We start from the raw sequence: 57,671 nt of genomic DNA, 5'->3' as shown, positions 1-57,671 counted from the left end.
CGGCTCATAGCGCAGCTCGACCGTGATGGCCGCGCCCGGTGCGTGCTTGTACGCATTGGTCAGTGCCTCCTGGACGATGCGGTACGCCGCATGGTCCGAGGCAGCCGCGAGCGCCCGGCTCTCCCCCGTACAACGGAGCTCGACAGCGCTGCCGGCGGCCCGCGCCGCCTCCGCCAGCTCCTCGATGCCCGCGATCCCCCGCGCCGCCCGCTGCCCGTCCTCGTCGCCGCGCCCGGGCCCCGCGACGTCGTCCCGCAGAATCCCGACGACTTCCCGCAGCTCGTGCATGGCACGGACCGACGCACCGCGCAGCACACCGACCGCCTCGCGCTGCCGCACCGTCAGCTCCGGGTCGACCTCCAGTGCCCCCGTATGAACAGAGATCAGCGCCAGTTGGTGACCGAGGCTGTCGTGCATGTCCTGAGCGATCCGCTGGCGCTCCATGAGCCGCGCCTGCCCCACGATCATGGCCCGCTCCCGGACCAGCTGTGCATTGCGCTCCTGGAGGGCGTGCAGCAGGGTCCGGCGCTGCGTCCAGTACCGGCTGGCGAGACCGGGCACGAGCGTCGTCGCCAAAAAGTAGAGAGTGGTGAACAACACCTGGGTCAGCGGCCGCAGCCCCGACCACGTCATCGCAACGGTCACACCCACGTAGAGGACGTACGAGGCGGTGAACGCCCCCAATGCCCGTCCCGCTCCGGCGATCCGGCGCCCGGAACTCCACGCCACCACCATCAGCAGCAGGGCAAATCCGCCGGAGAGCCCGGCCAGGGCAGACGTCACCACCAACACGCTCACCGGCAGCCTGCGCCTGAGCAGCGACAGCGCCACGACCATGGGCGGCACCGCCCACAGCCGCAGTTCCCCGCCGCGCAGCAGCTCTTCCGTCCCCGCGGCCAGCAGCCCGAGCACCACGGCCAGCACGGCCTCCCCGGCCATCCGGCGCCGGGACCACAGCTCCGGAGCCGCACACCACTGCCACCCGGCCCGGAGTTTCGATATCGCGTACACGCCCCGCACCCTAGGCAGCCCCTCGCACACGCGACGCCTTTCTTTCGTTGCGCCCGCGCACGACGAAAGTCGCCCCGCCGCCGACCACCTCGTCCGGGAACGAAGAAGCCCCACAGGCCGTTGGCCTGTGGGGCTTCTCTCTTGTGCGCGAGGGGGGATTTGAACCCCCACGTCCCGAAGGACACTGGCACCTGAAGCCAGCGCGTCTGCCGTTCCGCCACTCGCGCATGAGTGGTGTTTTCAGACTCTCTCACCTGTTGGTGCGAGCGCCTGGCGACATCCGGAAGATTAGCACGCTGGACAGGGTGGATTCACATCCGTTGTTTTGCCGGGCGGATGACGGGAAGCGGGAACCCGGAGCGGTCACCCCCACTCCTCCTCAGCACACCGCAGGTGCGGGACACTGTGAGGAGCGGTCACCTCTACGATCCGTGTGAGGGGTGACACTCATCCACTGGGCAGACAAGGGGAACCAGCCGATTTCCCGACGCGTGGATACGATCAGTAAGCAGTACAGGGACGAGAACACCGGAGGAGGTGCCCCATGGGAGTCATGAAGCGTTTCGAGCAGCGTCTCGAAGGTCTGGTCAACGGCACCTTCGCCAAAGTGTTCAAGTCCGAGGTCCAGCCGGTCGAGATCGCGGGTGCCCTCCAGCGCGAGTGCGACAACAACGCAACAATCTGGAACCGCGAGCGGACCGTCGTCCCCAACGACTTCATCGTCGAGCTCAGCGCCCCGGACTACGAGCGCCTGAGCCCGTACTCCGGCCAGCTCGGCGACGAGCTCTCCGGTCTGGTCCGGGACTACGCCAAGCAGCAGCGCTACACCTTCATGGGACCGATCAAGGTTCATCTGGAGAAGGCGGAGGACCTCGACACCGGGCTCTACCGCGTGCGCAGCCGCACCCTCGCTTCGAGCTCCTCGCAGCAGGGCCAGCAGGCTCCACAGGGCCACCCCGGACAACCCGGCCACGGGCGCCCCGCCGCCCCGCAGCCCACCGGCGGCTACGGCTATCCCCCCAGCTCCGTCCCGCCCATGCCCGCGGCCCCGCCGCCGGGCAGCGGCCGTCCCGGAGCACCCACTGCCGACCGGCGCCCGCCGGCCGCGCCCGGCCCCATGCCGAGCGCGCAGGTACGACGCTGGATCGAGATCAACGGCACCCGCCATCAGATCTCCCGCCCGACGCTGGTGCTGGGACGCAGCACCGACGCCGACGTGCGGATCGACGACCCCGGCGTATCGCGCCGGCACTGTGAGATCCGGACCGGAACGCCCTCGACGATCCAGGATCTCGGGTCTACCAACGGCATCGTGGTAGACGGGCAGCACACCACCCGCGCTACGCTCCGCGACGGCTCGCGGATCGTCGTGGGCAGCACCACCATCGTTTACCGGCAAGCCGAAGGGTGAAGCGGGGGCAATGTCAGAGCTGACCCTGACGGTCATGCGGCTAGGTTTCCTGGCTGTTCTGTGGCTGTTCGTCATCGTGGCCGTTCAGGTCATCCGCAGCGACCTGTTCGGAACGCGCGTCACGCAGCGCGGCTCACGCCGCAACGCGGGCGACACGCGACCGCAACAGGCACGCCAAACCGCCGCGGCACCGCCGCAGCAACGCCAGCAGCCCGGCCGCCAGCGCCGTGGGGCACCCACAAAGCTGGTCGTCTCCGAGGGCACCCTCACCGGCACCACGGTGGCGCTCCAGGGACAGACCATCACCCTGGGCCGGGCGCACGATTCAACGATCGTGCTGGACGACGACTACGCGTCCAGCAGGCATGCCAGGATCTACCCCGACCGTGACGGCCAGTGGATCGTCGAGGATCTCGGGTCCACCAATGGCACGTATCTCGACCGGACCCGCCTCACCACCCCGACGCCTGTTCCGCTGGGCGCGCCGATCCGGATCGGCAAGACCGTCATCGAGCTGCGGAAGTAGTACGACAATGAGCGAGCGGAGCGAGCGGGCCGCAGCGGTCCGGGCAACTGACCCGGCCCTGCTCCCGACCGGAGGGTGGGCAGTGTGGCGCGAGACCGGCTGTACCCCGAGCCGACAGGCGAGGTGCGCATGAGTCTGTCCCTGCGCTTCGCCGCCGGATCGCACAAGGGCATGATCCGGGAGGGCAACGAGGACTCCGGCTACGCCGGTCCGCGCCTTCTCGCCATCGCCGACGGCATGGGCGGCCAGGCGGCCGGTGAGGTAGCCAGCTCCGAGGTGATCTCCACGCTCGTCCAGCTCGACGACGACGTGCCCGGCTCGGACATCCTCACCTCGCTCGGTACGGCGGTCCAGCGGGCCAACGACCAGCTGCGCATGATGGTCGAGGAGGACCCCCAGCTGGAGGGCATGGGCACCACGCTCACCGCTCTGCTCTGGACCGGTCAGCGCCTCGGCCTGGTCCACGTCGGCGACTCCCGCGCGTACCTGCTGCGCGACGGCGTGCTGACCCAGATCACGCAGGACCACACCTGGGTCCAGCGGCTGGTCGACGAGGGCCGCATCACCGAGGAAGAAGCCACCACCCACCCGCAGCGCTCCCTGCTGATGCGCGCGCTGGGCAGCGGCGACCACGTCGAACCCGACCTCTCCATCCGTGAGGTACGGGTCGGCGACCGCTATCTGATCTGCTCCGACGGGCTCTCCGGCGTCGTCTCGCACCAGACGATGGAAGAGACCCTCGCCAGCTACCAGGGCCCGCAGGAGACGATCCAGGAGCTCATCCAGCTCGCTCTGCGCGGCGGCGGCCCGGACAACATCACCTGCATCGTCGCCGACGTCCTCGACGTCGACAGCAACGACACCCTGGCCGGGCAGCTCAACGACACCCCGGTCGTCGTCGGCGCGGTCGCCGAGAACCAGTCCGCCCAGCTGAACGACGGCGGTGCCATGCAGACGCCCGCCGGACGAGCGGCCGGCCTCGGCCGTCCCGTCCCGCCGCCCGCGGGCGGCTTCGGCCCGCCCGGAAGCGGTGACGGCCTCGGCTACGGCGAAATGCCGGACGGCTCCTTCGACGCGTACACCGACGACGACTTCGTCAAGCCCGGCGGCGGCCGCAAGTGGCTGAAGCGTTCGTTCTACATCGTGCTCGCGCTGGCCGTCATCGGTGGTGGTGTGTACGGCGGTTACCGCTGGACCCAGAACCAGTTCTTCGTAGGCGCGAAGAACGACCACGTCGCGCTGTACCGCGGCATCAGCCAGGACCTCGCATGGGTCTCGCTCTCGAAGGTCGAGAAGGACCACCCCGAGATCGAACTCAAGTACCTCCCGCCCTACCAGCGCAAGCAGGTCGAGGCGACCATCGCCGAGGGCAATCTGGCCGACGCCCGCGAGAAGATCAGCGAGCTCTCGACCCAGGCGTCCGCCTGCAAGAAGGACGCGCAGCGCAGCGCGGCCGAGGCCGCGAGCAAGGCCCGCACCAGCGAGGGTGAAGCCGGCGGCACGGGCGCGGACCTCTCGAAGACGTCCACCGAGTCCGGCACCACGTCCAACGCCACCAAGACCAAGCCGACCACAGCGACTCCCACTCCCGGCCCCAGCCTCTCGGAGGAAGAGACGAAGCTGGTCCCGCAGTGCGGTAAGCAGTAAAGCCGTAGGGGGCCTTCAGCACCATGAGCGTTGTCACCAATACGACCACGATCGGCGCGATCGACGCACCGAGCCGTCGCAACACCGAGCTGGGCCTGATGGCTTTCGCCATCGGCATCTCGGTGTTCGCGTACGCCAATGTGGGCCTTGCCATGGACGGCACACTGCCTTCCGGCATGCTCGGATACGGGCTCGGCCTGATCCTGCTCGGCGGCGTCGCCCACCTCGTGGTGCGCAAGTTCGCTCCGTACGCGGATCCGCTGCTGCTGCCACTGGCGACCCTGCTCAACGGGCTGGGGCTGGTGCTGATCTGGCGGCTGGACCAGTCGCCCCGGCTGATCCAGCGGGCCAAGTCGCTGTTCGGCGCCTTCAGTCCCGACGCGCCCAAGCAGCTGATGTACTCCGCGATCGGCGTCGCCCTGTTCGTCGCCGTACTGATGGTGCTCAAGGACCACCGCATCCTGCAGCGCTACACGTACATCTCCATGGCCGTGGCACTGGTCCTGCTGATCCTGCCGATGTTCTTCCCCGCGGTGAACGGCGCCAAGATCTGGATCAGCCTCGGCCCGTTCTCCATCCAGCCGGGCGAGTTCGCAAAGATCATCATCGCGGTTTTCTTCTCCGGCTATCTGATGGTGAAACGCGACGCCCTGGCCTTGGCCAGCCGCCGCTTCATGGGCCTCTACCTGCCCCGTGGCCGTGACCTCGGACCGATCCTCGTGATCTGGGGGCTGTCGATCCTGATCCTGGTCTTCGAGACCGACCTCGGTACGTCGCTGCTCTTCTTCGGCCTGTTCGTGATCATGCTGTACGTCGCGACGGAGCGGACCAGCTGGATCGTCTTCGGTCTGCTGATGTCGGCGGCCGGCGCAGTCGGCGTCGCCACGTTCGAGCCGCATGTCCAGCAGCGGGTCGACGCCTGGCTCGACCCCTTCGGGGCAAAGACCATGGAACATTCCGACCAGATCGCCCAGGCCCTGATGTCCTTCGGTTCCGGCGGCACCCTCGGCACCGGCTGGGGCCAGGGCAACTCCGACCTGATCGGCTTCGCCGCCAACGCCGACTTCATCCTCTCCACCGTCGGTGAAGAGCTCGGTCTCGCCGGAATGATGGCCGTCCTGCTGATCTACGGTCTGATCGTCGAGCGCGGTGTCCGCACCGCCCTCGCCGCCCGCGACCCGTTCGGCAAGCTGCTCGCGATCGGCCTCTCCGGCGCCTTCGCCATCCAGGTGTTCGTCGTCGCCGGCGGTGTCATGGGTCTCATCCCGCTGACCGGTATGACGATGCCGTTCCTCGCGGCCGGTGGTTCGTCCGTGATCGCCAACTGGGCCTTGATCGGCATCCTGATCCGGATCAGCGACACCGCACGCCGCCCCGCGCCGGCCCCGGCCCCGTCCTCCGACGCCGAGATGACCCAGGTGGTCCGACCGTGAACAAGCCCCTGCGCCGGATCGCGATCTTCTGCGGTGTCCTCATCCTCGCCCTGCTCGTGCGGACCAATTACCTCCAGTACGTCCGCGCCGACGAGTTGAACACCCGCGACGAAAACCGCCGCGTCCGCATCGAGCGGTACGCGCACGAGCGTGGCAACATCATCGTCGACGGCAACCCCGTGACCAGCTCGGTCGAGACCAAAGACAGCGACTTCAAGTACAAGCAGTCCTGGAAGAACGGCCCCATGTGGGCACCCGTCACCGGCTACTCCTCGCAGGCCTTCGACGCCTCGCAGCTCGAAAAGCTTGAGGACGGCATCCTTACCGGCAACGACGACCAGCTCTTCTTCGACCGGACCCTGTCAATGTTCACCGGCGAGAAGAAGCAGGGCGGCAACGTCGTCACCACCCTCAACGCCGCCGCCCAGAAGGCCGCATTCCAGGGGCTGGGCGACAAGAAGGGCGCCGTCGCCGCGCTCGACCCGCAGACCGGTGCCATCCTGGCCCTCGCCAGCACCCCCTCGTACGACCCCTCGACCTTCGCGGGCAACTCCGACAAGGACTCCAAGGCCTGGCAGAAGCTCCAGAAAGACGAGAACAAGCCGATGCTCAACCGGGCATTGCGCGAGACCTACCCGCCCGGCTCGACGTTCAAGGTCGTCACCGCCGCCGCGGCCCTGGAGAACGGCCTCTACACCGACATCGACGGCAAGACGAACTCCCCGCTGCCGTACCGGCTTCCGCAGTCGACCACCGTCCTGCAGAACGAGGGCAGCATCCCGTGCGAGAACGCCTCGCTCCGGGAAGCGCTGCGCATGTCCTGCAACACCGTCTTCGGCAAGATCAGCGACGACCTGGGCAACCAGAAGATGATGGACGAGGCCGCCAAGTTCGGCTTCAACAAGGACATCTTCACGCCGGTCCGCGCCGACGCCAGCATCTACCCGAAGGACAACCGGCCGCAGAACGCCATGGCCGGCATCGGCCAGGCGTCCAACCGCGCCACCCCCCTCCAGATGGCCATGGTCGCCGCCGCAGTCGCCAACGACGGCAAGCTCATGCAGCCGTACATGGTCGCCGAGCGGCAGGCACCCAGCATCGACCCGATCTACACCCACGAGAAGGAAGAGCTCAGCCGGCCTCTCTCGGGCGAGAACGCGCAGAAGCTCCAGCAGATGATGGAGACCGTCGTCAAGAGCGGCACGGGAACCAAGGCCCTCATCGACGGCGTCACTGTCGGCGGCAAGACCGGTACCGCTCAGCACGGTCTGAACAACAGCGAGAAGCCGTACGCCTGGTTCATCTCGTACGCGAAGACCAGCAGCGGCTCGCCCGTCGCCGTGGCCGTGGTGGTCGAGGACAGCAGTGCCAACCGGGACGACGTCTCCGGCGGCGGTCTCGCCGCTCCGATCGCCAAGGCCGTGATGGAGGCGGTCATCAACAAGAGGTGACGTCCATCACATCGGGGGCCATACCTGCACATTGGGATACCGGTCAGATATCAGCTCACGGCTGTGGGCCGATCAGGTAGCGCGTGCCCGGTACCGTATGCGCGAGCAGCACACCGCCGGACCACACACCGGTGCGGTCGGGACTGACGGAGAGGGCTGGAACAGTTATGGAAGAGCCGCGTCGCCTCGGCGGCCGGTACGAGCTGGGCTCGGTGCTCGGCCGTGGTGGCATGGCCGAGGTCTACCTCGCGCACGACACCCGGCTCGGCCGCACCGTCGCTGTGAAGACGCTGCGGACCGATCTCGCCCGCGACCCGTCCTTCCAGGCCCGGTTCCGCCGTGAGGCCCAGTCCGCCGCCTCGCTCAATCACCCGGCGATCGTCGCTGTCTACGACACCGGCGAGGACTACGTCGACGGTGTCTCCATCCCGTACATCGTGATGGAGTACGTCGACGGGTCGACGCTCAGAGAACTTCTGCACTCCGGCCGCAAACTGCTGCCCGAGCGCACCCTCGAAATGACGGTCGGGATCCTCCAGGCGCTGGAGTACTCGCACCGCGCCGGCATCGTCCACCGCGACATCAAGCCGGCGAACGTCATGCTGACGCGCACCGGCCAGGTCAAGGTCATGGACTTCGGTATCGCCCGCGCCATGGGCGACTCCGGTATGACGATGACCCAGACCTCGGCTGTCATCGGCACCGCCCAGTACCTCTCCCCGGAGCAGGCCAAGGGCGAGCAGGTCGATGCGCGCTCCGACCTGTACTCGACCGGCTGTCTGCTCTACGAGCTGCTGACCGTCCGGCCGCCGTTCATCGGTGACTCGCCCGTCGCGGTCGCCTACCAGCACGTACGGGAAGAGCCGCAGACCCCTAGCAGCTTCGACCCCGAGATCACGCCCGAAATGGACGCGATCGTGTTGAAGGCCCTGGTCAAGGACCCGAACTACCGTTACCAGTCGGCCGACGAGATGCGTGCCGACATCGAGGCCTGCCTCGACGGCCAGCCGGTCGCCGCCACCGCGGCGATGGGCGCGGCCGGCTACGGCGGCTACGACGGGTACGGCAACGACCAGCCCACCACCGCACTGCGCGCCGCCGACCCGAGCGGCGCCCAGACCTCCATGCTGCCCCCGGTCAATCCGGACGACGGCGGCTACGGAAACGACGAGCGCCCGGACCGCCGCCGCCAGAAGAAGAGCAACACCTCGACGATCCTGCTGATCGTCGCGGGCATCCTGGTGCTGATCGGCGCGATCCTGATCGGCAAGGCCGTCTTCGGCGGCGACAACAGCGACAACGGCAAGGTCGACGTGCCGAACATGGTCGGTTCGACCGTGGCGGAGGCGAAGGATCTCGCGAAGAACGCCGGTGTCCTCGTCAAGGTCGGCGCGCGCGAACCGTGCGAGACCCAAGAGACGGGCAAGATCTGCAGCCAGACGCCCAAGGACGGCAAGATGGCGGAGAACGACACCGTCACGGTCGTCGTCTCCACCGGTGCGCCGAAGGTCGAGGTCCCGGACGTCACGGAGAAGTCCGAGGAGAACGCCCGCAAGATCCTGGAGGAAAAGGGCTTCTCGGTGAAGGTCGTCACGACCGAGTCCTCCACCGCGGAGCCCGGCACCGTACTCGACCAGACGCCCAAGGGCGGCGCGAAGGCCGCGGGGGAATCCGAAGTCAAGATCACGGTCGCCAAGCAGGCCACCCAGGACGTTCCCGACGTCAGGACCAGGCAGTACGACGCCGCGGTGGCCCAGCTCAACGATGTCGGCTTCCAGAAGGTCTCGCGAACCGACGTCGATTCGGACAAGCCGGCGGGTGAGGTCATCGATCAGACCCCGGCACCGGACGCCGGTAAGCAGCCGCTGGACACCCAGATCGTGCTGACGGTCTCCAAGGGCCCGACGCAGCCGGCGACGGTCCCGGTCCCCGAAGTCAGGGGCAGCACGGTCGCCCAGGCCAAGCAGGCCCTGGCCGCGCAGGGCTTCACTCAAATCCAGTTCGCGCAGGGCAGCTCGGACGACGACAACGCCAGGGTCGCCAACATCGATCCGCAGCCGGGCACCCAAGCCGACCCCGCGAACACCGTCATCACCCTCACCACGGTGGGCGGCAGGGGCAACGGGGACGGCAATATCTTCGGCGGCCCATCGGGCTCACAGAACTAAGCCCCACCGAACGAACGCGAAGGGCCCCGGTCACCGAAACGGTGACCGGGGCCCTTCGCTGTGCCTGCCGCGGTGCCTCCTGTCCGGCATACCGCACATGCGGCCGCAAACCGATCGTGTCTTCATATGTGCTGATTCGTTGAATCGATGGGGCGGGGTATCGAGCCCTTCCCTCTCTTCTGCACACATAGGAGGTCAGGAGCATGATCAACGAAGCAGCTCTGCTGGAGTCGAGGTCACTGCGCGATGGCGTGGTGGACCGGACTCACGTCATCGACAAGGTCAAGACCTTGTCTCTTCTTCCGGACGGCATGCACGTGACGACAGCAATGGTCGCCACGTACTTCGAAGTGACCGAAACGGTCATTCGGGCCATGGTGTTCGACCATCGTGAAGAGCTCGAAAGCAACGGCTATCGCGTCCTCACCGGATCGGAACTGAGTTACTTCAAGCAACTCAGTGGGATCCAGTCACGCACCGCGTCCCTTGCGCTCTTCCCCCGGCGAGCTGTCCTCAACGTCGCCATGCTGCTCCGCGACAGCGAAGTCGCACGTCAGGTGCGTACATACCTGCTCGACGTGGAGTACATGGCACGGACTCAGCCTGTGGATAACTCTGTCCACAGGGGACCGGATTCCCTCGACGACCGCATCGACCGACGCATCACCCACATCCTCGGCAAGACCATCGTCCCCATGTTCAACGCCCTCATCGAGGCCTCCGGCGAGCACCGCAAGGAGCTGATCTCGCTCCGGGACGACGTTGAGAAGGTCGAGCGGAAGCTCTGCAACCACCACCAAAGGCTCAGGCACCTTGAGCACGCCCAGGGCCCGCGCCCGTATACCGGAATCATGGCGTCCATCGATGCCATGAACTGGCGGGAGTTCGAGCACCACGTCGCCGCACTGCTCCGCCGCGACGGCTGCACAGACGTCGTGGTGCATGGCGGCCGCGGCGACCGAGGTGTGGATGTCACAGCAGTGACCGCGGACGGCCGCAGCATCGTCGTGCAGTGCAAGAGCTTCGCGCCCTACCGTCCGGTGTGGAGCGGAGAGCTGCAGAAGTTCCTCGGCGCCTCTTTCGTCCAGCACGGGGCCGATGTGGCTCTCTTCGTCGCCACGACTTCCTTCACACCCGACGCACGCGCCATCGCCGAGACCTACGGCATCACCCTCGTCGACCGCGCTCACCTCGAAAAGTGGAGCGCCGGAGTACCGCTCCCGATCCTGAGGTAGCCGTCGCCAGGCAGAGAAGGGGCCCGAAGTCGCAAAGGCTAGTTGCGACTTCGGGCCTTCGCCATCCTAGAACGACTGAGCTCCTCGAAGGAGCTCAGTCACGGTTGCCGCAGCTCCGCCGGCTTCGTGCGGTCCTTGTCGACCTTCTCCGTACGCACCAGCTCGCCCCACACGATGTAGCGGTACTTCGATGTGTAGACCGGCGTGCAGGTCGTCAGCGTGATGTAGCGGCCGGGCTTCTTCACGCCCGACTCCTCGGGGACCGGCTTGAGCACCTCGACGTTGTACTTCGACGTCTCGGGAAGCTCCTTGAAGACCTTGTAGACGTACCAGGTGTCCTTGGTCTCGAAGACGACGGCGTCGCCCGTCTTCAGCTTGTCGATGTTGTGGAACTTCGCCCCGTGCCCGTCGCGGTGCGCCGCCAGCGTGAAGTTGCCCTGCTTGTCCCAGGGGAGAGCCGACTTCACCGGGTCCGTGTAGTAGCCGGCGATACCGTCGTTGAGGTTCTTGGTGTCGGTGCCCTTCTTGACGAGCACCTCGCCGTTCTTCATCGCGGGTACGTGCAGGAAGCCGATGCCGTCCTTGGTGTCGAGGGCCCCGGGTCCCTCGGCCCAGCGGTCGCGGACGGTGTGGCCCTGCTTCTCGGCCTCGCGGTCGGCGAGCACATTCGTCCACCACAGGGAGTAGACGACGAAGAGGCCCAGCACCAGGCCCGCGGTGATCAGCAGCTCACCGAAGACACTCACCGCGGTCGCGACGGGATGGCGGTCCCTGCTCCGCACCGGAGGCGCGGACTCGTCGGTCTGCTCGTCCTGCTGCTGGGTCCTCGCTGCCACCGCACCCGTCCCTGTCGTGATGAAGTTCAGCCGACGAGCGCGTCGGGCTTTCCCTTGCTGCGCGGCCGTTCGTCGACCATCTTGCCCCAGACGATCAGCCGGTACGTACTTGTGAATTCAGGCGTACAGGTCGTCAGAGTGATATACCGGCCGGGCTTCGTGAAGCCCGAACCGGGCGGCACCGGGGTGATCACCGAGACATTGGACGGGGACGTCTGAGGAAGGACGCTGGTCATCTCGTACGTGTAGTACGCATCCTGCGTCTCGACCACGATCGGGTCACCCTTGCGCAGCCGGTTGATGTAGCGGAACGGTTCGCCGTGGGTGTTCCGGTGACCGGCCAGCGCGAAGTTGCCCTGCGCGGCCGACGGCATCGCCGTCTTGAGCGCGCCCTGGCCGTAGTGACCGACCATGCCGCGGTCCAGGACCTTCTCCTTGCTGATGCCCTCGGCGATCGGGGCGACCACATCCAGCTTCGGGATGTGGATGATGGCGAAGCCCTGCCCCGGCTCGAACGCCCCGGGCTTGCGGCCCTTCGCCCAGTCGTCCTGAATCTTGTGCGTCTCGCTCCCGGCGATCTGGTCGGCACGCACATTCGTCCACCACAGCTGGTACGTGACGAACAGCAGCATCAGCACGCCGAGCGAGATGAACAGCTCACCGACGACCCGGCTGGCGACCACAGCCGGGCTGTCCTTGGCCGCGCGGGCGGCCCGCCGCGCCTCGACGCGGGACAGCGGACGCCCCTCCGGCGCCGCCGCCGACCGGGCCCCCGGCTGCGGCTCAGCGCGACGGCGGCCGCGCCCCTTGGCGGCGCGGCGGCGCTCGGCCCGGCCTCCGGTGGACGGTTCCGTTCGCGGTTCGAGTTCTGTGGTCCCCGGACCGGGATCCGGAGCCGCGGCAGGCTCCGTGTCGTACCCCGGCTCTGCTTGCGGTGTCGGAGCCGTCACCGCCCGATCGGCCGGGCGCCGGGAGCCCGCCGTCCGCAGACCGACCGTCTCGTCGTTACGGGGGAGCAGCGGCGACAGCGGAGGCGCCGCGACAGGCTCCTGCCGCCCGTACCAGTCCCGCTCGTACCCCTCGGGGTCGTACCACTCACGCGGCGTCCCCTGAGGCCCCTGTGCCCCTTGTGACGCCTGCGCCTGGCCTTCCCACTGCCGGCCCTGCGCCACCCCGGCGCCCGCCGTCTCCGCCGTCTCCGCCGGAATGCTCTCCGCCCGGAACCACGGCGCGTGCTGCCCCGGCAGCGGATCGTTCAGCGGGTCCGCCAGCTGGTCGACTGCCGCCTCGAACGCGCCCGTGGCCTCGTACGCTCGTTGCTCGTACGGGCCTTCCTCACCGGTGTCGTGCTCGGGGCGGAGTGCGGTCACGCGACGGCCTTGCCCACCACCGGCGCGAGCCCCTCCGACCTCGCGACGGCTCCCGTATCACCGCACCGCACCAGCCAGTTGGCCAGCATCAGATGGCCGTACTCGGTCAGGACCGACTCGGGATGGAACTGCACACCCTCCACCGGCAGTTCGCGGTGGCGCAGCCCCATGATGATGCCGTCGGCCGTGCGCGCCGTGACCTCCAACTCCTGCGGGATCGTCTCCGGTTCGGCGGCGAGCGAGTGGTAGCGGGTCGCGGTGAACGGGGACGGCAGCCCGGCGAAAACGCCCTTGCCCTCGTGCGTCACCGGCGACGTCTTGCCGTGCAGCAGCTCGGGGGCGCGGTCCACCACACCGCCGTACGCCACGGCCATCGACTGCATGCCGAGGCAGACGCCGAAGACCGGGACGCCGGTCGCCGCGCAGTGGCGCACCATCTCGACACAGACGCCCGCCTGCTCTGGGGTGCCGGGGCCGGGCGAGAGCAGAACGCCGTCGAAGCCGTCCTGGGCGTGTGCCGTGGTCACCTCGTCGTTGCGCAGGACCTCGCACTCGGCGCCGAGCTGGTAGAGGTACTGGACGAGGTTGAAGACAAAGCTGTCGTAGTTGTCGACGACAAGGATGCGGGCGCTCACTGGCCGGCCCCCGTTCCGCTCGTGCCGTCGACCGTCACGTCGCCGAACGGAAGCAGCGGCTCGGCCCACGGGAAGACGTACTGGAAAAGCACATAGACGACGGCGAGTGCCAGTACGAGCGAGATGAGCCCGCGCACCCACGCATTGCCCGGCAGATGCCGCCAGATCCAGCCGTACATGCTGTCCCCTTCATTCGGTACGGGACCAGACTAAAGGGCCGGGGCAGAGGCGTGGGTCAGCTGTGGAAAGCTGCCGGCCTGCCGTCCGTCACAGGCTGCGTCGCGTCGAGATGCGCCCAGACGACGAGCCGGTGGCTGCTGCCCCATTCGGGATCGCAGGTGGTCAGCGTCAGATAGCGGCCGGGCCCGTCGAAGCCGGACTTGCGGGGGACTGCGTCGATGACACCGGTGTCGCTCGGCACGGTGCGGTACGGCTTCTTCTCGATGCGGTACGTGAACCACGTCGTCCCGTCCGTCAGCACCACCGCGTCGCCGCGGCGCAGTGTCGGGAAGTCCTTGAAGGGATCCCCGTAGGTGCGACGGTGTCCGGCCACCGCGAAATTGCCGACGCCGCCGAGGGGGGCGGTTCCGCGGTAGTGGCCGAGCCCCTTCTGCAAGGTTTTGACCTCGGTGTTCTCCAGGACGGGCCACTCCCAGCCCTTGCCGAAGCGGGGGATGTACAGCATCGCGAACGGCTTCCCGTCCCGGTAGGCGGCGGAGGCCGGCGATGGCGTGGGTGCGGACGACGGCGAGGCCGAGGGCGAAGGCGTGCCTGTCGCGTTCGGCCCTGGTACGGACACGGCCCCCCGCGCCCACTGGTTCTGCAGGGTGTCGATCTGCCCCTCGGTGGCACCGGCGGCCTTGACGCCAGTCCAGAACAGCACGTACACCACAAAAAGGATGATCGAAGCGCCCGCGGTGATGCACAGTTCGCTGAAGGTCCTGACGATCAGTCGCACCGACACCGGTCGGCCTCCCCGGAACTGCTCGCTACTTCACCGGCTTCGCGTAGTGGAGATCCACTGTGCCCGAGTAGCCGGGAAGAGTCACCGCCTCGTGCTCGTCGACTTTCCAGCCGAGCCCGTACGCCTTCACGTACAGCAGGTAGTTCCGGATCGAGGAGGAGTTGTCGAGGGCCTTCTTGAGCCGGTCGGGGTCGCCGACCGCGGTGATCTTGTACGGCGGTGAGTAGACCCGGCCCTGGAGAATCAGCGTGTTGCCGACGCAGCGCACCGCGCTGGTGGAGATCAGCCGCTGGTCCATGACCTGGATGCCACGGGCACCGCCCTGCCAGAGAGCGTTGACGACCGCCTGCAGATCCTGCTGGTGGATGACCAGGTCGTTGGGTTGCGGGTCGGGGTAGCCGGGGTTCGCGGTGGCGTTCGGCGGGGCATCGTCGAGCGTGACGGCGACGGCCCGGCCGGAGAGCTTCTTGGTGCCCGCGGCCCGCTCCAGCGCCTTGAGCTTGACGTCCTCCGCCTTGGTGCTGCCGTCGTCGCGCTGGGCGAGGGCATCGATGTCCTCGCGTACGGACGCGTTGGAGCCGTCGAGCCCCGCGTTCTTCTCGCTGCGCTGTTGAATGAGGTCGGAGAGCTTCAGCAGCGACGAGTCGGTGCGGATGTTGGTGCCCTTGGCCGTGTTGGCGCTGGTGACGAAGATCAGCCCGGCAAGGGCGAAAACGGCAGCGGTGAGCACTCGGACCGGGTGCCGGAAGGTGCGCCGGACCGGCCCTTGCGGAGAGTCGGCAGAATTGCTCAACGTACCCTTATCTCCTTCGGCGCCACGGAAGCACTACGCTAACGGACGTCCGGGGGAGGCAGCATTCCCCCTCGCGCCCCGCCCCGGCGCGAGCCAGAGTTCCCTGCGCGGTCACGCAGCGCATCGACAGGAGAGTTCCTCGTGCCGAAGTCACGTATCCGCAAGAAGGCCGACTTCACGCCGCCTCCGGCGAAGCAGGCAACCAACATAAAGCTGACCAACCGCAGTTGGGTGGCGCCGGTGATGCTGGCGTTCTTCCTGATCGGTCTGGCCTGGATCGTCGTGTTCTACGTGACCGACGGCGATCTGCCCATCAAGACGCTGGGTAACTGGAACATCGTCGTGGGCTTCGGCTTCATCGCCGGTGGCTTCGGCGTCTCCACGCAGTGGAAGTAGCCGGACAGCACTCGTAGGACCACAGCCGGCCCCGGTACCGCAACCCTTGCCCTGAGTTACCCACAGCGTTATCCACAGGCGGGGGAAAAGGTCAGACGATCTGTGGATAACTCCCCGGATGTTGACGCCTGTGTGACTGCAGTCTCCCTCATCGAGGGGTGGCACGCCCCTTGTCTCCGCTGGAAAAACCCAGCTCAGCGACAAGGGGCACAGTTGTACCCACAGAATGCACAAGATCGTGCACCCGCTGTGGACAACTGCCCGAGAAGCCCCCTGGCGCCTGCGATCAGGTCAGTGCGGCAGTTCTGGCAACCACGACGAGGACCACCGCCACCAGGACCAGCGCACAGGTGCCGTACTGCACCAGCGTCCGCTGTTCACGCGGTGCGTGCACCATGGCGATGGCGATCAGCGTGCCCGCGATCAGACCGCCGACATGCGCCTGCCAGGCGATTCCGCCCCAGGGATTGAACGTGAAGAGCAGGTTCAGCGCGAGGAGCACGAGGACCGGCCGCATGTCGTAGTTCAGCCGACGCATGAGCACGGCGGTGGCGCCCAGCAGACCGAAGATGGCGCCGGAGGCACCGAGCGAGCCCTGGTTCGGTGCGGCGAGCCAATAAGTGAGCGCGCTGCCCGCCAGGCCGGAGAGCAGGTAGAGCGCGAGGTAGCGGGCGCGGCCGAGCGCCGCCTCCAGGGGACCGCCGAGCCACCACAGTCCCAGCATGTTGAACGCGATGTGCCACACCTCCTGGTGCAGGAACATCGACGTCACCAGCCGGTACCACTGCCCCTCCGCGACCCCTTCCGGCGGACCGCCCTCATAGAAGGTGGCCCGTCCCAGCAGTGTCAGGTCGTCGAGCAGTGACACCTTCACATGTACCGCGATGAACAGGACGACATTGATGGCGAGCAGGACCTTGGTGACCAGCCGCGGGTCGGCGGTGACGGTGCCGCCGGCCAGGGTGCGCGGCTGATTGGCAGCCGGGCCGTGCCCCGTACCCGAACCCTTGCGGACACAGTCCGGGCACTGGAAGCCGACCGAGGCGTTGACCATGCACTCGGTGCAGATCGGACGGTCGCACCGAGTGCAGCGGATCCCCGTCTCACGGCCCGGGTGGCGGTAGCAGCCGAGTGGGCCGCGGGCATCGGCGGACTGGTCCCGGGCGCCGGGCGGCTGCTCGTCCATCGGTCCCATCACTTGCTGGCCCCCTTGGGTCACGTCGTGGGCGACAGCGCGCATGATGCCGCCCTGCTCGTCCGCTATGTAAGCAAGTACGGACAAGCAGGGCGGTTGGTTCCCGGGGCGGCCGATCAGAGAGTGATCACACCGTGACCACAGGCGATCATCGGGTCTCGACGACGACCGACTCGATCACCACGTCCTGCACCGGACGGTCGGTGCGCGCGTTGGTCTGGGTGCTCGCGATGGCGTCCACGACCTTCTTGCTGGCCTCGTCGGCCACCTCACCGAAGATGGTGTGCTTGCCGGTCAGCCACGCGGTGGGCGAGACGGTCACGAAGAACTGCGAGCCGTTGGTGCCCGGGCCGGCGTTGGCCATGGCCAGGAGGTACGGCTTGTTGAAGCTGAGGTCCGGGTGGAACTCGTCACCGAACTCGTAGCCCGGGCCGCCGGTGCCGTTGCCCAGCGGGTCCCCGCCCTGGATCATGAAGCCGCTGATGACCCGGTGGAAGACGGTCCCGTCGTACAGCCTGTCCTTGGACTTCTTGCCGGTCGCGGGGTGGGTCCACTCCCGCTCGCCCGTGGCGAGCTCGACGAAGTTCTTGACCGTCTTGGGCGCGTGGTTCGGCAGAAGCCGGATCTCGATGTCGCCTTGGCTGGTCTTCAAGGTGGCGTAAAGCTGCTCGGCCACGATCTGCCTTCCGTAAGTCTTCGCTGACGTCCACCGATCCTCGCACGGCCGATCCGTCACACGCCCTTCCTGCGGCTCCCCGCAGGAACAAAAGAGGCCAAGTGCGTGACGAACCGGCGCGTGCTGAACCGAACCGTGGCATTGTCATCGGCAAGCTCCCCTTGCACCACATTGCCCACACACATCGCTTATGACTGTTTTGCATGACCGTCTCTCATGCCCCGGATGCCCGCCCCGCATGCCGCACACGCCATCGCGGGGGATGATTTCGAAATGGGTGGAAAGGCGGAGTACCTACCCGCCACCAAGGAGGAGGATCCCGTGACCCGCATCGACAGCGTGCGCGCCGCAACCGACTCGGCGAAGGAAAGCGTGCAGCACGCCGCGGAAGTGGTGGCGCCCTACGCCGACTCGGCCAAGGACCAGGCGGCACACTATGCGCACGAGGCCCGTACGCGGCTCGCGCCGAGGGTGTCGAAGGCAGCCCAGCAGGCCCGCGTCCAGTACGACGCGCATCTCGCACCACGTATCGAACTGGCTCGCGCGCATGTGCCCCCCAAGGTCGACGAGGCCGCCCAGCGCGCCGCGCTCCGCACCCGTCAGGCAGCCAGGAGCGCCGCGGAGTACACCGTGCCCCGCGTCGAGCAGGCAATGGCCGCCGCCCAGCCCGTCGCCGGGGAAGCCGCGGCCCGCAGCGCCGCGGCACTGGCCGCACTGCGCGGGCAGGTCACGGCACAGGAGATCAAGAAGCTGGCCAGAAAGCACGAGCGGCGGGCCAAGGCCGGGCGCGTGCTCAAGGTGGTGGCCGTGGCCTCCGTCCTGGCAGTCGGCGCCTACGCCGCGTGGCGGTGGTGGGACAAGCAGGCCAATCCGGACTGGCTGGTCGAGCCCCCCGCCCCCACGGAGGTCGCTGACCGTACGCCGCTGACCTCGGTCGACGGCAGCGGGCCGACGGCTGTGGACCCCGAGGTCCGCGCCAAGGAGGCCGAGTCGGACAGGACGGACGAGGTGGACGGCACCGACCTCGACGACGGCCGCTGAGCCGCCCGGCCCACGGCAGACACACAAGAGAGCCCCTCCGACCTGCGTTTCCGCAGGTCGGAGGGGCTCTTGATGTGGAGCCTAGGAGATTCGAACTCCTGACATCTGCCTTGCAAAGGCAGCGCTCTACCAACTGAGCTAAGGCCCCGAAAAAGAGGACAGCACCAGACGCATCAGCGTCTTGGTCACCGCCGCAGACCAGACTACCGGGTGACCCCCTGAATCTTCCAAAAAGATGGGGACTCCCGGTCGGCAACCACTCTCCGTAAGATGCTGGACGAGGTTCGCAGCAGCGAAGCCTCAGCGAAGGGGAGACGCCATGGATGCAGTTCAGCAGGAAGCAACGGCAAGAGCCAGGGAACTTCAGCGCAGCTGGTACGGGGAACCGCTGGGCGCGCTATTCCGCCGGCTCATCGACGATCTCGGCCTGAACCAGGCCCGGCTCGCCGCCGCACTCGGGCTGTCCGCACCCATGCTCTCCCAGCTGATGAGCGGTCAGCGGGCGAAGATCGGCAACCCCGCGGTCGTCCAGCGTGTCCAGGCTCTCCAGGAGCTGGCCGGCCAGGTCGCCGACGGCAGCGTCAGCGCGGGCGAGGCCACCGACCGCATGGAAGAGATCAAGAAGTCCCAGGGCGGTTCCGTCCTCACCGGCACCGGTCAGACCACGACCAGCGGCGGGGCACCCACCGTCCGTCGCGTGGTCCGCGAGATCCAGTCGCTGCTGCGGTCGGTCGCTGCCGCCGGTGACATCATCGATGCCGCCGATTCCCTCGCCCCGACCCACCCGGAACTGGCAGAGTTCCTCAGGGTGTACGGCGCCGGCCGCACCGCGGACGCGGTCGCGCACTACGAAGGACACCAGAACTAGGACCTTTCTTTCGGTTCGGGCCGGATTCAGGGGGCGGAACCTGGTACGTGCGGCTGCCGGGCGGAGGAGGGAAACAGCGCCGGGCGTTGCGGACCGACGACGACGCGGCGGATGTGCGTACCAGACCCCACGAGCTCAGCCGAATGAAAGATCCTGGTGTACTACCCCCGAGAGCCGGGCACGAGCCGAAACAGGACTGGGAGCGGGCACAGCGCAATGGGTGAGGTCTTTGCCGGTCGGTACGAGCTGATCGATCCGATCGGACGTGGTGGCGTCGGCGCCGTCTGGCGAGCCTGGGACCACCGGCGCCGCCGGTACGTGGCGGCCAAGGTGCTTCAGCAGAGCGACGCACACACGCTGCTGCGATTCGTCCGCGAGCAGGCCCTGCGGATCGAGCATCCTCATGTGCTCGCCCCGGCCAGTTGGGCCGCGGACGACGACAAAGTCCTGTTCACCATGGATCTGGTGAGCGGCGGCTCGCTTGCGCATGTCATCGGCGACTACGGCCCACTGCCCCCGCGCTTCGTCTGCACGCTGCTCGACCAGCTGCTGTCCGGACTGTCGACGGTGCATGCGGAAGGCGTCGTGCACCGCGACATCAAGCCCGCCAACATCCTGATGGAGGCTACCGGCACCGGCCGGCCGCACCTGCGGCTCTCCGACTTCGGCATCTCCATGCGCAAGGGCGAGCCCCGCCTGACCGAGACCAACTATGTGGTGGGAACGCCGGGTTACTTCGCGCCCGAGCAGATGATGGGCGCAGAGCCCGACTTCCCCGCAGACCTCTTCGCCGTGGGGCTTGTCGCGCTCTATCTGCTGCAGGGGAAGAAGCCGGATGCCCAGGCCCTCGTCGAATACTTCGCCTCGCACGGCACCCCCAGCGCCCCACAAGGCATCCCGGAACCGCTGTGGCAGGTCCTCGCAGGCCTTCTGCAGCCGGATCCGCAGGCCCGGTTCCGCACGGCCACCGGCGCACGCAAGGCACTGACGGCCGCGGTCGAGATGCTGCCGGAGCCAGGTGTCGACGACGAACCGGTGGAGGTCTTCGACCAACTCGGCCCGCTGCCCGCCGGTTTCGGCCCCGAAGGCCCGATCGCCACCCCCAGGCCGCCGTCCCCGGCCGACCACACCGCACACGCGCGCCAGGCCGCACAGCAGGCCGTGCAGCAGCCGCACACCCCACCGCCCTCCCCGATGTCGGAGACGGGCAGCTTCCATCTCGCCCCGCCTCCGCAGCAGCCGCCCACGCCACTGCCCCAGTCGGCCCCTGCCCCCACTCCGCTCCCGGCGCATACGGGTTCCCCCTTCCCTGCCGCCCCACCGGATCTCTCCCAGGCCGCGACATCCGCAGTGCGGCGCGAACCGGTTCCTACTCGTGCATACACCGCCGAGCAGCAGCAGGTTCCGCACCCCGGGGCGGGAATGTCCCCGCACTTCGCTGCGGCATCGCCTCCGGCCCACCCCTTGGCCGCCGCTCCCGCGCAGGCATCGCAGAAGCGTCCGGGACCGCCCCCGAAGGTGGCGATCCCGGTCCTGCTGGTGGCGCTGGTCTGTTTCGCCGTCGGAATCTGGGCACTGACCCAGGCCTGAGGCCTGGTGGCTGCAGCCGCTGTCACCAGGCCTGCGGGGGCCCTCCATAGGGCTGCTGCCCGGCCGCGTCACCGGCAGGACCGCCCACGACGGCCGCCGTGCGGCGACGCGCAAGCAGCGTCCACGCCCCGAGGCCGAGCACCAGCACCGCACCTGCGCCGATCCCGGCCGCGCCCACCGTCTTCATCGTGCTGCTCCTGTCGGCCTGAGGGGCGCTCTGACCGCTCCTGGCCATGTCCTTGTCGTCCTGCGTCACACCGAAGATTCCGGCGGAACCCCCGTACGGCGACGTTTCCGCCGCGTTCTCGACCTGCACCTTGAGAGTCATCGGGATCGCCTTCTCCCCGTAGGCATGAGCGACCTTCGGGCTGAGCGACACCGACAGGTAGTACCAGCCCGCGAACCGCATGGCGCTCTCGCCGGCACTGGACGTGAACCGGTTCTCGTACGCCACCGGGGGCAGCGGATCGAGCGACACCGAGGCGGGCTTGCCGGAGTACGACAACGGCGAGGCGTCGTCGACATGGCCGTGCGCCGGATTGTCCAGGGACAGTGCGAGCGCGTTGCCGACGTACTCGTCCGAGGCGCCGACACTGTTGCCGAGGTCGACGGTTGCGAAGATCTGTTGTCCCCAGTCCACCGGCACCCGGTAGAAGAGGGTCTGCCCCGGCTTGATGCCGTCCCTCCACGTGCCGGTCTCCAGGCTGGTGGCGTCGTAATAGCTCGTGCCGCCGGGCCTTTCCTCCTTCTTGGCCTGCGCGGGCGGTGACGGCGACGCCGAGGGCCAGTCCTCGGGCGCCTCGGTCGGTGCCGTACCGCCCTTCTTCAGCTTCGGCTCCGACTCGTAACGGAGCTCCAGGTCCCAGGCGTCGGGCGTCGAGGTGGCCTTGCTCTCCCGCTCGATCAGGACGTTGTACGTACCGGCGTCCTGGCAGGTGCTGCTGTCCTTGTCCGTGACCCGGTAGGCATACGCGGCGATCGGATGCGGGAACTCCGCCGCCTTGAAGCGGGCGTCCTCGGAACTGCACTGCAGGTCCCTGCTGTCCCTGATGCTGACCGTGATGCCGTCCCCGTACGCGACCTTGCCACCGGCCTTGGGTACGACCACCGCCGAGACGTACGCGTTCGTGGCGGCGTCGAGGTCGAGGCGGTAGTAGAGCTTCTCGCCCGGCTTGATCGAGCTCCTGTAGACGGATCCGGGCTTCAGGGCCGACGCGTAGGTGCTGACCTCCGCGCCCGGGACCGCCTTCGCCCCGGGGTCGAAGGCGTACGCAGCAGGCTCACCGGCCGCGTACGCCTGCCCCGGCAGCGCCGCCACCGCGCACATCACCGCGGCCGCGACCAGCGTCGCCCGGCCCCTGTTGCGCTGCCTCATCACGCGCTTCCCCTCGTCGTCTGTGTGGCCGACCTGCGGCGGCTGCGTACGAACACGAGCGCGGCGATCACCACCACGGCGCCCGCCCCGACAGCGGCCGCAACGCCGGTCCATCCTGCCCCGCCCGTACCTCCGCTGTCTCCGGCCACAGCCGAAGTGCCCTTCTTGTCGGTCCTCTTGCCCTCTCCCCTGTCCGGCTTCCCGGCGAGGACGGCGGCATGGTGCTCGGGCCCGGCCCGCTCGTCCCCGAGCACCGACACCCGCAGCACCACACCGATCTGCGCGTTCTCGGCAATCTCGGCAGCCTGCGCGCCCAGCGTCACCGAGATGGAGAACTCGCCCCCGACATGCACCGGCTGGACCGCCCCGCGGTACTCGTAGCGGTTGGTCCAGGCGACCGGCACCGAACCCATCCTGATCGCGGCCGGACGGCCGCTGTACAGGGCCGACGAGGTGAACTCGCCACCGCCGCCGACCGGGAAGCGGGCCGGTGTGAACAGCTGCGTCGCACCGTACGAGTACGTCGAGGCGACCCCCGCGACCGTGGGTTCGTTGGCGAACTCCACGTCGTAGCACACCTGCTGGCCCCAGCCCGCCGGAACCTTGTACCAGAGCGTCTGCGCCGGCAGGATCCGGTCGCGCCACACGCCCCGGCCGAGCTCCTCGGCGTCGTTGAATCCGGTGCCTCCCCGCACATCACGGGGGTTGCCGGAGGGCAGCACCGCGCTCTTGCCGCCCGCCCCGTACTCCGGCTCGGACGCGGCGGGCGTGACACCCCTCTTCAGTGGTGCCTCCACCCCGTACACGAGTTCCAGCGGCCAACGTGCGGCATCGGAACCCTTCTTGCTCGCCCGTTCCACCACCAGCCAGTAGTGGCCCGCCCGATCGCAGCTGCGGGTCCCCTCGGCGGAAGGGATACGGGCGACGGCCGAGGTCAGCGGAGTCGCGCCCTCCTTCTGGTAGAAACGCGCGGTGTCCGTCGCGCAGGAACTGTCAGTGCCGTACGCAATGCTGGTACGCAGCGCGTCGAAGGTGTCGACGGCGGCCCCGGGCTGCGGCACCGCCGTCGCCGAGAAGTCCGCCGTGGACGCGGCGTCCAGACCGACCGCGTAGTACCGCCTCTCGCCCGGGCCGATGGTGTCCAGATACTGCCCGGGTACGAGCGCGGGCGCCCGGCCGCCGGTCGCGGCGCCCTCGACCCGCTTGCCACGGAACCGGTAGCCGTCCGCCGAAAGTTGCGCTGCCCGCTGCAACTGTCTGGCCAGCGACGTGGCGTCCGGTGCGTCGTAGTAGCGGCCGTTGCCCGCCTCCGCGATGCATTCGAGCTGCTCGCGGGCTCGGCCCTTCACCTGGAAGCCCACGGTGTCGATGCGCAGCCCGATCCCGTCCTTGCCGAGCCGCTCGGCCACCTCGCAGGGCTGCGGCGTACCGCAGTTGTCCTCGCCGTCGGAGATCAGCAGGATCGTGCGCGTCCCGATGGCACCGTCCGCGGGCTCGGGAAGGTCGTTCGCGGCCTTCTGCAGGGAGAGCCCGACAGGAGTGTCGCCCCTGGGCCGCAGGTCCGCAACGGCCTGCTTCACCGCGGCCCGGTCGAGCGCCTGCACCGGGCGGACGAGACGGGTGTCCGTGCAGCCCCGGGGCCGGTCGGCGCCGTACACCCGCAGACCGGTCGGGTAGCCGTCGGGAAGACCGTCCATGACGGTGCCCACAGCGGTACGGGCGGACTCCATCCGGGTGCGGCCCGTTCCGTCGTCGTCCGCCATGGAGCCGGAGGAGTCCAGCACCATGACCAGGCTGCTGCTGCCGTCCCGAGAGGTCGTGGCCGGGGCTGCAGCTGTGCCGTCCGCAGCCGTGCCGGCTGCCGTGGCGGGCATCGCACCCGCGACCAGGGCGAGCAGTGCCCCGCCGATCCAAGTCCCCACTGCTGAAGTACGGCGATGGTTCCGTGTTCCCACCCGTGCCCCCTCGACCGGCCTACCGACCCATTTGCTCTCGCAACCTATTGATTTGCGTAGGTGAATTCAAGGGCACAGGTGTCACGGTCCCGCAACAGCACGAAGCCCCGGTCGCTCAGCGACCGGGGCCCGCACAAGGCTGTTCTGTCTCAGACACCCGAACCTGCGGGCACGGAGTCAGTCGCCTCCGTCCACAGATCCTGCTCGGCGCGATCCGCCTGGATCTGGCGGTACACGAGGAGCCCGCCGATGGCGGCCAGTGCTACCAGGAGAAGCTTCTTCACCGCGCGACCTCGTCTTTCCTTGACGTAGGGGACTTCTGCCGCCCGACTATACACACCGACCGATACCGATCAGTGACCTACCTGCGAACTGGCCACTTTTCGGGCAAAAGCGACCATCCCGCCCCGCCCCGCATCGATCCGTCCAGCCCGGTTGCACCAGACGAGTGGTGTTCATCCGAAGGTCGGTGGATCCGCGGCGTCGGTCACCGAAATCGCGAGCCACATCCACATCATCAGAAAGGTAAGCAAACCGGACCATCCGAAAGCGAGGGGCCATGAGCACCTTCAAGGCCAAGAGCATCTGGACCGCCTTCATCACCGCCTTCTTCGCGCTTCTCGCGTCGATGGGGCTCATCAGCACCCCCGCCGCGGCCACGCAGCCGAAGGCCACGACTCAGGAGCACACGGGTGCGACCGCGGCAACCGCGACCACCCCGTCGGTGCGATGGACCCTTCCGCGTGACAGGTCGCTGCCACCCACGATGAAGCAGCGCATCCGCGCCGAGGCACACGGCTCCTCACCGGCCACCAAGCACCTGCTGACGGACATGAGAGACGCCGTGGGGGCCACAGGCACCACCGGTGCCGCCCGCACCGCCCACGGGGCCCCGGCGGGGGACGCATCCCTCCTGCCACCGTGAGAGCGGCGCCACTGACGCACAGGGCCCCCGGTCCGGTTCACACCGGACGGGGGCCTTTTCGTGCGCCGGGCAGCCGGGGGCCGTCTTCGTGCCCACCATGGCGTGGCGGACGGATCCGCAGTCCGCCACGCCTTGCTTCACGGCTCCCGACGCGCGATCCCCTGCGCCGACAGGGCCGTCCCCTTGCCCCGCACTCCGATGCCCCCAGGGTGTGCGGCCCTCTCCGCGGAACCCTGCACACCCCTGCCGCGCGCGCATCCCCGTACAACCACGCACAACCTCGGAGCGGGGCGGCATGATCGACCCGGTGGGCTTCTCCAGGACCTTCGACCGCCTCGTGAAGCGGGCAGGTGTGCGGCGCATCACGGTCCGGCTTGCCCGGCACACCTGCGGCACCCTGCCGGCCTTCCTGAAGGTGCACCCCGAGGCGGCTCAGGCGACCCTCCGGCACAGCCGGATCAGCATGACCATGGACGTCTACACCCACATGGTCGGCGACGGGAAGCGCGAAGCCGTGGCGATGCCGGCCGAGCTCCTGGAAGACCCGCCCATCGGCTGACCGCAGCCGTTGATGTCAGCAGTAGATGCCAAAGACCCCCGGCCCAAGTGGGCCGGGGGTCTTCGTACTGGTGGGGCTAACAGGATTTGAACCTGTGGCCTCATCCTTATCAGGGATGCGCTCTAACCAACTGAGCTATAGCCCCGCCGCGCTGCGCGCTGACTTCTGAAGATTAGCGCACGTCGGGGCCAGTCCCAAAATCGATACCCGCAGCCCTACTCGTCCTCGGCCAGCGTGAGCTCGACACCGCCCACGAAACCGGCCGACAAGTTGTAGATGAAGGCGCCCAGCGTCGCCAGCGCGGTCGCCAGCACGACGTCGATCACCGCGATGACCGACGTGAAGATGAGGACCCGCGGAAGCGACAGGAACGACTGCACATCGAAGCCGTTGCTGTCGTTGGAGCCGGTCGCCTCGCTGATGGTGCCGCCCACGGTGGAGAAGACGCCCATGGCGTCCATCACCATCCACAGGACCGCGGCCGCCACGACCGTGCAGATGCCGAGCGCGATGGAGAGCAGGAAGCTGACCTTCATCACCGACCACGGATCGGCCTTCGCCACCCGCAGTCGCGCCTTGCGGGTACGCGGAGTGGTCCGCGCCCCCGTGCGCGGGCGACGGGCCGCCTGAGCGGCACCGACGCCCTGCACGCCGCCCTGCTGCGCGCCCTGGGATGGGCCGCCCTGCGTCCCGCCCGCGGGCGAGGGGTACGCCTGCGGCGGGTGGTAAGGCCCGCCTGCCTGCCCCGGCGCGGGCTCACGCTCACCGGGCAGCGGCCCGGTCGCGTATCCCTCGTACTGGGGCTGAGGCCCCCGGGTGTCCGTCACAGTGCCCCCTTGGGAGTCCGTGGCAGGGCCACGGGCACCGTTCGCTCCAACTCCGGAAGCGGCCGAACCGGCGCCCATGGCTCCACTCACGCTCTACTCCTCGTGCTCCCCGGCCGAAGGCGACGTGCCTTCGACAGTGCCCTCGACAGTGTTCTCTGCAGTCGCCTCGGCAGTCGCCTCGGCATCCGCATCTCCATCGACCTCTTCGGCCTCGCGGCCGGCCTCGGCGTTACGTGCGATGCCGACGACCGCGTCACGCTTGCCAAGATTGATCAGTTGGACGCCCATGGTGTCACGGCCCGTCTCCCTGACTTCATTGACTCGCGTACGAATCACACCGCCGCCGAGCGTGATGGCGAGGATTTCGTCCGTCTCCTCGACCACCAGCGCGCCGACCAGCGAGCCCCGGTCCTCCACGATCTTGGCGGCCTTGATACCCAGGCCGCCACGACCCTGAACGCGGTACTCGTCGACGGGGGTCCGCTTCGCGTACCCGCCATCGGTGGCAGTGAACACGAACGTACCGGGCCTGACGACATTCATCGAGAGCAGTTCGTCGCCTTCGCGGAAACTCATGCCCTTGACGCCCGAGGTGGCACGGCCCATCGGGCGCAGCGCTTCGTCCGTCGCGGTGAACCTGATGGACTGGGCCTTCTTGCTGATGAGCAGCAGATCATCCTCGGCCGAGACCAGCTCCGCACCGATCAGCTCGTCGTCGCTGCCGTCCTCCGTCTCGCGGAGGTTGATCGCGATGACACCGCCGGAACGCGGGGAGTCGTAGTCCTTCAGCGCGGTCTTCTTCACCAAGCCGCCCTTGGTGGCGAGGATCAGATAGGGCGCGGCCTCGTAGTCCCGGATCGCCAGGATCTCGGCGATCTGCTCGTCCGGCTGGAAGGCCAGCAGGTTGGCGACGTGCTGGCCGCGCGCGTCCCGGCCGGCGTCCGGAAGCTCGTACGCCTTGGCCCGGTAGACGCGGCCCTTGTTGGTGAAGAACAGCAGCCAGTGGTGGGTCGTCGACACGAAGAAGTGGTCGACGATGTCGTCTTCCTTGAGCTTCGTGCCGCGGACGCCCTTGCCGCCGCGCTTCTGCGAGCGGTAGTCGTCCGTCTTCGTACGCTTCACATAGCCGCCGCGCGAGATGGTGACGACAATGTCCTCCTCGGCGATCAGGTCTTCGATGGACATGTCACCGCCGAAGGGCACCAGCTTGGAGCGCCGGTCGTCGCCGAACTTCTCGACGATCGCCGCCAGCTCCTCGCTGACGATCTGCCGCTGCCGTACCGGCGACGCCAGGATCTCGTTGTACTCGTTGATCTTCGCCTGGAGCTCATCGTGCTCGGCCGTGATCTTCTGGTGCTCCAGCGCGGCCAGTCGGCGCAGCTGCATCTCCAGAATCGCGTTCGCCTGGACCTCGTCGATCTCCAGCAGGCCCATCAGGCCCTCACGCGCGATCTCGACCGTCTGGCTGCGCCGGATGAGGGCGATGACCTCGTCGATCGCGTCGAGTGCCTTGAGCAGACCGCGCAGGATGTGCGCCCGCTCCTCCGCCTTGCGCAGGCGGAACCTCGTACGCCGGACGATGACCTCGATCTGGTGCGTCACCCAGTGGCGGATGAACGCGTCGATCGACAGCGTGCGCGGCACCCCGTCGACGAGCGCCAGCATGTTCGCGCCGAAGTTCGTCTGGAGATCGGTGTGCTTGTACAGGTTGTTCAGTACGACCTTGGCGACCGCGTCCCGCTTCAGCACGACCACGAGGCGCTGGCCGGTGCGCGAGGACGTCTCGTCGCGGACGTCCGCGATGCCGCCGACCTTGCCGTCCTTGACCAGGTCGGCGATCTTCTGCGCGAGGTTGTCGGGGTTGGTCTGGTACGGAAGCTCCGTGACGACCAGGCACTGCCGGTTCTGGATCTCCTCGACCGCGACGACCGCGCGCATCGTGATGGAGCCACGGCCCGTGCGGTACGCCTCCTCGATGCCCTTGCGGCCGACGACGAGCGCTCCGGTCGGGAAGTCCGGGCCCTTGATCCGCTCGATCAGGGCGTCCAGCAGCTCCTCGTGCGAGGCCTCCGGGTGCTCCAGGTACCACTGGGCACCGGCCGCGACCTCGCGCAGGTTGTGCGGCGGGATGTTGGTCGCCATGCCGACCGCGATGCCCGCGGAACCGTTGACCAGCAGGTTCGGGAAGCGCGCCGGCAGAACCGTCGGCTCCTGGTTACGGCCGTCGTAGTTGTCCTGGAAGTCGACGGTCTCCTCGTCGATGTCCCGGACCATCTCCATGGACTGCGGCATCATCTTGCACTCGGTGTACCGCATGGCCGCGGCCGGGTCGTTGCCCGGAGAACCGAAGTTGCCGTTGGAGTCGACCAGCGGCATGCGCATCGACCAGTGCTGCGCCAGTCGCACGAGCGCGTCGTAGATCGAGGAGTCGCCGTGCGGGTGGTACGTACCCATGACGTCACCGACGACACGGGCGCACTTGTAGAAGCCCTTCTCGGGCCGGTACCCGCCGTCGTACATGGCGTACAGCACACGGCGGTGGACGGGCTTGAGGCCGTCCCGTACGTCCGGCAGCGCACGCGACACGATGACGGACATCGCGTAGTCGAGGTAGGAGCGCTGCATCTCCGTCTCGAGCCCCACGGGCTCGACACGCATGCCCACACCCGCGGCTGCGGGTTCCTCTTCAGGGGTCACAGGGGTGTTCTCGTCGGCCATTGCTGGTCAAAGTCCTTTCGAGCTGCGGCTTGCTTGGTACGGCCGACTCAGATGTCGAGGAAGCGGACGTCCTTGGCGTTGCGCTGGATGAACGAGCGCCGCGCCTCGACGTCCTCACCCATCAGCACCGAGAAGAGGTCGTCCGCCTGCGCCGCGTCGTCCAGCGTGACCTGGCCGAGCACGCGGTGGTCGACGTCCATCGTCGTGATGCGCAGCTCCTCGGCGTTCATCTCGCCGAGACCCTTGAAGCGCTGGATCGAGTCTTCCTTGATCCGCTTGCCGTTCTGCTTGCCGAGCTCGACCAGGGCGTCGCGCTCGCGGTCCGAGTACGCGTACTCGAAGTCGTCGCGGCCCCACTTGATCTTGTAGAGCGGCGGGCGGGAGAGGTAGACATGGCCGGCCTCGACCAACGGCCGCATGAAGCGGAAGAGGAACGTCAGCAGCAGCGTGTTGATGTGCTGACCGTCGACGTCGGCGTCCGCCATCAGAATGATCTTGTGATAGCGGAGCTTCTCGATGTCGAAGTCCTCGTGGACTCCGGTACCGAAGGCCGAGATCAGCGCCTGGACCTCGGTGTTCTGCAGGATCTTGTCGACCCGGGCCTTCTCGACGTTCAGGATCTTGCCCCGGATCGGCAGGATGGCCTGGTACATCGGGTTACGGCCGGACTTCGCCGAACCACCGGCGGAGTCACCCTCGACGATGAAGATCTCGCACTTCGTCGGGTCGTTCGACTGGCAGTCGCTCAGCTTGCCCGGCAGCGAGGCACTCTCCAGGAGCCCCTTGCGACGGGTCAGGTCGCGCGCCTTCCGGGCGGCGACACGGGCCGTGGCCGCCGCGATGCCCTTGCGGATGATGTCCGCGGCCTCGTTCGGGTTCCGGTCGAACCAGTCCGTGAGGTGCTCGTGGACCACCTTCTGGACGAAGGTCTTCGCCTCCGTGTTGCCCAGCTTGGTCTTCGTCTGGCCCTCGAACTGCGGCTCGCCCAGCTTCACCGAGATGATCGCCGTCAGACCCTCACGGATGTCGTCACCGGTGAGGTTGTCGTCCTTCTCGCGCAGCAGCTTCTTGTCCCGCGCGTACTTGTTGACCAGCGTGGTCAGCGCCGCGCGGAAGCCCTCCTCGTGCGTACCGCCCTCATGCGTGTGGATCGTGTTGGCGAAGGAGTAGACGCCCTCGCTGTACTGCGTGTTCCACTGCATCGCGATCTCGGCCGAGAGGAGTCGCTCCTTGTCCTCGGCCTCGATGTCGATCACCGACTGGTGAATGACGTCGCCCTTGCGGGAGTTGAGGTACTTCACGAAGTCGACGATGCCGCCCTCGTAGTGGTACGTGACCGTGCGGGCCGCTTCCTCCTCGGCGATCTCGACCGCCTCCGCGACATCCGCGCCCGCCGTCGCCTTCGCCGACTCACGCTCGTCCGTGAGCCTGATCGTCAGGCCCTTGTTGAGGAACGCCATCTCCTGGAAGCGGCGCGACAGGGTCTCGAAGGAGTACTCGGTGGTCTCGAAGATGTCGCCGTCGGCCCAGAAGGTGACGGTCGTACCGGTCTCCTCGGTGGCCTCGTTACGGGCCAGCGGCGCCGTGGGCACACCGAGCTTGTAGTCCTGGGTCCAGCGGTAGCCGTCCGTCCTGACCTCGACGGAGACGCGCGTCGACAGGGCGTTCACGACGGAGACACCGACACCGTGCAGACCGCCGGAGACGGCATATCCGCCGCCGCCGAACTTTCCGCCGGCGTGCAGCACCGTCAACACGACCTCGACCGCGGGCTTCTTCTCCGACGGCACGATGCCGACGGGGATACCGCGACCGTTGTCGATCACTCGGACCCCGCCGTCGGCAAGGATCGTGACGTCGATGGTGTCCGCGTGCCCGGCCAGGGCTTCGTCGACCGAGTTGTCGACGACCTCTTGCACAAGGTGGTGAAGTCCACGCTCACCGGTCGAGCCGATGTACATGCCAGGTCGCTTGCGGACCGCGTCCAGGCCCTCGAGGACGGTGATCGCGCTGGCGTCGTACGAGGCAGCCGCCTCGCCGCTCTCACCGGGTGTGGACAGAATGTTCTCGTTGGGGTTGCCGGAATCGGCCACGAAGCGCCCTTTCTGGCACAGCACAGGCCGTTCTCCGGGCAAGCGGGAGCGGCTGCGTCGTTCGGCTTGTATCGACGACTCCCGCAAGAATGCGGGATTGTTCACCAGTCTACCGGTAGCGCCGACACGAATGGGGGTTTGCCGGTACCTGAGTACGCATGTGCCGCCCTGAATGAGCACCTGACGACTCCCCATATTCGGGATGGGGCCCCAGGAGGCCCACGCGGGCATTGAGCGCTTCGGCCTGTCAACCTCTCGCTACGGTGAGGGACGCCTTGGCCACACCGCAGGGTTTCAAACTGCACAGACCCGTACATCGCGGAAGCAACGGACAACACCGCGGAGAAGGCAGCACACCGCCGCAGCCGAACTTCTCCGGACTGCGGGACGCCAGCCGCCCACATCGGGCAAAGAGCCATACAGAGAGAGAAAAACCCAGGTCAGCCGTAGGTATCGCCCGGGCCGACGCTTCCCGGCGCACGCAGCGGACCGAATCTGCGCTGCGGACCGCCCGGCCCCAAAATCTTGATCAACTTCACGGTGCCATGCCCCAGATCCGCGTTCAGCCGGGCGACCAGCTGCGGCGCCAGCAGCCGCAGCTGCGTCGCCCAGGCCGTCGAATCGCACTGCACCGTGAGCACCCGCTCCTCGGGGGCCTCGTCGTACCGCAGCGGCACACAGTGATTGGCCAGATCCTCACCGACGATCTGCGGCCAGCGGCCCATCACACCGCCCACCGCCGCGGGGGTCTCCCAGCCGCGCTCGGTGATCAGACGATTGATCGCGGCGCCCAGCGGCAACGGATCGCGCCCGTCCGCCCGCGCGCCCGAACGCAGCCCACCGCCCCGTCTGGCCTGTTTCTTCTGCTGCGCCGCGGCCCCGCGCGCCCGAGCCTGCTCCTTCGCGGCACGCAAGGCGACCCGCGCCAGATCGACACCGGACGCCTCCGGCTGCTTCGCCTCGCCCAACGGCACCTGCGGGCCGCCGGCAGCGCCCTTCGCCGGATCGACGGAGCCGCTCATATCCGCTTCACCCCGCCCGCCGACACCGCATACCGCGTTCCCGCCAGCACACCCGGAACGTCATCGTCCACCGCCGCCGTCACCAGCACCTGCTCACCCGGAGCCACCAGCTCCGCCAGCCGCTCCCGGCGCCGCGCGTCCAGCTCGGCGAAGACATCGTCCAGGACGAGCACCGGCTCATTGCCCTCGGTGCGCAGCAGATCGTACGAGGCAAGTCGCAGCGCCAGCGCGTACGACCAGGACTCGCCATGGCTCGCGTACCCCTTGGCAGGCATCCCGCGCAGTCCCAGCAGCAGATCGTCACGGTGCGGACCGACCAGCGTCACACCCCGCTCGATCTCCTGCTTGCGGACCTCCGCGAGTGCGGCGAGCAGCTGCTCGGACAGCTCGTCACGGGTACGGGCGGGCTCCACGCCCGCACCGACGGAACTGCGGTACTCCAGCGTCACCGGGCCACCACCGGGCGCGACATCCGCGTACGCCTTGTCCGTCAGCGGCTGCAGGGTCGCGATCAGATCCAGCCGCTGCGCCAGCAGCTCCGCGCCCACCCGGCCCAGATGCTGGTCCCACACGTCGAGGGTGGACAGATCCATCGACCGGCCGCCGTGCCTGCGCGCCATCGCCGCGGACTTCAGCAGGGTGTTGCGCTGCTTCAGCACCCGCTCGTAGTCCGAACGGACACCGGCCATCCGCGGCGAACGCGCAGTGATCAGCTCGTCGAGGAAGCGCCGACGCTCCCCGGGATCGCCCTTGACGAGCGCCAGATCCTCCGGCGCGAACAGCACGGTCCGTACGATCCCCAGCACGTCACGGGGCCTGACCTGCGACGATCGATTGATCCGGGCGCGATTGGCCTTGCCCGGGTTGAGCTCCAGCTCGATCAGCTGCGCGCGCTCGCCCTGGGTGACGGCGGCCCGGATGACGGCCCGGTCCGCACCCATCCGCACCAGCGGCGCATCGGAGGAGACACGATGGCTACCGAGCGTCGCGAGGTAGCCGACGGCCTCGACCAGATTCGTCTTGCCCTGACCGTTCGCCCCCACGAACGCGGTGACGCCCGGGTCAAGAGGTACCTCGACCCGGGCGTACGAGCGGAAGTCGGCCAGCGAGAGATGCGTGACATGCATGGGTGTATGCCGACCTTCCCGGCTTCCTGCTCCGTGCTCCGCGGCGCGGGCCGGTGATGTCGGTCCGGCCCGTCCTCGGTGCGGTTACTTCTTGTTCTCGACTGCGTGGCCACCGAACTGGTTGCGCAGCGCGGCGATCATCTTCATCTGCGGGGAGTCGTCCTGGCGCGAGGCGAATCGCGCGAAGAGCGACGCGGTGATCGCGGGCAGCGGCACCGCGTTGTCGATCGCGGCCTCCACCGTCCATCGGCCCTCACCGGAGTCGGCGGCGAAGCCACGGAGCTTGTCGAGGTGCTCGTCGTCGTCCAGCGCGTTGACCGCCAGGTCGAGCAGCCAGGAACGGATGACCGTGCCCTCCTGCCAGGAGCGGAAGACCTCGCGCACATCGGTGACGGAGTCGACCTTCTCCAGCAGCTCCCAGCCCTCGGCGTAGGCCTGCATCATGGCGTACTCGATGCCGTTGTGGACCATCTTCGCGAAGTGGCCGGCGCCGACCTTGCCCGCGTGGACGGAACCGAAGTCGCCTTCCGGCTTCAGCGCGTCGAAGACCGGCTGGACCTTCGCCACGTTCTCGGCGTCGCCGCCGTACATCAGCGCGTAGCCGTTCTCCAGGCCCCAGACGCCGCCCGAGACACCGCAGTCGACGAAGCCGATGCCCTTGATGCCCAGCTCGACCGCGTGCTTCTCGTCGTCCGTCCAGCGGGAGTTCCCGCCGTCCACGACGATGTCGCCGGGCGAGAGCAGCGCGGCCAGCTCGTCGACCGTGGACTGGGTCGCGGCACCGGCCGGGACCATCACCCAGATGACCCGCGGGCCCTTCAGCTTGCCCACAAGCTCTTCGAGGCTGTGGACATCGGAGACGTCCGGGTTGCGGTCGTAACCGATGACGGTGTGGCCTGCGCGGCGGATGCGCTCGCGCATGTTGCCGCCCATCTTGCCGAGGCCGACGAGACCGAGCTCCATCAGAGATTCCTTAAGCGTTGTGCCGATTCGTACCCAAGGCCGAGCCTACGCCCGGCCGGGGACAGGCCGACGGGCATGCTCGGAGCCGAGCGTGCCCGTCGGAAGCTGCCGTGACAGGACCGGTGGCCGGGTCAGCCGGAGAGGCGGACCGGCATGATCAGGTACTTGTAGGCGTCATCCGCCTCGGCATCCACAGCCGGCCGGCCGCTGAGCAGCGCGGGCTTGGTGGACGTCGTGAAGGAGAGCTGGGCGACCGGGGAGTCGATCGCGCTGAGCCCGTCGAGCAGGAAGGTCGGGTTGAAGGCGATCGAGATGTCGTCACCGTCCAGCACGGCGTCGACGCGCTCCACAGCCTGTGCATCGTCGCTGGATCCGGCTTCCAGGATCAGCACACCCTGCTCGAAGCTGAGCCGCACCGGGGTGTTCCGCTCGGCAACGAGGGCCACACGCTTGACGGCCTCGACGAACGGGGCGGTCTCGATGACGGCGACCGAGTTGAACTCGGTGGGGAACAGCGTCCGGTACTTCGGCAGATCGCCTTCGAGCAGCCGCGTGGTCGTACGCCGGCCCGCGCCCTCGAAACCGATCAGACCTTCACCGGCACCCGAGCCGGACAGCGCCAGCGTCACCGTGTCACCGCTGGTCAGGGCCTTCGCGGTGTCCAGCAGCGTCTTGGCGGGCACCAGGGCGACGGCCGAGGCGTCCGGGTTCTCCGGCTTCCACAGGAACTCGCGGACCGCGAAGCGGTAGCGGTCGGTGGACGCCAGGGTGACGGTGTCGCCCTCGATCTCGATCCGCACACCGGTCAGGACGGGCAGCGTGTCGTCGCGGCCCGCGGCGATGGCGACCTGGGCGACGGCCGAGGCGAAGACCTCGCCGGGGACCGTGCCCGTCGCCGTCGGCATCTGCGGCAGCGCCGGGTACTCCTCCACAGGAAGGGTGTGGAGTGTGAATCGCGAGGAGCCGCAGACCACGGTGGCCCGTACACCGTCGGTGGAAATCTCCACCGGTCGGTTGGGGAGGGCGCGGCAGATGTCGGCGAGCAGCCGGCCGGAGACCAGCACCGTGCCGTCCTCCTCGACCTCGGCGTCCACCGAGACCCGGGCCGAGACCTCGTAGTCGAAGCTGGAGAAGCTGAGGGCGCCGTCCTCAGCCTTCAGAAGAAGGCCCGCAAGAACGGGCGCCGGCGGACGGGCCGGAAGGCTGCGGGCCACCCAGGCCACCGCCTCCGCGAGTACATCGCGCTCCACCCGGATCTTCACCGGAACCGCCTCCTGCTGTTGCTCGCTCGCCCTGCTGGCCTTCGTGGTCTGGTCGGGGTCGCTCCGCCGATGGCAGGGGGAGGACGTCCGGGGACCAGTCTGACGTACGGCACCGACACTCGGTGCTGCTCGGGGTCAAGTCGCGACAAGAGGTTCGGAGAGCTCCGGCGCCGAGTTGTGCACAGCCCCCACTTCGAAGCGGAATCCGAGCTAACTCTAAGTGGCAGTAGTAGTAGGGCCTGTGGAAACCGTGGATAACGTCGTTTTCGCAGGTCAGGCACGGTTTTTTATCCACTGGTCCTGTGGGTGGCATCGGTGGACAACCCGGCGTTTCTGTGGACACGCAAAAGTTCTGCACACCCGATGCACAGGACAGGGGTGTTTCTCCCCAGGGCTGTCCCCAGTTTTACCCAGGTTCCCCACAGCCCAACCGGGCTCCCTCGTGTGACGCCTTTCACTCCGCGCGGTGAAAGCGGGTGTTGTGTTGCCGAACAGTGGACAGAGGTGTGGAGAAGCTGGGGACAACGCGGCCCCGCCTGTGGGCTGCCGGTGGACAACATCGGATGGTCCCTGTGGACGAATATTTTGTCCACAGGCTGTGGATCAGTGTTGACCACAAATCCCCAGGCCCTTGACCTGGCCTGATGGAGTATCGGCAGTCGCCCCTGTGGAAGCAATAGGGACAACTTCGCGATCCCCAGGCTGTGGAGGGGAAATTTTCCCCAGATCTGTGGAGAACCGCAGGTCGGCGGCGTGTATTCGAACACCAGGGCCGGGGCGGCGGCGTGCGGATGGCGCCGGGAAGGGCTCCGGGAGGCCTCTGCAAGCTCCGCCGAGGTGTCCCGGCAGCCCCACGGAGGCGTTCCGGAGGCCGGCAGAAGAGCTCCCGGTGGTCGGCAGGGACGCTCCAGGACCACGCCGAGGCGTGCCCCGGCCTCATGGATGTGGGCAGGAGACGACGAAGGGCGCCCCTGCCGGACTTGTGTGGAAGTCCGGCAGGGACGCCCTCGGCGCCGTGCATGAAGTCGTACCGGCGCTCTGTCAGCCGTTCTTGATGCGGTTGGTGAGCTCGGTGACCTGGTTGTAGATGGAGCGTCGCTCCGCCATCAGCGCACGGATCTTGCGGTCCGCGTGCATCACCGTCGTGTGGTCGCGGCCGCCGAACTGCGCGCCGATCTTGGGCAGTGAGAGATCCGTCAGCTCACGGCAGAGATACATCGCGATCTGGCGAGCCGTCACCAGCACCCGGCTGCGTGAGGATCCGCAGAGGTCCTCCACGGTCAGACCGAAGTAGTCGGCGGTCGCCGCCATGATGGCCGTCGCCGTGATCTCCGGAGCCGAGTCCTCGCCACCCGGGATCAGGTCCTTCAGCACGATCTCGGTCAGCCCGAGATCCACCGGCTGCCGGTTGAGGCTGGCGAAGGCCGTCACCCGGATCAGCGCTCCCTCCAGCTCCCGGATATTGCGCGAAATGCGGGAAGCGATGAACTCCAGGACCTCCGGCGGGGCGTTGAGCTGCTCCTGCACCGCCTTCTTACGGAGGATCGCGATGCGGGTCTCCAGCTCCGGCGGCTGCACATCGGTGGTCAGACCCCACTCGAAACGGTTCCGCAGCCGGTCCTCCAGGGTGACCAGCTGCTTGGGCGGCCGGTCCGAGGACAGCACGATCTGCTTGTTGGCGTTGTGGAGCGTGTTGAAGGTGTGGAAGAACTCCTCCTGCGTCGACTCCTTGCTCGCCAGGAACTGGATGTCGTCGACCAGCAGGATGTCCACGTCGCGGTACCGCTTGCGGAAGGTGTCGCCCTTGCCGTCGCGGATCGAGTTGATGAACTCGTTGGTGAACTCCTCGGAGCTCACATACCGCACCCGGGTGCCCGGGTAGAGACTGCGCGCGTAGTGCCCGATGGCATGCAGCAGGTGGGTCTTGCCGAGCCCCGACTCCCCATAGATGAAGAGGGGGTTGTACGCCTTCGCGGGTGCCTCGGCGACAGCGACGGCGGCGGCGTGCGCGAATCGGTTGGATGCGCCGATGACGAAGGTGTCGAAGAGGTACTTCGGATTCAGCCGGGCATGGGGTTCGCCGGGACCAGGTGCGGGTGCGGGCTGTGCACCCATCGGTCCGGTGGCGCCGCCGGGGCGTCCGGTGCCGGGACCGCCCTGCCGGTGCTGGGGCTGGGGGTCCGGCATGGCGTGGCGCTCGGGGCGCAGTTGCTCGTAACCCTGGTGCTCGGGCGGCTGGGACCGGTAGTCGTGCTGCTGCGGGCGGTAGTCGTGCTGCGGCTCACGCCACTGCTCCGCGGACGCGTCGCGCTCCTGGAATCCGCCGAGCCGGGGCTGCTGCCAGGAGAGGTCCTCCTGGGTGCGCGGCCAGGCGCCGGGCTCGGGGCGCTGCTGCTGGTAGTCGGGGTAGGCGGGGCGGGCCGTCGGCATGCCGTCGTCCGAGGGCCGGTGGCCGTATCCGTCGTACACGTCGTTGTGCTGCCGCTCGTCGTGCTGCGGTCCCTGGTAGCGGTGCTGCTCCGGCTGCTGGGACTGGTGCATCGGCGGTGCCGGCGGGTTCGGCGGCTCGCCCGCCGAGTCGTCGACGGTGATCGCGATCCGGATCGGGCGTCCGCATTCACGGCTCAGGGTCTCGCTGATGAGCGGCGCAAGCCGTCCCTCGAGGACGCGCTTGCCCCATTCGTTGGGCACGGCGAGCAGCGCGGTGTCGGCGACCAGCGCGAGCGGCTGGCAGCGCTCGATCCACTGCTTGTCCTTCGGCTCGATGCCCTGCTGGCCCTCCCCGAGGAGTTGCTCCAGCACTCGTGGCCACACTGCGGCAAGATCGGCAGGTACGTCAGCCACAAGGCACGCTCTCTCGCTGGTCCCACGAATGTGTGGTTCTCGGGACGGGATGGGTCGGGACGGGTGAGGCCCGGCAGGCGGGAAGAAAAAGAACCGCAGTCCAACCACGGTAGTCAGGCCGACCCGCGAGGTTCAAGTCGTTGTCCACAGGCTGTGTACAGCGCGGGCCTTCGCGGGGCGGGTTTGACCGGATGGCGTAGCCGCGCGTACCGTGACCAGGTCGAGTTGTCGATGGCTGCTGCCGCCTGCCTCCGATGGGCAAAGATCACGATCTGTGATTGTGAAGCGGTGCACTAAGGCGTTTACGCGAGTCTCTCGTGGGCGCACGGTGACAGCCAGGCGATGTCCCGCCAACACACAATCATTTCTGGAGCCCCCGAGTGAGCAAGCGCACCTTCCAGCCGAACAACCGTCGTCGCGCGAAGACCCACGGCTTCCGGCTGCGTATGCGCACCCGTGCCGGCCGCGCGATTCTCGCGTCCCGCCGTGGCAAGGGTCGCGCCAACCTGTCCGCCTGATCGCGTACAGGTCATGACGTGCTGCCTACCGAGAATCGGCTGAGGCGGCGCGAGGACTTCGCGACCGCAGTACGTCGAGGACGCCGGGCCGGACGCCCGCTACTCGTCGTCCATCTACGCAGCGGTGCAACGGACCCGCACGTGACTGGGGAGAGTGCTCCCCCGCCGCGTGCGGGTTTCGTTGTCAGCAAAGCCGTGGGTGGCGCGGTCGTACGCACAGCTGTGAAGCGGAGGCTTCGCCATCTGGTCCGCGATCGTCTGGCCATGCTGCCCCCCGGTAGCCTGGTTGTCGTACGAGCGCTGCCCGGATCGGGCGACGCCGACCATGAACAGCTGGCCCGAGACCTGGACGCCGCCCTTCAGCGGCTGCTGGGAGGGGGCGCGCGATGAAGTACCCGCTGCTGGCTCTGATCAAGCTGTACCAGTGGACGATCAGCCCACTCCTCGGGCCTGTCTGCCGTTACTACCCGTCGTGTTCCCACTATGGATATACGGCGATCGACCGGCACGGAGCGATCAAGGGAACCGCGCTGACCGCATGGCGCATCCTGCGGTGCAATCCGTGGTCACCCGGCGGCGTGGACCATGTTCCGCCACGCAAACGTCCGCGTTGGCACGAACTGCTGCGTAATGCACTGCGTGGCAGCAAGGGCGGGGACTCCGCCGCTGATGTGCCTCTTGGGGGGACGGTCTCCGAATCCCCGAGCCCGGCCGCAGAGACTTCGCCCAATGCTCAAGGAGCCTGATTAGTGGACACGATTGCCAGTCTGTTCAGCGTTATCACTTACCCCGTTTCGTGGGTCATCGTCCAGTTCCACACGCTGTACGGAGCGATCTTCGGCGATGACACGGGCTGGGCCTGGGGCCTGTCCATCGTGTCCCTGGTGGTGCTGATCCGGATCTGCCTGATCCCGCTTTTCGTTAAGCAGATCAAGTCGACCCGGAACATGCAGGTGCTCCAGCCGAAGATGAAGGCGATCCAGGAGCGCTACAAGAGCGACAAGCAGCGTCAGTCCGAAGAGATGATGAAGCTGTACAAGGAGACGGGTACCAACCCGCTCTCCTCGTGCCTTCCCATCCTGGCGCAGTCGCCGTTCTTCTTCGCCCTGTATCACGTGCTCTCGGCCATCGCCTCGGGCAAGACGATCGGTGTCATCGACCAGCCGCTGCTCGACAGCGCCCGTAAGGCGCACATCTTCGGTGCTCCGCTCGCTGCCAAGTTCATGGACAGCGAAGCGACGGTCCACGCGCTCGGCGCCTCGCTGATGGATGTCCGGGTCGTCACCGCGGTCATGATCGTCATGATGTCGGCGTCGCAGTTCTTCACCCAGCGCCAGCTGATGACGAAGAACGTCGACCTGACGGTCAAGACGCCGTACATGCAGCAGCAGAAGATGCTGATGTACATCTTCCCGCTGATCTTCGCCGTCATGGGCATCAACTTCCCTGTCGGTGTCCTCGTCTACTGGCTGACCACGAACGTCTGGACCATGGGTCAGCAGATGTACGTGATCAACCAGAACCCGACCCCGGGCAGCAAGGCGCAGAACCAGTACCTGGAGCGTCTGCTGAAGAGCGTCACCGCTCACGGGGAGGTGCGCGGCCGGACCAGGCGCAACACGGTCAAGCGGATCGTGGCCAAGGGCCCGGACCGCAACGACATCGAGCGGAAGTTCATCACCGGACTGGCCAAGCTCGGCCTTGCCGCCCAGGAGGACGGCACGGTGACGAAGAGCGATACCGCTCTTGCCGAGGCCGAGGGTGGATCCGCACAGAAGCGCCAGCAGCCCAAGCGCCAGACCAAGGCGAAGCGTCAGAGCGGTACGACTCAGGCCGGTGCGGCGAAGGAGACCGACTCCACCGAGTTGGAGGCCAAGACCTCGCTGCAGAAGCAGGACGCACCGCAGGACGACAAGCCGAAGCCGGCGGGCAAGCCCGCGTCCGGCTCCTCACGCCAAGCCAAGTCCGGACAGCGCAGGGGCCCGCAGCGGCCCAAGCACCCGTCCAAGAAGTAAGAAGGAGTCCATCCGTGACGGAAGGCACCACCTCCACGGCCGCTGAGGGCAGCGACACCTTGACCCGCCTTGAGCAGGAAGGGGAGATCGCAGCCGACTACCTCGAGGGCCTGCTCGACATCGCCGACCTCGACGGTGATATCGACATGGACGTCGAGGCGGACCGGGCCGCGGTCTCGATCATCAGCGACTCGGCACGTGAACTGCAGAAGCTCGTGGGCCGCGACGGTGAGGTGCTGGAGGCGCTCCAGGAGCTGACGCGACTGGCTGTGCACCGTGAGACCGGTGACCGCAGCCGTCTGATGCTGGACATCGCAGGCTTCCGGGCCAAGAGGCGTGCGGTCCTGGCCGAGCTGGGTGCCAAGGCCGCGGACGAGGTCAAGAAGACCGGTGAGCCGGTGAAGCTGGACCCGATGACGCCGTTCGAGCGCAAGGTTGTGCATGATGCGGTTGCGGCCGCAGGTCTGCGCAGCGAGTCGGAGGGCGAGGAGCCGCAGCGCTTCGTCGTCGTTCTCCCGGCCTGACCGGACCCTTGTTCTGTCGGCCCCGTCTGTTCGCAGGCGGGGCCGATCCTTGTCAGCCTGATAGTCAGCCACCCACAGTGCGGTAGTGCGGTATGGAAGGACGGTTCCCGTGACGGCGGAAGTAGAGCTTCCCCAGGCGCCTGAAGAGGCGCGGGCGGTTTTCGGTGAGTTCTTCCCGGAGGCTGTCCGGTACGCGGAACTCCTTGCCGATGCCGGGGTCAAGCGCGGTCTGATCGGCCCCCGCGAAGTGCCTCGGCTATGGGAACGGCATCTGCTGAACTGCGCGGTGCTCTCCGAAGTGGTGCCCGAAGGTGTCACGGTCTGCGACGTGGGCTCCGGAGCGGGTCTCCCGGGGATTCCACTGGCGTTGGTGCGCCCCGACTTGAAGATCACCTTGCTGGAGCCGCTGCTTCGGCGGACGAACTTTCTCCAGGAAGTCGTCGAGTTGCTCGGGCTGGACCATGTGACTGTGGTCCGCGGCCGGGCCGAGGAAGTCCTGGGGACGCTTCAGCCGGTCCATGTCGTCACGGCCCGGGCCGTGGCGCCGCTCGATCGGCTCGCGGGCTGGGGTGTGCCACTGCTCCGTCCCTACGGGGAGATGCTGGCGCTCAAGGGCGACACCGCCGAGGAGGAGATCAACAGCGCACGGGCCGCTCTGAGCAAGCTCGGAGTGGTGGAGACCGAGGTGCTGCACGTCGGGGAGGGCGTGGTCGAGCCGATGTCCACCGTGGTGCGCGTGGTGGTCGGTGAGAGCCCGGGTGGCGTGAGGTTCGCCGCAAAGAGGGCCAAGGCCGCGAGGACGAGCCGCACGCGACGGCGGCGCTGAACCGCGTAGTCACGCTACGGAATCAGTCATTACGTACAGTTCGTTCCGTCTGTCAGCAATGCTCCGCACAAGCAGCTGTACGCACTCTGTGCGGAGTGTCGTGCCCCTGTAGCTAGGCTGCAGGGGCATCGTGTTTCACGTGAAACGTCGCTCTCTGCTGCGTGGAATCATCGGCCGCGGCCGTGCGGCTGCCGCTCCGCGCCATCGCAGGCCCGCTAGGGCTACGGAGTTGTCCACAGAAGTGGATTCATCCACAGAAGAGCGGGCCTCGCTGGTTCACGACCCCGAAAGCATGGCAGGCTCTGCTCATTGCGAGCCTGAAGTCGAGGAGAGTGAATCCTTGCGGTCCGACGCCAACATCGCGGGACCGATGACCGATCCGGTCCCCGGTCCCCGAACCGAATCGGCGGGGGACGGTGTTTCACGTGAAACACCGCCGCCGATGGATGACACACCCATCGGTCGTGCGGCCCAGCTGGCGGTCGAGGCCCTCGGCCGCGCCGGCGAGGGGCTGCCCCGCCCTGACCAGACACGCGTCATGGTGGTGGCCAACCAGAAGGGCGGAGTGGGTAAGACGACCACGACGGTGAACCTTGCCGCCTCGCTTGCACTCCACGGCGCACGTGTTCTGGTGGTCGACCTCGACCCGCAGGGAAACGCCTCCACGGCCCTGGGCATCGACCACCATGCGGAAGTTCCCTCGATCTATGACGTTCTGGTGGAGAGCAAGCCGCTCTCCGACGTGGTGCAGCCCGTACCGGACGTCGAAGGTCTCTTCTGCGCCCCTGCCACCATCGATCTCGCCGGTGCGGAGATCGAACTGGTGTCGCTGGTGGCGCGGGAGAGCCGACTGCAGCGAGCGATCCAGGCGTATGAGCAGCCACTGGACTACATCCTTATTGACTGCCCGCCTTCGCTCGGTCTGCTGACGGTCAACGCCCTGGTCGCGGGCGCCGAGGTGCTGATCCCCATCCAGTGCGAGTACTACGCGCTGGAAGGACTGGGACAGCTGCTGAGGAACGTCGATCTCGTCCGGGGACATCTGAACCCCGATCTACATGTGTCGACGATCCTTCTCACCATGTACGACGGTAGGACCCGGCTCGCTTCCCAGGTGGCGGAGGAGGTGCGCAGCCACTTCGGTAAGGAGGTGCTGCGCACAAACATCCCCCGGTCGGTACGAATCTCGGAGGCGCCGAGTTACGGGCAGACCGTTCTGACCTACGACCCGGGTTCCAGCGGATCCTTGTCGTATCTCGAAGCAGCTCGTGAGATCGCGCTGCGGGGGGTCGGGGTGCACTACGAGGCCCAGCACGCCCACTCAGGCAGCCAGAACAGTCAGCAGAACATTTCGAAGGGGATCCAGTGAGTGAGCGTCGTAGAGGATTGGGGCGTGGGCTCGGCGCGCTGATTCCCGCTGCCCCGCAGGAACGCCAGGTACCAGCCTCCGAGCCGGGCGCGGCCTCACCCGGTGCGATTCCGGTGATGACGGCCGGGCGAGGAGTGGCCGCTGCGAAGGTGGCCACGCTCGCGGCTGCTTCCGCTGTACCGGGGCCGAGTGCGCCCGTCTCGGAGCCCGAAGCCTCCTCCGAGGCGACGGATGCTGCGGGAGCGTACTTCGCCGAGGTTCTCCTCGGCTCCATCACTCCGAACCCCCGGCAGCCTCGTGAGGTGTTCGACGAGGACGCGCTTGCCGAGCTCGTCACCTCCATCAAGGAGGTCGGTCTCCTCCAGCCTGTCGTCGTGCGGAAGCTGGGACCGGAGCGCTACGAGCTCATCATGGGCGAGCGGCGCTGGAGGGCTTGCCGTGAGGCGGGTCTGGAGCGCATCCCGGCCATCGTGCGGGCCACGGACGACGAGAAGCTGCTCCTGGACGCACTCCTGGAGAACCTCCACCGGGCTCAGCTGAACCCACTGGAGGAGGCAGCCGCGTACGACCAGCTGCTCAAGGACTTCAAGTGCACGCATGACCAGCTGGCCGACCGGATCGGGCGATCGCGCCCGCAGGTGTCGAACACGCTGCGTCTGCTGCGGCTCTCTCCGCCTGTGCAGCGCAGGGTCGCTGCCGGGGTGCTGTCGGCCGGTCATGCTCGAGCGCTGTTGTCCGTGGACGACTCCGAGGAGCAGGATCGGCTGGCCCATCGCATCGTGGCCGAAGGCCTCTCGGTGCGTGCGGTCGAGGAGATCGTGACCCTGATGGGTTCCCGGACCACCAGTACTCCAAAGGCCAAGGGGCCCCGGGCCGGCGGTCGGCTGTCTCCCGCTCTCTCCGATCTTGCTTCCCGGCTCTCGGACCGCTTCGAGACCAGGGTGAAGGTCGACCTCGGGCAGAAGAAGGGAAAGATCGTCGTCGAGTTCGCCTCGATGGAAGATCTGGACCGCATTCTCGGCAGTCTGGCGCCGGGGGAGGGCCGCGTGCTGGAGGGGCGTCTCTCCGAGGAGTCGGCCGAGGGCGGCGAGGACGGCGAGGGCTGACATCCGCCGAGTGAGCCGGGGGGCGGGCCATGTTCGGGTGCTTACCGGAACACAGCCCGCCCTTTGCTTTCTCACGGTGTCGGCTTCGCCTCCGGGTGGATACGATTCGTTCTGATATGGCACATCCAGCTTGATCCACCTCGGCGGAGGGAGGGCCATGCGATCAGTGAGCCGCAGCCGGCTGGTGACAGTGGGGCTGGGCTTGGGAGCCGTCGGAGGGTTTGTCGGCGGCCTGCTCCGCGAACGGAGTGCACTGACTGCCGCACGTGATGCGGCGGGCGAAGGAAGCGAGGAACAGCCTTCATGGGACGGCGGCTCGTACCGCTCACACTGGATAACCTTCCCGATCTCCCCAAGCGGTGCCGCTCGTGTGTCTTCTGGGAGCTTGATCCGGTCAGTGGGGAAGCTGCGGTAGAGGCAGGCACTCCGGAGCTGGAAAAGGAAGCGTGGATCTCGGCTGTCCTGTTGGAGTGGGGATCGTGTGGCCGGGTCGTCTATGTGGACGATGTGCCGGTCGGCTTCGTTCTCTATGCGCCACCGGCGTATGTTCCGCGTTCGACGGCCTTTCCCACCAGTCCCGTGTCCCCCGATGCCGTGCAGTTGATGACTGCGTGGATCATGCCCGGGTATCAGGGACAGGGTCTGGGGCGGGTCATGGTGCAGACCGTCGCCAAGGACCTGCTGCGACGAGGGTTCAAGGCGATCGAGGCGTTCGGTGACGCCCGGTGGAAGGAGTCGGCCTGTGTACTTCCGGCTGACCATCTGCTGGCGGTGGGCTTCAAGACCGTACGCCCGCATCCGGCGTATCCACGGCTGAGACTGGAGCTGCGCACGACGCTCTCGTGGAAGGAAGACGTCGAATTGGCACTGGACCGGTTGCTGGGTGCCGTGCAGAAGGAACCGGCACTGCGCCCACTGTGATCCGAGAGCTCGGGAGAACGTGAAACGGGTCCATCCCCTCAAGGGATGGACCCGTTTCACGTGAAACAGCGCACCGTGGTCCTATTCGGCGATGAAGCCTTCGAGGTCGCGGAGGATCGCGGCCTTCGGCTTGGCACCGACGATGGTCTTGGCGACCTCGCCGCCCTGGTACACGTTCAGCGTCGGGATCGACATCACGCCGTACTTGGCGGCGGTCGCCGGGTTCTCGTCGATGTTGAGCTTGACGATTTCGATCTTGTCGCCGTGCTCGGCCGCGATTGCCTCCAGGGAGGGAGCGATCTGGCGGCACGGGCCGCACCAGGCTGCCCAGAAGTCCACCAGCACGGGCTTCTCGCTCTTCAGGACGACCTCGTCAAAGGAGTCGTCAGTCACGTTCTTCAGGGCGCCGGCCACGGCGGCCTCCTTAACTTCGCGGGGGTGTGGGGTGAGAGAGGCGCGGATCAGACGGCTGCCGCAGCGGCCTTCTCTTCGTCGGCGAGCACGGCAAGGAAGCGCTCGGCGTCGAGGGCGGCGGAACAGCCGGTGCCGGCAGCGGTGATGGCCTGCCGGTACGTGTGGTCGACGACATCGCCGGCGCCGAAGACGCCGGTCAGGTTGGTGCGCGTCGACGGAGCGTCGACCTTGAGGTAACCCTCGTCGTCCAGGTCGAGCTGCCCCTTGAAGAGCTCGGTACGCGGGTCATGGCCGACGGCGATGAACAGGCCGGTCACCGCAAGCTCGGACGTCTCGCCGGTCTTGGTGTTGCGCAGGGTCAGACCGGAGAGCTTCTGCTCGCCGTGAACCCCGGCGACTTCGCTGTCCCAGGCGAACTTGATCTTCGGGTCGGCGAAGGCACGCTCCTGCATGGTCTTGGAGGCGCGCAGCGAGTCGCGGCGGTGGACGATCGTGACCGACTTGGCGAAGCGGGAGAGGAACGTCGCCTCTTCCATGGCCGTGTCGCCGCCGCCGACCACAGCGATGTCCTGGTCCTTGAAAAAGAAGCCGTCACAAGTGGCGCACCAGGAGACGCCGCGTCCGGAGAGCGCGTCCTCGTTGGGCAGACCGAGCTTGCGGTGCTGGGAGCCGGTGGTGACGATGACAGCCTTGGCACGGTGCACCGTGCCGGCCGTGTCGGTGACGGTCTTGATGTCTCCGGCGAGGTCGACGGCGATCACGTCGTCGGGAATGAGTTCGGCGCCGAAGCGCTCCGCCTGGGCGCGCATGTTGTCCATGAGCTCGGGGCCCATGATCCCGTCCTGGAATCCGGGGAAGTTCTCCACGTCGGTGGTGTTCATCAGCGCGCCACCAGCGGTGACGGCGCCCTCGAAGACCAGAGGCTTCAGCGACGCGCGCGCGGTGTAAAGGGCGGCGGTGTAGCCCGCGGGGCCGGAGCCGATGATGATCACATTACGGACGTCGCTCACGGGTTTCTTCCTCGTCTCTGCAGACTGCCTACTGTCCACGCCTACTGGGGTCGGTTCAACGACTCTCACCCCACCCAACGGATCCTACGGGGGATGCATTCCCGACGTGCCGGAGCGGCGTCCAGTGCCATTCTCAGGGGCGGGGGTAGGTGCGGGTCAGGAGAAGATTGCCCCTGCCTGTGGGGTCTGTGCGGACGCAGCTTGCATCGATGACGTAGGCCTGGACGAGGGTGGCGTCGGTCTCGTGCGGCAGAACGACGAGGAAGGCGTTGGTGTCCTCGTAAGTGCCTTCCTCGACGGCGAGTGCGGCAGTCTCTCGTCCGGTGCCCAGCTGCACGCAGGCGGGGACGGACGCGACGGGAGCGCGCAGCGGTGTGCCGGAGGCTGAGGCGGCAGGGGACTCGCCCTCCGGGGTCGACTGGACATCGACGGACGGCGCCTGCTTCTCGCCGTTGGGATGCTTGGGAGGGGACGCCTGGGCATTGCTCAGGAGGCTGTGTACGCGCTGGCTGAGCGGGGAGCCCGAGAATGCGCTCGCTCCCGCCTTCGAGGCACTGACGCCCATGTCCGCGGCCTTGGACCCTGAGGAGTTCTGGGACGTCTGGACCATCTGCAGCATGAGGACGCTCATGCCCACGGCCGCTGCGCCGAGCGCTGTGCCGAGGACGATGCGGCGGCGGCGCCGTGACGACCGGCGGCCAGGGCCGCCGGCGGCCCTGGGGTGCCCTGAGGGGCGGTCCGCAACGTTGGACTGAGCCGTCCTGTTCTCCGCTTCCTGGCCCCGCGCCTCTTGCTTTCCCGCTTCCTGACCCTGTTCTGCGGCGGCCGATGTTTCACGTGAAACATCGGCCTCGGCGGCCAGCGCGGCATCGATACGGTCTGCGACATCCTCGGGCATACGCACGGGAGCGGGCAGAGTGCCGAGTAGTCCGCGGATCTCTTCGAGAGCGGACCGGACGTCGCCACAGAGTGCGCAGTCATCCACGTGGCGGCTTACTTCCGCCGTGCGGGATGGCGAGAGCAGCCCTTCGGTGAGCTCGGAGATCTCCGAGACGTCCGGGTGCTGGGTCGTGTCGGTCGTTGATGTCATGTGCGCCCACCTCCGCCCTTCACTCCAGCGGGATCACTGGTCTCTGCGTCCTTTGGCTGCGATGCGGGTGGGACGGATGCCCTCTGCGTCCGGTTCCTTCCCGTGCCGAGTGCACCGCTCTCTCCGACTTCACCACGGAGGTGGGTCAGAAGGGGGGCCAGCCGCGCTCGGCCCCGTGCACAGCGGCTTTTCACGGTGCCGGTCGGCACTTCGAGGATGAGGGCGGCCTCCGCCACGGGATAGCCCTGCATGTCCACGAGAACCAGTGCGGCCCGTTGTTCGGCGGGAAGCGTGCCGAGTGCCGCCAGAAGTTCGCGGTGCAGATCCTGACGCTCGGCTGGTGCCTCGGCGGACTCGTGGGGCTCCAGGAGTTGTTCGAGTCGCTCGGTGTCGTCGACGGGTGAGGTCTTGCGTGACGCCGCCTTGCGGACCCGGTCGAGGCAGGCGTTGACCGTGATGCGATGCAGCCAGGTGGTGACGGCAGACTGGCCGCGGAAGGTATGAGCGGCCCGGAAGGCGGAGACCAGGGCGTCCTGAACCGCGTCGGCTGCTTCCTCGCGGTCTCCCAGCGTTCGCAGCGCCACGGCCCAAAGCCGGTCGCGGTGGCGCCGTACGAGCTCACCGAAGGCATCCGGTTCACCGGCTACGTGACGAGCGAGGAGGTCTGAGTCGCTGAGTGGCTCTGAAGGCTCGGCGGCCACATCCCCCTCCCTCCCTGTCTCTGCGTCAAGGTGCGTCTGTCTATCACGATTTGTGGGAGCAGGGGCAGAGGGCAGAAGACGCACAGTCCGATATGGGGGTGCGAACGTGCGTCGGCCGGGCCGATGGCGCGAAGGCCGGCGGGAGGGGCTCCCACCGGCCTGCTCCGTCAGCCGAGTACGGAGATCTCCGAGATCCCGCCCCGGTAGCCGTTGGATGTTCCGTCCGACGGGAGTTCGGTGATGTGGATCAGCACGTAACGGGTCCGCACGGGCTTGTCCAGGGTCGTCTTCAGGTCGCTGCCCACGGTTTCGAGTTTCGTGAGCCGCTGAGGGAAGTCCGAGAGGGAGGACGGGGCGGAAGCGCCGACGTCGGCTGCGAGCACTTCGGCCTTCTGTCCGCTGCGGTACATCGTGACCTTGATTCCGGCGACGCTCTGCACGCTGCCCAGATCGACGACTATGCCACTGCCGTCTCTTCGGTTCGAATAGTTGCCGAAGTTCGCGTAGCCCTTGTAGCGCGGAGTGATCCAGGCGGTGCTTGCGTCACCGTCGACGGCATTCGGTGCCAGCTGCTGCTTTATCCCTGAGCCACTGGGCATGAACTCGTTGGCATCGGCGATCCGCAGCGGCTTGGTCGGAGCGGGAGCGTGCTTGTCGCCGTTCGACGGGTTGGTCTGTGTGCTGCCGGGGTCACCCGGGTCGTTGTCGTGGTTGAGCAGCGTCTCGGCGAGCTGCCAGCTGCCGAGGCCCAGGGCCGCGATCAGCAACGCGGACACAGCCCACTTGAGAACCTTGCCGGTGCGGCTCTGGAGCGGCGCCGGGGGGGTGGCCATCACGGGCTTGGTCACGGGTGCGCCGGGACGGGCGGACGGATGTCCGTAGGTGCCCTGCTGGTAGGTCGTCCGCTGGTACTCGGGCGGAGCCGTGAACGTGGGCTCGGGCGGGCGGATGCGTGGCATCGCCGCGACGGCCTTGGCAAGCTCGTCCGGGGTGGTGCAGGGCTGTTCCTGCCGGGAGGCGGTGGCGCCGTCGTTGGCCAGGGCGCGCATGGCGAGCTCGGAGAGACCTCGGTGTACGCCGGCCCGCACCTGGTCGGGGGCGATCAGCCCCACGCCCTTGGGTAGTCCGGAGAGACCGTACGCGTCGTTCTCGTACGGCCAGCGTTGTGTCAGCGCGGCGTAGAGCAGGGCGCCGATCGCCTCGGTGTCCGCGCGCTGCGGGCCGTCGGAGGTGATACCCCGCAGCGCGGCGTTCACCGCGAGGCCGCGGATCCGGTACTGACCGGTCGAGCTCCGCAGCACCGCTCCCGGGGTGAGCCTCAGATGCGCGAGGCCCTCGCGGTGCGCGGCCGCCATGGCCTGGGAGATCTGGCTGACCAGCTGGTACGCGTCGTGTGCGTCCATGGGGCCGGAGGCCAGCAGAGCTGTGAGCTCGGTGGCGTCGGGAAGCCATTCATGGACGACGTAGACAAGGTCGTCCTCCTCGACCGCGTCGAGGACCTGCACAAAGCGGGGGTCGCCGAGCAGTGCGGAGGACCGGGCTGCGGCCAGCACGGAGCGGGCTCGGGGGTGGTCGGCGGGGAGCAGATGGACGCCCACCGCGCGGCGCAGTTTCTCGTCGACAGCACGCCAGCTGCTGAATCCGTCCAGACGGGTGACGCACTCCTCCAGTCGGTAGCGCTGGGCAAGTCTGTGGCCGCTGTGCAGATCAGGGGTCGCCGAGGCGGCCTCCGGGCTGCTTCGCTCATCATCTGCGTCCTGGGGGCTGGTGCCCGCCGATTCCTGGGCTTCTGCCGTTCCGTCGGTCGTGGCCTCGTCCGCCTTGGCGGCCAGCGGCTCATCACCGCTGTTGTCGGCCACGTCGACGGCAGCCGTGCTACGTTCCGCCACCGTCGTTCCTGCCTCCCCATCCGTTGCGCGATGCCAGCCAGCTCTGCACAGTCACGCCAATTGTGCCCACACTCCAGCGCTATGCACGACACACGGAGACCGGCGATGGTTGTGCGGGCCGGTTGATCCTCAGCGTCCGAGCCGCCCTCGGACCATCCCGACCATGCCGTTGATCTCTTCGATCCGCATGCGCTTGGCGGCGACGAAGAAGACGCCCAGCAGAACGGCCCCACCACAGATCAGCGCGACGAGTGACCCGAAGGCGCCTTCGCCGAGGCCCAGGAGAACGGCGAAGCCGACGCCGCCGCCGAGCACCGCTGCCGGGATTGCAGCCAGGCACAGGCGGGCGTAGGTGCGTACGACGTGGGCGCCGTCCAGATCGCCGCCCAGCCGGTTGCGCAGCCGTCGCCAGGCGATGCCCACGCCGACGGCGTAGGCGAGTCCGTACGAGGCAGCCATGCCGACCACGGCCCACTGGGCCGGCAGAACCACGTAGCAGAGGGCCGAAGCGGCCGCGTTGACCGCGGCGACGATGACCGTGTTGTAGAAGGGCGTCCGGGTGTCCTCGTAGGCGTAGAAGCCTCGCAGCACCACGTACTGCACGGAGTACGGGATCAGGCCGAGACCGAATGCCATGAGGATGAAGCCCATGGAGCGGGCAGCTTCGGTGCCTGCAGAGGCATACAAGAGGGTGCACATCGGCAGGCCGAGGGCGAGGAACATGAAGGCTACCGGCACGATCGCCACGGCCGAGTTCCGCAGTCCCTGAGAGATGTCGTCGCGGACGGCGCCCGGGTCGTTGTCGTGGGCGGCGCGGGAGATGCGGGGCAGCAGGGCCGCCATGACCGACACGGTGATGATCGCCTGCGGCATGCCCCAGATGAGCTGGGCGTTGGAGTAGGCGAGGAAGCCGGTGCCGTCCTTGCCGGACAGTTTGCCCGCCGAGGTCGCGAGCTGGGTGACGACGATCACACCTGCCTGGTTGGCCAGGACGAACAGGACGGTCCACTTGGCCAGCTTGACCGTCTTGCCGAGCCCGTGCCCCTTCCAGTCGAAACGTGGACGGAAACGGAAGCCGGCCTCACGCAGGTACGGGACCATGGCCAGGGCCTGGACAACCAGACCGAGCAGCGTGCCGATGCCCAGCAGCCGGACGCCCTCCGGCGGGATCGTCTGGACCCCCATCTGGGATTCGGCGGAGGTGCCGTAGACCCAGATGAACATGCCGAACGTGAAGATCATGACGATGTTGTTGAGGACCGGGGTCCACATCATCGCCCCGAACCTGCCGCGGGCGTTGAGGATCTGGCCCATCACGACATGCACGCCCATGAAGAAGATGGTCGGCAGGCAGTACCGGGCGAACGTCACGGCGACGCTGTTGGCGGCCGCGTCCCCGGCGATCGTCGGCGACATCATGTGGATCAGCCACGGAGCAGCGAATACCGCGATCCCGACGATCACACCGAGTGCGACCATGACGAGCGTGAGCAGGCGGTTGGCGTACGCTTCGCCGCCGTCCTCGTCATCCTTCATGGAGCGGACGAGCTGAGGAACGAAGACCGAGTTGAGCCCGCCGCCCACGGTGAGGATGTAGATCATCGTCGGCAGCGTGTAGGCAATGGTGAAGCTGTCACCGAGCAGCGCCGCACCCAGCGCGGCGGTGATCACCAGGCTGCGGACGAATCCGGTGAGACGGGACACGAGTGTGCCGGCCGCCATCACCGCGCTGGACTTCAGCAGGCCGGAGGCCCGGCCGCCGGATTTCGGCGGGGCGGGCGCCGGAGCCGGAGCCGGTTCTGGTACGGACGGAGCGGGGGACCCGGCCGGGCCCTCCTGGTCCCGGAACAGGTGAGCGAACGCGTCCGGTTCCTTGTGGTGCTCGGATGCCTGGGTGACGAGGTCGTCCACACCGACGAAATGCGTGGTTGCCGCGTCGTCCCCGTACGGCAGGTGTCGGGACGGGCCGTCGGGCTCGGGCGGCGGGGTCTGCGCCCAGATGCGTGGATCGGGGGCGTACTGCGCCGCAGGCGGCTGCTGGTAGAGCGGCTGCGGCGGCTGGTACGTGCCAGGGGGCGGCGGCGGGTGGGCGGCGCGGTCGTACAGCGCCTCGGCCACCGGGTCCTGGGCGGACAGATCCTGAGCGCGGTAAGGGTCGCGGTCGTACGCGTCCTGGACGTACGGGTCGGGCGGCAGCGGCACCTGGCCCGGGCCAGGTGGCATCGGGGGGCCACCGGAAGAACCATCTCCGCCCGCACCCTGACCACGGTCACCGTCGTACGGCGCGTTCATCGAAACCCCACCTCATCGTCCCCGGCCGACCGGCCACGACAGACATCGCTCAACGGTCTACTTTCTCACCCGTGCCTGACGGCCCTCCGCTTTCCGGACCGGTGTCCGGCGTCGGGTCACTCGGCTGCTCGGGTTCACCGCAGTCGTCACCGGCCGGGTCGCTTGCGTTGGCGCGCTTGCGATGGGTGTACATCCTGATGCCTGCGAGGACCAGCAGCAGCAGCCCGCCGGCGATCACCAGCAACACGGTCGGTGTGACCTCGGAGACCTTCACCGTGAAGGTCATCTCTTCGCCGTACGGCATGTTGTCCTCGGTGTACAGCTGCGCCACTACCTGTACCTGGCCGTTGGCGTTCGCAGCTGCGTCGAACTTCACGGACTGGCTGTGGCCACCGGCGATACGGATCGGCTTCTCGGCCACCGCGTCGCCGTTGTTCAGCTTGAGCCGTGTCGGGTTCTCCGACTTCAGCCGGAGTACCAGATGGTCGACACCCTGCAACAGGCTGTTCTGTACGGTCACAGGGATTGTGGCGCTGCGGCCGGACAACGTGACGTCCGACTTCGAAATGAGCTGCACCTCGTTGATGAGGCCCTGCAGATATGTGCGTACCGAGTCCCGGTACTGCTGTGCCTCCAGCGGCTTGCCGCGCCACGACGTCGACATGGCCCGGTTGATCGCGTTGCCGAAGGGGGTCACCACCCGCTCCGGCTGAGTGAGGATGACCTGGAAGCTGCCCAGCGAGACCTGGGTGGACTTGATGTCCTGGAAGGCTTGGGTGGGCAGCTCCTGGCTGCGGAGCCTCTTCGGGTACTGGGAGGTCCCGGGGACCCGCGTCGTCGCCTGGGCGTCGGGCTCGGCCTCGGCCGCGCCCACGAGGTCGAGAGGCTGCGTCCACCGTTCGTCGTCGAGGGCGTGCAGGGCGCGTGCCATCGACTGCGCCTGAGCGGCGGTCGGCATCCGTTGCGGCGCGACGACGATGCTGCGCTTGGTGTCCGTGTCCTGCTCGGTCAGCGCGAGGGTTGTGGCGAGGAACTTCTGAACGGCGAGAGTGGAATCCTCCGCACGCGACATGTCTCCCTCGAAGGCCTTGGAGAGCCGGGAGTCGGCCACGATGGCGTTGGTGCCGCCACCGATCGGCCGGGCTGCGGTCGGTGTGTACGGCAGTCTCCCTGTTTCCTGGAGGCTGTCGCTGCGGGCGATCACGTTGTGGGCACCGGCCGACGTGGCGACATCGACGATCGAAGGATCGATCGCGCCGTCGACCGGCCATGCGAAGTCGGTGGACGGCTTCACGTGCAGGATCGTCTCCACCGTTGTGCCGGCCACCTCGGTGGCGGTCTGCAGGTGGCTGAGGGTCCCCGAGACGTTCTTGCCGCGGTGCGCGATGGACGCAAGATCCGGATCGGCGAAAGGCAGTGCCACGACCTTGCTGTCCGCCACCGCCTTTTCCAGTGAGCTGAGCCACCGCTTGGCAACGGCCTGGTTCTTCCCGGGAACGGTGGTGTCGTCGACCTTGACGCGGTAGTTCCTCGCCATCGCATCGACGCCGGCCAGCAGATCCGGGTCGATCACCCAGGTGACGGGCAGCTGGCTGCCCAGCGAGACCATCTGGTCGAGGCGACCACCCGGAGCGATCTCGGCCGCCAGGTTGTCATCGGCGAAGACCGGTGTCTGCTGCTCGTCCGAGCCGGTCTCGGCAGTGACATGGGCGGATGTGATCAGCGGCCAGAGGTAGGTGACCTGGGTCCTGGAATCGCTCTCCTCCGTCTGCCAGGGAAGGAAGGTGCGCTGGATTCCGAGTACCTGCTCGTCCTGGGTGCGGGCGGTCCGCCCGGACAGGGAGACACCGAGCTGGTAGACACCCGCGTCGTCGAGTTCCAGCTTGTCGACGGGCACGGACAGCGTGAAGTCCTGGCTGATGCCCGAAGGGAGCTTCGCGAACTCCACCGTGTACTTACCGCTGATGGGTGCGGGATCGCTGCCGGGCACGTACCCGGTGCGCTCCGCGGCGTCGTCGATCGATGTCCTGCTGTAGAGCCTCGGCCCGACACGCAGATCGACCCGGGCATCGGTGACCGATTCCTTGCTCCTGTTGGTCAGGGTGCCGGAGACGGTGAGCGTGTCCCCCTTGACCGGTGCACTGGGAGCCAGGGTGTCCAGGGACACATCGACGGTGCTGGAGCCGGTGGGAGCCTTGCTCGCCACGTCGGCCTGCGCCGTGGGCGCGGCCGTGCCGGCCAGCAGCGCTGCCACGAGCGGTGCTGCGACGACCAAGGATGCTGTGCGCCGCAGCCACCGGCGGGCAGGAGAAGGACTGATCCCCTGGATGTCTGCCGCCTCGGCCACGCGCCTATCCGTCCCTCGTCGTCGTCAGCTGCTGTCGATGGTTGTCGGTTGCTGCGTCCCCGCATGGTAACGATGTGCGCGGGGGCTAAGTGCTGGGGTGTGCACTACATGATCGGGAGAGTCTTGCAGGGCGGAGAGAAACAATGACGCCCGGGCCGGTCCGGGCACGTACCCTTTTCTGTTGTGCCGAATGCCAATGAAGAGAATTCCAGTGCCCTGACCCAGGTGCAGCATCGCGCAGTCAGTGAACTGCTGCGGGTCTCCCCGGTCGCCGACGACCTTGCCCGCCGATTCCAGGATGCCGGATTCAGTCTGGCCCTGGTCGGTGGCTCGGTCCGGGACGCGCTTCTCGGCAGGCTCGGGAACGACCTGGACTTCACCACCGACGCCCGGCCCGAGGACGTTCTGAAGATCGTGCGTCCATGGGCCGACTCGGTGTGGGAGGTCGGTATCGCCTTCGGCACAGTGGGCTGCCAGAAGCACGGCTACCAGATCGAAGTCACCACGTACCGGTCGGAGGCGTACGACAGGACCTCGCGCAAGCCCGAGGTTTCCTACGGCGACTCCATCGAGGAGGACCTCGTACGCCGAGACTTCACGGTCAACGCCATGGCCGTCGCGCTGCCGCAGAAGGAATTCATCGACCCGCACGGCGGTCTGGAGGACCTGGCGGAGCGGGTGCTGCGCACCCCCGGGACACCCGAGGAGTCCTTCTCCGACGATCCCCTGCGCATGCTGCGTGCCGCGCGCTTCGCCGCGCAGCTGGACTTCGAGGTCGCTTCTGATGTCATCACTGCGATGACGGAGATGGCGGGCCGTATCGAGATCGTCTCCGCCGAGCGGGTCCGTGAGGAACTCAACAAGCTGCTGCTCTCCGCGCACCCTCGCAAGGGACTGGCACTCCTGGTCGATACGGGACTGGCGCAGCAGGTGCTGCCGGAGCTGCCCGCGCTGCGGCTGGAAAGTGACGAGCATCACCGTCACAAGGACGTCTACGAGCACTCGCTGACCGTTCTCGAGCAGGCGATCGACATGGAGGAGGATGGTCCCGACCTGACTCTTCGGCTTGCCGCGCTGCTCCATGACATCGGTAAGCCGCGGACCCGGCGTTTCGAGAAGGACGGACGCGTCTCGTTCCATCACCACGAGGTGGTGGGCGCCAAGATGGTCAAGAAGCGCATGACGGAGCTCAAGTACTCCAATGACACGGTCAAGGACGTCTCGAAGCTGGTGGAGCTGCATCTGCGCTTCCACGGCTATGGCGACGGCGAGTGGACCGACTCCGCCGTCCGCCGGTATGTGCGGGATGCGGGCCCGTTGCTGGAGCGGCTGCACAAGCTGACGCGCTCGGACTGTACGACGCGGAACAAGCGCAAGGCCGGCGCGCTCTCGCGCACCTATGACGCGCTTGAGGAGCGCATCGCACAGTTGAAGGAACAGGAGGAGCTGGACGCCATCCGGCCCGACCTGGACGGCAACGAGATCATGAAGACGCTGGGTGTCGGCCCGGGACCGGTGATCGGCAAGGCGTACGCGTTCCTGCTGGAGATGCGGCTGGAGAACGGCCCGATGGGGCATGACGTGGCCGTCGCGGAGCTCAGGAAGTGGTGGGCCGAGCAGGGCTGAGGGTGGGGCCGCGGTCATGTTTCACGTGAAACAAAAACCCCGCCGGCTGGGGGGGGGGGGGGGGGTTTTAAAGAAAAAAACCCCCCCCCAGAATAAACAAAAAGGAA

The 57,671-nt window shown here is 67.6% G+C and carries 50 protein-coding genes and 3 tRNA genes (1 of these 53 only partly in view); 23 read left to right on the top strand and 30 right to left on the bottom strand.

The window, feature by feature from the left end:
• Together ACGFSA_RS00800 and ACGFSA_RS00795 are read right to left on the bottom strand one after the other, a co-directional pair.
• Positions 1 to 1,011: the 5' portion of a sensor histidine kinase gene (locus ACGFSA_RS00800; protein ID WP_393297666.1), read on the bottom strand. 711 nt of this gene lie to the left of the window's left edge; 1,011 of the gene's 1,722 nt are visible here — the first part of the coding sequence; it begins with the start codon at positions 1,009 to 1,011; the stop codon falls past the left edge of the window.
• A gap of 144 nt (positions 1,012 to 1,155) precedes the next feature.
• A tRNA-Leu gene (locus ACGFSA_RS00795) sits at positions 1,156 to 1,238 on the bottom strand.
• 317 nt (positions 1,239 to 1,555) lie between these two features.
• Between ACGFSA_RS00795 and ACGFSA_RS00790 the strand changes: the two genes are divergently transcribed.
• The 7 genes from ACGFSA_RS00790 to ACGFSA_RS00760 all read left to right on the top strand — a co-directional run bounded on the left by ACGFSA_RS00790 (position 1,556) and on the right by ACGFSA_RS00760 (position 10,882).
• Complete coding sequence (locus tag ACGFSA_RS00790; RefSeq protein ID WP_393297663.1) at positions 1,556 to 2,422, top strand: FhaA domain-containing protein; 867 nt, start codon at positions 1,556 to 1,558, stop codon at positions 2,420 to 2,422.
• A 10-nt stretch (positions 2,423 to 2,432) separates the two neighbouring features.
• Entirely contained in the window at positions 2,433 to 2,948 is a 516-nt protein-coding gene (locus ACGFSA_RS00785; protein ID WP_037702017.1) for an FHA domain-containing protein, read from the top strand.
• A gap of 129 nt (positions 2,949 to 3,077) precedes the next feature.
• Complete coding sequence (locus tag ACGFSA_RS00780; RefSeq protein ID WP_393297660.1) at positions 3,078 to 4,595, top strand: Stp1/IreP family PP2C-type Ser/Thr phosphatase; 1,518 nt, start codon at positions 3,078 to 3,080, stop codon at positions 4,593 to 4,595.
• Between the two features lie 23 nt (positions 4,596 to 4,618).
• Positions 4,619 to 6,028 carry an FtsW/RodA/SpoVE family cell cycle protein gene (locus tag ACGFSA_RS00775; protein ID WP_393297657.1) on the top strand — a complete coding sequence of 470 codons (1,410 nt, stop codon included), beginning with the start codon at positions 4,619 to 4,621 and terminating at the stop codon, positions 6,026 to 6,028.
• Positions 6,025 to 7,479, top strand: coding sequence for a penicillin-binding transpeptidase domain-containing protein (locus tag ACGFSA_RS00770; protein WP_393297654.1), 1,455 nt, complete (start codon positions 6,025 to 6,027; stop codon positions 7,477 to 7,479). The genes ACGFSA_RS00775 and ACGFSA_RS00770 overlap by 4 nt, the downstream gene beginning before the upstream one ends.
• Before the next feature lie 167 nt (positions 7,480 to 7,646).
• Positions 7,647 to 9,647 carry a Stk1 family PASTA domain-containing Ser/Thr kinase gene (pknB, locus tag ACGFSA_RS00765; RefSeq protein ID WP_393297651.1) on the top strand — a complete coding sequence of 667 codons (2,001 nt, stop codon included), beginning with the start codon at positions 7,647 to 7,649 and terminating at the stop codon, positions 9,645 to 9,647.
• 203 nt (positions 9,648 to 9,850) lie between these two features.
• Positions 9,851 to 10,882: a restriction endonuclease gene (locus ACGFSA_RS00760; protein WP_393297648.1), complete on the top strand. Its 1,032-nt coding sequence runs from the start codon at positions 9,851 to 9,853 to the stop codon at positions 10,880 to 10,882.
• A gap of 98 nt (positions 10,883 to 10,980) precedes the next feature.
• On the opposite strand, the gene ACGFSA_RS00755 is transcribed toward ACGFSA_RS00760, so the two are convergent.
• Genes ACGFSA_RS00755 through ACGFSA_RS00730 form a run of 6 tightly spaced genes read right to left on the bottom strand, consistent with a single transcriptional unit; the run spans position 10,981 to position 15,480 of the window.
• Positions 10,981 to 11,718, bottom strand: coding sequence for a class E sortase (locus ACGFSA_RS00755; RefSeq protein WP_393297645.1), 738 nt, complete (start codon positions 11,716 to 11,718; stop codon positions 10,981 to 10,983).
• Positions 11,719 to 11,744: 26 nt separating this feature from the next.
• Positions 11,745 to 13,088: a class E sortase gene (locus tag ACGFSA_RS00750; RefSeq protein ID WP_393297642.1), complete on the bottom strand. Its 1,344-nt coding sequence runs from the start codon at positions 13,086 to 13,088 to the stop codon at positions 11,745 to 11,747.
• Positions 13,085 to 13,723, bottom strand: a complete 639-nt coding sequence (locus ACGFSA_RS00745; RefSeq protein ID WP_266983765.1) for an aminodeoxychorismate/anthranilate synthase component II — start codon at positions 13,721 to 13,723, stop codon at positions 13,085 to 13,087. The genes ACGFSA_RS00750 and ACGFSA_RS00745 overlap by 4 nt, the downstream gene beginning before the upstream one ends.
• Positions 13,720 to 13,902: a hypothetical protein gene (locus ACGFSA_RS00740; protein WP_037702041.1), complete on the bottom strand. Its 183-nt coding sequence runs from the start codon at positions 13,900 to 13,902 to the stop codon at positions 13,720 to 13,722. Before ACGFSA_RS00740 ends, ACGFSA_RS00745 begins: the two co-directional genes overlap by 4 nt.
• Before the next feature lie 56 nt (positions 13,903 to 13,958).
• Complete coding sequence (locus ACGFSA_RS00735) at positions 13,959 to 14,687, bottom strand: class E sortase (protein ID WP_393297637.1); 729 nt, start codon at positions 14,685 to 14,687, stop codon at positions 13,959 to 13,961.
• A 25-nt stretch (positions 14,688 to 14,712) separates the two neighbouring features.
• On the bottom strand, positions 14,713 to 15,480 hold the full coding sequence (locus ACGFSA_RS00730) for a DUF881 domain-containing protein (protein ID WP_393297635.1): 768 nt from the start codon (positions 15,478 to 15,480) through the stop codon (positions 14,713 to 14,715).
• A gap of 141 nt (positions 15,481 to 15,621) precedes the next feature.
• On the opposite strand from ACGFSA_RS00730, the gene crgA reads away from it, so the two are divergent.
• A complete protein-coding gene (gene crgA / locus ACGFSA_RS00725; RefSeq protein WP_359109441.1) occupies positions 15,622 to 15,876 on the top strand; it encodes a cell division protein CrgA in 255 nt (84 codons plus the stop codon).
• A gap of 286 nt (positions 15,877 to 16,162) precedes the next feature.
• Here crgA and ACGFSA_RS00720 read toward each other — a convergent pair whose 3' ends face one another.
• The gene (locus tag ACGFSA_RS00720; protein WP_393298348.1) at positions 16,163 to 17,062 is read right to left on the bottom strand and encodes a rhomboid family intramembrane serine protease; all 900 of its coding nucleotides are present in this window, start codon (positions 17,060 to 17,062) and stop codon (positions 16,163 to 16,165) included.
• A gap of 157 nt (positions 17,063 to 17,219) precedes the next feature.
• Positions 17,220 to 17,747: a peptidylprolyl isomerase gene (locus ACGFSA_RS00715; RefSeq protein WP_393297632.1), complete on the bottom strand. Its 528-nt coding sequence runs from the start codon at positions 17,745 to 17,747 to the stop codon at positions 17,220 to 17,222.
• 321 nt (positions 17,748 to 18,068) lie between these two features.
• Here ACGFSA_RS00715 and ACGFSA_RS00710 point away from each other — a divergent pair, with 321 nt between their 5' ends.
• Entirely contained in the window at positions 18,069 to 18,788 is a 720-nt protein-coding gene (locus ACGFSA_RS00710; protein WP_393297629.1) for a DUF5324 family protein, read from the top strand.
• A 75-nt stretch (positions 18,789 to 18,863) separates the two neighbouring features.
• Here ACGFSA_RS00710 and ACGFSA_RS00705 read toward each other — a convergent pair.
• Positions 18,864 to 18,936: transfer RNA gene (locus ACGFSA_RS00705), tRNA-Ala, on the bottom strand.
• Between the two features lie 171 nt (positions 18,937 to 19,107).
• Here ACGFSA_RS00705 and ACGFSA_RS00700 point away from each other — a divergent pair.
• Together ACGFSA_RS00700 and ACGFSA_RS00695 are read left to right on the top strand one after the other, a co-directional pair.
• Positions 19,108 to 19,656, top strand: coding sequence for a DNA-binding protein (locus ACGFSA_RS00700; protein ID WP_393297626.1), 549 nt, complete (start codon positions 19,108 to 19,110; stop codon positions 19,654 to 19,656).
• 216 nt (positions 19,657 to 19,872) lie between these two features.
• Positions 19,873 to 21,246, top strand: coding sequence for a serine/threonine protein kinase (locus ACGFSA_RS00695; protein ID WP_393297623.1), 1,374 nt, complete (start codon positions 19,873 to 19,875; stop codon positions 21,244 to 21,246).
• A gap of 22 nt (positions 21,247 to 21,268) precedes the next feature.
• Here ACGFSA_RS00695 and ACGFSA_RS00690 read toward each other — a convergent pair whose 3' ends face one another.
• From ACGFSA_RS00690 to ACGFSA_RS00680, 3 genes are all read right to left on the bottom strand, one after another.
• On the bottom strand, positions 21,269 to 22,621 hold the full coding sequence (locus ACGFSA_RS00690) for a hypothetical protein (RefSeq protein WP_393297621.1): 1,353 nt from the start codon (positions 22,619 to 22,621) through the stop codon (positions 21,269 to 21,271).
• Positions 22,621 to 24,495, bottom strand: a complete 1,875-nt coding sequence (locus tag ACGFSA_RS00685; protein ID WP_393298345.1) for a VWA domain-containing protein — start codon at positions 24,493 to 24,495, stop codon at positions 22,621 to 22,623. The genes ACGFSA_RS00690 and ACGFSA_RS00685 overlap by 1 nt, the downstream gene beginning before the upstream one ends.
• A 230-nt stretch (positions 24,496 to 24,725) precedes the next feature.
• Positions 24,726 to 24,860: a DLW-39 family protein gene (locus ACGFSA_RS00680; protein ID WP_003958712.1), complete on the bottom strand. Its 135-nt coding sequence runs from the start codon at positions 24,858 to 24,860 to the stop codon at positions 24,726 to 24,728.
• 275 nt (positions 24,861 to 25,135) lie between these two features.
• Between ACGFSA_RS00680 and ACGFSA_RS00675 the strand changes: the two genes are divergently transcribed.
• Entirely contained in the window at positions 25,136 to 25,501 is a 366-nt protein-coding gene (locus ACGFSA_RS00675; protein WP_393297618.1) for a DUF6344 domain-containing protein, read from the top strand.
• 295 nt (positions 25,502 to 25,796) lie between these two features.
• Positions 25,797 to 26,060: a hypothetical protein gene (locus ACGFSA_RS00670; RefSeq protein WP_393297615.1), complete on the top strand. Its 264-nt coding sequence runs from the start codon at positions 25,797 to 25,799 to the stop codon at positions 26,058 to 26,060.
• A gap of 68 nt (positions 26,061 to 26,128) precedes the next feature.
• On the opposite strand, the gene ACGFSA_RS00665 is transcribed toward ACGFSA_RS00670, so the two are convergent.
• The 9 genes from ACGFSA_RS00665 to dnaA form a co-directional block, all read right to left on the bottom strand.
• Positions 26,129 to 26,205: transfer RNA gene (locus ACGFSA_RS00665), tRNA-Ile, on the bottom strand.
• Between the two features lie 70 nt (positions 26,206 to 26,275).
• Positions 26,276 to 26,887 (bottom strand): DUF3566 domain-containing protein, encoded by a 612-nt coding sequence (locus ACGFSA_RS00660; RefSeq protein ID WP_393297612.1) that lies wholly within the window; start codon positions 26,885 to 26,887, stop codon positions 26,276 to 26,278.
• Positions 26,888 to 26,980: 93 nt separating this feature from the next.
• Positions 26,981 to 29,605, bottom strand: coding sequence for a DNA gyrase subunit A (gene gyrA, locus ACGFSA_RS00655; protein WP_393297609.1), 2,625 nt, complete (start codon positions 29,603 to 29,605; stop codon positions 26,981 to 26,983).
• Between the two features lie 47 nt (positions 29,606 to 29,652).
• Complete coding sequence (gyrB, locus tag ACGFSA_RS00650; RefSeq protein ID WP_393297606.1) at positions 29,653 to 31,722, bottom strand: DNA topoisomerase (ATP-hydrolyzing) subunit B; 2,070 nt, start codon at positions 31,720 to 31,722, stop codon at positions 29,653 to 29,655.
• A gap of 416 nt (positions 31,723 to 32,138) precedes the next feature.
• Complete coding sequence (locus ACGFSA_RS00645) at positions 32,139 to 32,720, bottom strand: DUF721 domain-containing protein (protein ID WP_393297603.1); 582 nt, start codon at positions 32,718 to 32,720, stop codon at positions 32,139 to 32,141.
• Positions 32,717 to 33,847 (bottom strand): DNA replication/repair protein RecF, encoded by a 1,131-nt coding sequence (recF, locus tag ACGFSA_RS00640; RefSeq protein ID WP_393297600.1) that lies wholly within the window; start codon positions 33,845 to 33,847, stop codon positions 32,717 to 32,719. The genes ACGFSA_RS00645 and recF overlap by 4 nt, the downstream gene beginning before the upstream one ends.
• Positions 33,848 to 33,931: 84 nt before the next feature.
• Entirely contained in the window at positions 33,932 to 34,810 is an 879-nt protein-coding gene (gene gnd, locus ACGFSA_RS00635) for a phosphogluconate dehydrogenase (NAD(+)-dependent, decarboxylating) (RefSeq protein WP_393297597.1), read from the bottom strand.
• A gap of 131 nt (positions 34,811 to 34,941) precedes the next feature.
• Positions 34,942 to 36,072 (bottom strand): DNA polymerase III subunit beta, encoded by a 1,131-nt coding sequence (gene dnaN, locus ACGFSA_RS00630; RefSeq protein ID WP_393297594.1) that lies wholly within the window; start codon positions 36,070 to 36,072, stop codon positions 34,942 to 34,944.
• A gap of 1,041 nt (positions 36,073 to 37,113) precedes the next feature.
• A complete protein-coding gene (dnaA, locus tag ACGFSA_RS00625; protein ID WP_393297591.1) occupies positions 37,114 to 38,916 on the bottom strand; it encodes a chromosomal replication initiator protein DnaA in 1,803 nt (600 codons plus the stop codon).
• Between the two features lie 380 nt (positions 38,917 to 39,296).
• On the opposite strand from dnaA, the gene rpmH reads away from it, so the two are divergent.
• The 9 genes from rpmH to ACGFSA_RS00580 all read left to right on the top strand — a co-directional run bounded on the left by rpmH (position 39,297) and on the right by ACGFSA_RS00580 (position 46,195).
• Positions 39,297 to 39,434, top strand: coding sequence for a 50S ribosomal protein L34 (gene rpmH, locus ACGFSA_RS00620; protein WP_030930485.1), 138 nt, complete (start codon positions 39,297 to 39,299; stop codon positions 39,432 to 39,434).
• Positions 39,435 to 39,452: 18 nt separating this feature from the next.
• The gene (rnpA, locus tag ACGFSA_RS00615; protein WP_078840444.1) at positions 39,453 to 39,824 is read left to right on the top strand and encodes a ribonuclease P protein component; all 372 of its coding nucleotides are present in this window, start codon (positions 39,453 to 39,455) and stop codon (positions 39,822 to 39,824) included.
• Entirely contained in the window at positions 39,821 to 40,180 is a 360-nt protein-coding gene (gene yidD / locus ACGFSA_RS00610; RefSeq protein WP_393297587.1) for a membrane protein insertion efficiency factor YidD, read from the top strand. Before rnpA ends, yidD begins: the two co-directional genes overlap by 4 nt.
• Positions 40,181 to 40,183: 3 nt before the next feature.
• Positions 40,184 to 41,449 (top strand): membrane protein insertase YidC, encoded by a 1,266-nt coding sequence (yidC, locus tag ACGFSA_RS00605; protein ID WP_393297584.1) that lies wholly within the window; start codon positions 40,184 to 40,186, stop codon positions 41,447 to 41,449.
• Between the two features lie 14 nt (positions 41,450 to 41,463).
• Entirely contained in the window at positions 41,464 to 41,973 is a 510-nt protein-coding gene (locus tag ACGFSA_RS00600; RefSeq protein WP_393297581.1) for a protein jag, read from the top strand.
• A 109-nt stretch (positions 41,974 to 42,082) separates the two neighbouring features.
• On the top strand, positions 42,083 to 42,799 hold the full coding sequence (gene rsmG, locus ACGFSA_RS00595; RefSeq protein ID WP_393297578.1) for a 16S rRNA (guanine(527)-N(7))-methyltransferase RsmG: 717 nt from the start codon (positions 42,083 to 42,085) through the stop codon (positions 42,797 to 42,799).
• Between the two features lie 292 nt (positions 42,800 to 43,091).
• Complete coding sequence (locus ACGFSA_RS00590) at positions 43,092 to 44,168, top strand: ParA family protein (RefSeq protein ID WP_393298342.1); 1,077 nt, start codon at positions 43,092 to 43,094, stop codon at positions 44,166 to 44,168.
• Positions 44,165 to 45,274, top strand: a complete 1,110-nt coding sequence (locus tag ACGFSA_RS00585; protein ID WP_393297575.1) for a ParB/RepB/Spo0J family partition protein — start codon at positions 44,165 to 44,167, stop codon at positions 45,272 to 45,274. Before ACGFSA_RS00590 ends, ACGFSA_RS00585 begins: the two co-directional genes overlap by 4 nt.
• Before the next feature lie 303 nt (positions 45,275 to 45,577).
• Positions 45,578 to 46,195 (top strand): GNAT family N-acetyltransferase, encoded by a 618-nt coding sequence (locus ACGFSA_RS00580; RefSeq protein ID WP_393297572.1) that lies wholly within the window; start codon positions 45,578 to 45,580, stop codon positions 46,193 to 46,195.
• An 81-nt stretch (positions 46,196 to 46,276) separates the two neighbouring features.
• Here ACGFSA_RS00580 and trxA read toward each other — a convergent pair whose 3' ends face one another.
• From trxA to ACGFSA_RS00545, 7 genes are all read right to left on the bottom strand, one after another.
• Complete coding sequence (trxA, locus tag ACGFSA_RS00575) at positions 46,277 to 46,609, bottom strand: thioredoxin (RefSeq protein ID WP_393297569.1); 333 nt, start codon at positions 46,607 to 46,609, stop codon at positions 46,277 to 46,279.
• A 47-nt stretch (positions 46,610 to 46,656) separates the two neighbouring features.
• Complete coding sequence (trxB, locus tag ACGFSA_RS00570; RefSeq protein ID WP_266983718.1) at positions 46,657 to 47,619, bottom strand: thioredoxin-disulfide reductase; 963 nt, start codon at positions 47,617 to 47,619, stop codon at positions 46,657 to 46,659.
• Positions 47,620 to 47,752: 133 nt separating this feature from the next.
• A complete protein-coding gene (locus ACGFSA_RS00565) occupies positions 47,753 to 48,709 on the bottom strand; it encodes an anti-sigma factor family protein (protein WP_393297566.1) in 957 nt (318 codons plus the stop codon).
• The gene (sigM, locus tag ACGFSA_RS00560) at positions 48,706 to 49,410 is read right to left on the bottom strand and encodes an RNA polymerase sigma factor SigM (RefSeq protein WP_393297563.1); all 705 of its coding nucleotides are present in this window, start codon (positions 49,408 to 49,410) and stop codon (positions 48,706 to 48,708) included. Before sigM ends, ACGFSA_RS00565 begins: the two co-directional genes overlap by 4 nt.
• Positions 49,411 to 49,577: 167 nt before the next feature.
• Positions 49,578 to 51,299 (bottom strand): discoidin domain-containing protein, encoded by a 1,722-nt coding sequence (locus ACGFSA_RS00555; protein WP_393297560.1) that lies wholly within the window; start codon positions 51,297 to 51,299, stop codon positions 49,578 to 49,580.
• A 129-nt stretch (positions 51,300 to 51,428) separates the two neighbouring features.
• The gene (gene murJ, locus ACGFSA_RS00550) at positions 51,429 to 53,591 is read right to left on the bottom strand and encodes a murein biosynthesis integral membrane protein MurJ (protein ID WP_393297557.1); all 2,163 of its coding nucleotides are present in this window, start codon (positions 53,589 to 53,591) and stop codon (positions 51,429 to 51,431) included.
• Positions 53,592 to 53,640: 49 nt separating this feature from the next.
• Positions 53,641 to 55,938 carry a DUF6049 family protein gene (locus ACGFSA_RS00545; RefSeq protein WP_393297554.1) on the bottom strand — a complete coding sequence of 766 codons (2,298 nt, stop codon included), beginning with the start codon at positions 55,936 to 55,938 and terminating at the stop codon, positions 53,641 to 53,643.
• Between the two features lie 183 nt (positions 55,939 to 56,121).
• Here ACGFSA_RS00545 and ACGFSA_RS00540 point away from each other — a divergent pair, with 183 nt between their 5' ends.
• On the top strand, positions 56,122 to 57,564 hold the full coding sequence (locus tag ACGFSA_RS00540) for a CCA tRNA nucleotidyltransferase (protein ID WP_393297551.1): 1,443 nt from the start codon (positions 56,122 to 56,124) through the stop codon (positions 57,562 to 57,564).
• The last annotated feature ends 107 nt before the right edge of the window (positions 57,565 to 57,671 follow it).

Origin of the sequence: Streptomyces sp. NPDC048496, from assembly GCF_043200055.1 — a bacterium.
Taxonomy (GTDB): domain Bacteria; phylum Actinomycetota; class Actinomycetes; order Streptomycetales; family Streptomycetaceae; genus Streptomyces.
The sequence above is the reverse complement of the archived record's forward strand: the minus strand, read 5'-3'. Positions and strand labels throughout refer to the sequence as shown.

Coding starts and splice junctions, on each gene's coding strand:
- ACGFSA_RS00790 (WP_393297663.1), top strand. CDS start 1,556: ATGGGAGTCATGAAGCGTTTCGAGCAGCGTCTCGAAGGTCTGGTCAAC.
- ACGFSA_RS00785 (WP_037702017.1), top strand. CDS start 2,433: ATGTCAGAGCTGACCCTGACGGTCATGCGGCTAGGTTTCCTGGCTGTT.
- ACGFSA_RS00780 (WP_393297660.1), top strand. CDS start 3,078: ATGAGTCTGTCCCTGCGCTTCGCCGCCGGATCGCACAAGGGCATGATC.
- ACGFSA_RS00775 (WP_393297657.1), top strand. CDS start 4,619: ATGAGCGTTGTCACCAATACGACCACGATCGGCGCGATCGACGCACCG.
- pknB (WP_393297651.1), top strand. CDS start 7,647: ATGGAAGAGCCGCGTCGCCTCGGCGGCCGGTACGAGCTGGGCTCGGTG.
- ACGFSA_RS00760 (WP_393297648.1), top strand. CDS start 9,851: ATGATCAACGAAGCAGCTCTGCTGGAGTCGAGGTCACTGCGCGATGGC.
- ACGFSA_RS00740 (WP_037702041.1), bottom strand. CDS start 13,902: ATGTACGGCTGGATCTGGCGGCATCTGCCGGGCAATGCGTGGGTGCGC.
- ACGFSA_RS00720 (WP_393298348.1), bottom strand. CDS start 17,062: ATGGACGAGCAGCCGCCCGGCGCCCGGGACCAGTCCGCCGATGCCCGC.
- ACGFSA_RS00700 (WP_393297626.1), top strand. CDS start 19,108: ATGGATGCAGTTCAGCAGGAAGCAACGGCAAGAGCCAGGGAACTTCAG.
- ACGFSA_RS00695 (WP_393297623.1), top strand. CDS start 19,873: ATGGGTGAGGTCTTTGCCGGTCGGTACGAGCTGATCGATCCGATCGGA.
- ACGFSA_RS00690 (WP_393297621.1), bottom strand. CDS start 22,621: ATGAGGCAGCGCAACAGGGGCCGGGCGACGCTGGTCGCGGCCGCGGTG.
- ACGFSA_RS00685 (WP_393298345.1), bottom strand. CDS start 24,495: ATGCCCGCCACGGCAGCCGGCACGGCTGCGGACGGCACAGCTGCAGCC.
- ACGFSA_RS00675 (WP_393297618.1), top strand. CDS start 25,136: ATGAGCACCTTCAAGGCCAAGAGCATCTGGACCGCCTTCATCACCGCC.
- ACGFSA_RS00670 (WP_393297615.1), top strand. CDS start 25,797: ATGATCGACCCGGTGGGCTTCTCCAGGACCTTCGACCGCCTCGTGAAG.
- gyrA (WP_393297609.1), bottom strand. CDS start 29,605: ATGGCCGACGAGAACACCCCTGTGACCCCTGAAGAGGAACCCGCAGCC.
- ACGFSA_RS00645 (WP_393297603.1), bottom strand. CDS start 32,720: ATGAGCGGCTCCGTCGATCCGGCGAAGGGCGCTGCCGGCGGCCCGCAG.
- recF (WP_393297600.1), bottom strand. CDS start 33,847: ATGCATGTCACGCATCTCTCGCTGGCCGACTTCCGCTCGTACGCCCGG.
- gnd (WP_393297597.1), bottom strand. CDS start 34,810: ATGGAGCTCGGTCTCGTCGGCCTCGGCAAGATGGGCGGCAACATGCGC.
- yidD (WP_393297587.1), top strand. CDS start 39,821: ATGAAGTACCCGCTGCTGGCTCTGATCAAGCTGTACCAGTGGACGATC.
- ACGFSA_RS00590 (WP_393298342.1), top strand. CDS start 43,092: ATGGCAGGCTCTGCTCATTGCGAGCCTGAAGTCGAGGAGAGTGAATCC.
- ACGFSA_RS00580 (WP_393297572.1), top strand. CDS start 45,578: ATGGGACGGCGGCTCGTACCGCTCACACTGGATAACCTTCCCGATCTC.
- ACGFSA_RS00565 (WP_393297566.1), bottom strand. CDS start 48,709: ATGACATCAACGACCGACACGACCCAGCACCCGGACGTCTCGGAGATC.
- murJ (WP_393297557.1), bottom strand. CDS start 53,591: ATGAACGCGCCGTACGACGGTGACCGTGGTCAGGGTGCGGGCGGAGAT.